Origin of the sequence: Saccharopolyspora shandongensis, assembly GCF_900106995.1 — a bacterium.
Classification (GTDB): Bacteria; Actinomycetota; Actinomycetes; order Mycobacteriales; family Pseudonocardiaceae; genus Saccharopolyspora; species Saccharopolyspora shandongensis.
Genome location: NZ_FNOK01000009.1, coordinates 166958 through 224068, shown reverse-complemented (window position 1 = coordinate 224068; position 57111 = coordinate 166958). Strand labels below are relative to the sequence as shown.

Sequence of the window (57111 nt, the reverse complement as noted above, 5' to 3'; positions counted from 1 at the left end):
TCGAGGGTGGTGATGGCGCTGGAGCTGAAGGCGAACACGGTCGGCGGCTCGTCGAAGAGCGCCTCGATCAGGCCGAGGGTGTCCTCGGCGTAGAGCTTCGGGTGCTGGTCGCCGTGCTCGGTGCCCGGACGCGCCGAGGCCATGCGGCTGGACATGGCGACGACGCGGTAGTGGTCGACCAGGTGCGCGGCGAGCCCGTCGAGGACGCCGGCGTGGCCGGCGCCGCCGGGCAGGAGCAGCAGCGGGGGACCGTCGCCGCGCTCGCGGTAGTCGATGGGAGTGCCGTCGAGGGTGAGCGTTCCGGTGCGGATGAGTTTCTCCTGTTGGGTTTCTAGATCTTCGACCAGTTGGTCAGGGTGTGGTGGAGCGTGTCGACCGCCCGCCGCCATGAGACGTCGAGACTGTGGTCGGCGGTGAAGCCGCCGGTGGCCTCCAGGTCGCTGAAGCCGTGCAAGGTGCTGCGCAGCAACCGGACCGCGTCGGTGGCGTCGGGTTCGGAGAGGTCGTAGCCGCGCAGCAGCGCGTAGCAGACCTCGACGATGCGTGCCACGCCCGCCGATGCGGCGGGCCCCTCGGACGACACCGGGTACCGGGTGGCCGCGTAGCGGCCCGGATGCCCGGTCGCCATGGCCCGGTAGGTGTCGGCGAAGGCGATCAGGGCGTCGTAGCGGGAGCGTCCCGCCACGGCCGCGCCCAGCGCGTCGGCCCATTCGGTGAGCGCGCGCAGCGCCACGCGTTCCTGCAGGTCGGCGAGGCCCCGGATGTGGGTGTAGAGGCTGGCGTCGCGGACGCCGAAGCGCTTCGCGAGCGCCGCCAGCGTCAGGTTCTCGAAGCCGATCTCGTCGGCGAGGTCGGCGGCGGCGGACACCAGGGCATCCGGAGTGATCCTTTCACGCGCCATAAAGTTTCCTAACCTTCCTAGGATTAATCCTAATGTACACAGGAAAGCGGACGATGCGACTTCGCCGGCCGCGGGGGCGGGACGGCGGATCTGCGAGGTGGCGGGGACGGGCGGCCGCGGGCGGAGGAAGAGGTGCGTCCGGGGTGTTGGGGCCGCCGGGTTCGAAGAGGGTGGGGCCCGGTACGACGGACTGGGCAGCCGCTACCCCAAACGCGCATCCAGCTGCCGGGCCGGCCTGATCATCGCCGCCACGACCTGGCCTCGATGATCCACAGGACCGCCTTGCAGCTTGCCGACGCAATCGACCGCCTGGCGATTGGCGGACACGTGGCCGATGTCATAACCGATCACCAGCGTGTTGTGTGTCTCTCGATCGAGTGGGTTCGAATACAACAATTCCAGGTGACCGGCCTGCATGATCCGTCACCGTGAGCGCATGACTCTCATCCGTTAGAGGTCTTGTGCACGGAGGCGCAAATTTTTGGACCCACTTCTGGACCTTGCGGCTCACCTTTCGTAACCTACTCGGGACCTCGTGGCGATCAGTTGCCCAGACCGGGCGGCCCGCGGGGCACCGTTGCACCGGCTTGTCGGGGAGTCGGGCTGTGCCGGGCAGGGGGCAACCGGCCGGTAAGCGGGCGAAGCAGAAGGAGCAGTGCGCGACGTGGAGTCGCACCGACTTAAGCGCTCTTTGCGAGGTGCCCTGGCCGCAACCGCGGTCGCAGCCGTCGTTGGCATGACCTCCGGGCCGGCGCTCGCAGACCCACAACTCCCGAACAACGCGTCGGACGCGGCGAAGCAGGTGCAGGAGCTCCAGCACCAGGCCGAGCAGCTCACCGAAGAAGCGAAGAAGGCCGAAGACGACCACGACGCCAAGAGGGCGGAGCTGGATCGGGCGAACCAGGAGGCCGGTCAGGCCGAGCAGGTCGCCAACCAGGCCCGTGCCGAGGAAGAGCGGTTCCGCGGCCAGGTCGACCAGCTCACCCACGCGTCCTACCAGGGTGCTCGGCTGAACAAGCTGTCGGCGCTGCTGGTGAGCGAGACCCCGGAAGACTTCCTCAACCGCGCGTCCGCACTGGACGCGCTGGCCAAGGACAACAACGACGCGGTCAAGGCGCTGTCCTCGGCCCGGGAGCAGGCGGAGACCGCCGAGCGCGCCGCGCAGGACGCCCGCAACCGCGCTGTGCAGGCCGAGTCCGATGCCGCGCGCATCGCCGGCGAGCTGGACCAGAAGACCAAGGCGATGAACGACCAGATCGCCAAGGCCAGGCAGCGCTACAACCAGCTCAGCAGTGCGGACCGCGACTCGCTGAAGTCCGACGGAGAGACCGGCGTCGGCTCGATCGCCGGTGCCGGTGCGGCGATCCAGGCGGTCAACGCCGCGCTGGGCAAGCAGGGCTCCAGCTACGTGTGGGGTGCCAAGGGGCCGTCGACCTTCGACTGCTCCGGGCTGACCTACTGGGCCTACAAGCAGGCCGGCGTGACCATCGGCGGCTCGACGAAGACCCAGGTCACCGAGGGCCGCAGCGTGTCCGCCGGCGACCTCAAGCCGGGCGACCTGATCTTCTACTACAGCCCGGTCAGCCACGTCTCCATGTACATCGGCAACGGCAAGGCGGTGCACGCCCCGACCGAGGGCGACGTCGTCAAGGTGGCCGACTACAAGAAGATCGGCCCGGTGACGGCGATCCGCCGCGTCGCGGGCTGAGCTGACGTTCCGCATTCGGGGCCGGCGCCACCAGGTGCCGGCCCCGAACGCATGTCGGGGGACCCGGACGGGCCGCCGATGTGATCGGGAATACCATGCGCCCCGTGCATGCACCGGGGGTGATCAGGGCGTGGCTGGCGGTAGTCGCCGCCGGCGCCGTGCTGGCCGGGGTTTCCGCGATCCCGCTGCCGTCGCCGGAACTTCCGCGCACCGCGTCGGTGCGCGCCGGCTTCGCCGTGCCTGCGACGCCGGACGCGGCGGTGCGGGACCTGCTGGAGCGGCGGGCCGCCGCGGTCCGCGCCGGTGACGAGGCGGCGTTCGCGACCACGGTGGACCCCCAGTCGCCGCCGGACTTCCAGCGCCGCCAGCACGAGCTCTTCCGCAACCTCACGACGATCCCGGCGACCGAGTGGACTTACGAACTCGACGGCACGGCCGGTGACCGGCCGCCGGTGCCCGCGGCGGACGAGACCTGGGCCCCGCGGGTGGTGCTGCGCTACGCGCTGACCGATGTGGACGGTTCGCCGACCCGGCGGGCGCTCGGCTACGTGTTCGCCCGGCGCGGCGGTTCCTGGTACCTCGCGGACGATGCCGGCGCCTGGCGGGGCCCGTGGGACTTCGGGCTGTGCCACGTGCGCCGCACCGCAACCGGCATGGTCATCGGCCACGATCCGCAACCGGTGGCGCGGGTCTCCCGGCTGCTGGACGCCGCCGTGGCGGACGTGACGGCGGTCTGGGGGCCGGACTGGCCCCGGCGCGTGGGCGTGCTGGTCCCGGCGTCCCAGGAGGAGCTGCGTTCGCTGGTGGGGCCGGAGTTCGCGGTGGACGGCATCGCGGCCGTCGCGGTGGCCGACCGGGTGGACACCGACGCCCGCCGGGCGGAGGGCCAGCGGGTGGTGCTCAACCCCAAGGCGGCCGACCGGCTCTCCGACCAGGCCCTGCGCGTGGTCCTGCGGCACGAGATCACCCACGTCGCGGCCCGCGTGGACACGGCGGCCGACGCTCCGATGTGGATGCTGGAGGGCTTCGCCGACTACGTCGGCTACCGCAACAGCGGGGTGGCGCCGAAGGACATCGCCCCGGACCTCATCCGGAAGATCCACGAGGCCGGACCGCCGGCGAGGCTGCCCGACGACCGCGAGTTCCACCAGGCCGGGCGCCGCCTGGACCTGGCCTACCAGCAGTCCTGGTCGGTGGTGAGCCACCTCGCCGACCGGCTCGGCGAACGACGCCTGGTGGACCTCTACCGCCGCGTGGCGGCGACCGGCTCACCGGCCGAAGTGGACAGAGCCCTGCGCGAGGCCACGGGCCTCAGCAAGGCCCAGCTGGTGGCCGACTGGCGAGCCGGCCTCCGTCACACCTTCGGTTGATTCTCGGGCGGCTTCGTGCCGCTAGCTGAGGTTGGTCAACGTGTCGTCGGCGATCCGCATCGCGGGATCGGATCGGTTCGACCGCGCCCAGTCGGCCAGTTCGCCGACCATGGCCTCGATCTCCGCCGCCGCGAAGTGCGACGGCTGAACATCCACGACATGGTCAACCGCCGCACCGCCGCCGGCGAGGTGCTGAACGCGGACGAGCGCCTGACGGTGCTGGAGGCGGTTCGCGCCTACACGCACGGATCCGCTTACGCGGCAGGGGAAGAAGCGCTCAAGGGCACGTTGGCGCGCGGGAAGCTCGCCGACTTCGTCGTGCTGTCGGACGACCTCTGGGCGGTCGACCCGGCGAGGCTGAAGGACGTCGCGGTAGGCGCCACCGTCGTCGGCGGCGTTCCGGAGTACGACAGCGGAGCGCTCGCATAGCGCGGAGGGCCGCCGGTTTCGCGCGAAATCGGCGGCCCTCCGCACTGCGACGAGTCGGCTACGAGTAGATCGCCTCGATGGTGGCCGCGTGGTTCTCGGCGACCTTGTTCCGCTTGAGCTTCATGCTCGGCGTCAGCTCGCCGGTGGCCTCGGTGAAGTCCGCCGGCAGGATCCGGAACTGCTTGATCTGCTCCGCCCGGGACACCGCCTTGTTGGCCTCGTCGACGGCCTTCTGCACCTCGGCGCGCAGGTCCGGGTCGTCGACCAGCTCGGTCGCCGGGGTGTTCTCCGGCCGGGAGTTGTTCGCCAGCCAGGACGGCAGGAACTCCGGGTCGAGGGTGATCAGCGCGCCGATGAACGGCTTCTGGTCGCCGACCACCATGCACTGGCTGATCAGCGGGTGCGCCCGCAGCGCGTCCTCCAGCATCGCCGGGGCGACGTTCTTGCCGCCCGCGGTGACGATGATCTCCTTCTTCCGGCCGGTGATCTTCAGGAAGCCCTCGTCGTCCAGCGAACCGAGGTCGCCGGTGTGGAACCAGCCGTCCTCGAGGGACTCCTTGGTGGCGGTCGGGTTGTTCCAGTACTCCTTGAACACCACGTCGCCCTTGATCAGCACCTCGCCGTCCTCGGCGATGCGCACCGACGTGCCCGACACCGGCTTGCCGACGGTGCCGACCTTGAACGCGCTCTCCACGTTCACCGCGGCCGCGGCGGTCGTCTCGGTGAGCCCGTAGCCCTCCAGCACCGGCACGCCGACGCCGCGGAAGAAGTGCGCGAGCCGCTCGCCCAGCGGCGCGCCGCCGGATACCGCCGCGATGCAGCGACCGCCGAGGGCCGCCCGGAGCTTGCCGTACACGAGCTTGTCGAACAGCGCGTGCTTGAGCTTCAGCCCCAGGCCCGGGCCGCCCTCATCCTGGGCGCGGCTGAACGCGACCGCGGTGTCCTCGGCGAGGTCGAAGATCCGGCCCTTGCCGCTGCCGTGCGCCTTCTGCTTGGCGGTGTTGTAGACCTTCTCGAACACCCGCGGCACCGCCAGCACGAACGTCGGCCGGAACGAGCCGAGGTCGGTGACGAGGTCCTTGATGTCGCTGGTGTGGCCGAGGGTGACCCTGCCGTACACGCACATCACGGTGATCGCGCGGGCCAGCACGTGCGCCATCGGCAGGAACATCAGCATCGAGTTGCCGGGCCGGGTCAGCTGCGGGAAGGCCTCGATGTCCGCGCGCACCTCGGCGAGCATGTTGCGGTGCGTGAGCACGCAGCCCTTGGGGCGGCCGGTGGTGCCCGACGTGTAGATCAGCGTCGCGGCGTCCTCGGCGCGCACCGCGCGGCGGCGCAGGTGCACGTCGCGGTCCTCGACCTCCGCGCCGAGCGCGGTCAGCTCGTCGATCGCGCCGGCGGCTCCGCCGCTGGTCGGGCCCTCGATCTGCCAGACGTGGGAGACCTCGGAGAGCCGGTCCACGACCTTGTCCACCTCGGCGCGGTGCGACTCGGTCTCCACGATCACGGCCTTGGCCGCGGAGTCGGTGAGGATCCACTCGACCTGGTCGGCCGCGGAGGTCTCGTAGATCGGCACCGTGACGCAGCCGGCCGTCCAGATCGCGAAGTCCAGCAGGCTCCACTCGTACCGGGTCCGCGACATCAGGCCGACCCGGTCACCGGGCTCCAGGCCCGCGGCGACCAGGCCCTTGGCCACGGTCAGCACCTGCGCGGCGAAGTCGGCGGCGGTGACGTCGACCCAGGTGCCGTCCACCCGGCGCCGGAAGCTCACCGTGCTCCCGAAGCGCTCCGCGTTGGCCCACACCATGTCGGTGAGGTTCTCGTCCTCGGCCACGGTCGTTGTGGCAGGCGCGCTGAACTCTCGCACGTCGAAACCTCCGAAAACACACCAGTCAGTGGGGCACAACCTAACGCCGATAGTTACTGAGCGGTAGTCCCCGTTGTGCGCCGCTCCAGTCAACACAGCGTAGTTGTCCCGATGATCGGCATGGTGCCGCCGGTTGGCGGCTTGCGCCGCTCGAACGGTGCAGGTGGGCTACGAGCGCTCCCAAAGCGGTGCTCGAACGGATTAAGTTCGAGGGGAGGAGTTGTCGGCGGAGGGGAGTTGGACTTGCGCGTCCACGTCGTTTCGGACGTCCACGGCAACGTCGAGGACCTCAAGCGGGCCGGGGACGGCGCCGACGCGCTGGTGGTGCTCGGTGACCTGATCGACTTCGTCGACTACCACGACCACGGCAAGGGCATCCTCGGTCGGGTGTTCGGCCCGGAGAAGGTGGCCCGGTTCGCCGAGCTGCGGCGCAGCCAGCGCGGCCCGGAGTTCGGCGCCTACGTGCGCTCGCTGTGGGCCGGCCTGACCGATCCGGCGGCGGTGGTCGAGGAGGCCGTGCGCGAGCAGTACGCCGAGCTGTTCGCGGCGCTGACCGCGCCCACCTACGCCACCCCGGGCAACGTCGACGCACCGCACCTGTGGCCGGAGTTCGTCCGCGACGGCATCCGGGTGCTCGACGGCGAGAGCGCCGAAATCGGCGGCCTGACCTTCGGTTTCGTCGGCGGCACCGTGCTGCCGGCGGGCGTGACGCTGCGCCGCCACGCCGCCTGGGTGCCGTACCTGCGGCCCGAGGACGAGTACGACGCGGCCGTCGCGGCGCTGCCCGAAGTGGACGTGCTGTGCACCCACCTGCCGCCCGCCGTGGCGGAGCTGACCTACGACGTGGTGGCGCGGCGGCCGGAGACCGGCTCGGCCGCGCTGGTCGAACGGATCGCCGCCGACCGGCCGCGGTGGTCGCTGTTCGGGCACGTGCACCAGCCGCTGGCGCAGCGCATGCGAATCGGGCGCACCGAGTGCGTCAACGTCGGGCATTTCCAGCGCATCGGGCGGCCCTACGTGCTCCGCTGGTGAAGGTGAGGAGAAACCCTGCTCCTCCGCGCCGCTACCGCTGCCCGCACCCGGTAACCTGCGGCGCATGGTCGATCAGTCCACCCAGTCCATCGTGATCGAGGCGCCGGCCGCGCAGATCATGACAGCCATCGCGGATTTCGGCGCCTACCCGGAGTGGGCGGAAGCGGTGAAGGAGACCGAGGTGCTCTCGCGAACCTCGGGTGGTGACGCGGAGCGGGTGCGCTTCGTGCTGGACGCCGGAGTGGTCAAGGACACCTACGTCAACGTCTACGACTGGGCGGGCGACGGCCTGTCGGTGAGCTGGAACCTCGTCGAGGGCCAGGTGCAGAAGGCGCAGCGCGGCAGCTACCGGCTCAGCCCGCTGCCTGACGACCGCACCGAGGTGACCTACAGCCTGGCGGTGGACCTGGCGATCCCGATGATCGGCCTGTTCAAGCGGAAGGCCGAGAAGATGATCATGGATACGGCGCTGAAGGAGCTCAAGCGCCGCGTCGAAGGCGCGAAGTAAGCAAGCATCCGTTGCGAATCCTGCTGTTCACCGGAAAAGGCGGGGTGGGCAAGACCACCCTCGCCGCCGCCACCGCTGCGCGCATCGCCGGCCGCGGGGGCAAGGTGCTCGTCGTCTCCACCGACCCGGCGCACTCGCTGGGCGATGCGCTCGACGTCGAGCTCGGCGCGAAGCCGCGCGAGGTGCGGCTGGACGGCTCGCGCGCGATGCTGCACGCCGCCGAGGTGCAGACCCGCGGCCTGGTCGACGGCGCCTGGCGGGAGCTGCGCGAACACCTGCGGACCATGCTGCAGGGAGCCGGTGTCGACGAGGTCGACGCGGAAGAGCTCACGGTGCTGCCCGGCGTGGAGGACCTGCTCGCGCTCTCCGAGGTGCACCGGCTGGCCGTGAGCGGGCCGTGGGACACCGTGATCGTCGACTGCGGGCCGACCGCCGAAACGCTGCGGCTGCTCGCGCTGCCCGAATCGCTCGCCGGCTACCTGGAGCGGCTGTTCCCGGCGCACCGCCGGGCCGTGCGCGGCTTGCTCGCCGGCATCGCCGGTAGCGAGCAGGTGGAGCGCTGGGACTCCGTCGCCGACGGGCTCGGGCGGCTCGCGGAGCGGCTCGCGGACCTCAAGGACATGCTCGGCGACAACGGGACCAGCGTCCGGCTGGTGCTCACCCCGGAGACGGTGGTGGCCGCCGAAACCCGCCGGACGCTGACCGCCCTGGCGCTCCAGCAGATCCGGGTGGACGGCCTGGTGGCCAACCGAGTGGTGCCGCACCCCGGATCGGCGCGCGGCGCCGCGGCGGGCTGGTTGCGCACCCGCCGCCGCGAGCAGGAGAAGGTGCTCGACACCCTGCGGGCGGCGACGGATCTGCCGCTGCGCGTGGTCGAGCACCGCGCCGCCGAACCGGTCGGCGCGGAGGAGCTGCTGGCGCTCGGCGACGAGCTCTACGCCGAGGCCGATCCGCTGGAGAACCCGTCGAACCAGCCGTCCATGCAGGTCACCGGCGGTGGGCGAACGCTGGACGCGGAGTACTCGCTGCGGATCGCGCTGCCGCTGCACCCGGCGGCGGAGCTGGACCTGGCGCGGGTCGGTGACGAGCTGGCGATCACCGTCGACGGCCGCCGCAGGCTGATCGCCCTGCCTGCGGTGCTCCAGCGGTGCGCCGTGACCTCGGCGGTCGCTGGCGACGACGGGCTGACGGTGCGGTTCCGGCCGGACCCAGAGTTGTGGATGCGGTGAGACCGGTGGACGAGATGCGCGACGAATCCCGGCACGACCAGCTCCTCGACGAGCTTCGGCAACTGCTCGACGTGGTCGCGGGCAAGGCGGAGGACTACCTCGGCAATTGCGACCAGGACGCCGAGCCCGGAAGCGGAACGGCCTGCGGCTGGTGCCCGCTGTGCGCGGCGGTGGCGCGGCTGCGCGGTCACCGCCCGGAGCTCAACGACCAGCTCCTCGGGATCGTCCGGTCGCTGCGGCAGATGCTGGCCGATCCGCGCCCGGCCGAAGAGCCGGAGGAGTCCGAAGAGGACGTTCCGGCACCGTCGAAGGTGCGGCGGATCGCGGTGCGGCGGGTCACCGGCCCGGTGCTGGCGGACGGCGAGGCCGCGTCGAGGTGCTGACCATCGGAGTGGACGTCGGCGGAACCAGCGTGCGGGCCGGCGTGGCGGATCAGCACGGCGAGATCCTGGAAACCCACCGCGTGCCCACGCCGGCCACCGGCCCGGAGCTGAACGCGGCGATCGCGGACACGGTTCGCGCGCTCGCCGACCGGTACCCGGTCGCCGGGGTCGGCCTGGCCGTCGCCGGGTTCGTCAGCGAGGACCGCAGGGTGGTGCGCTTCGCGCCGCACCTGGCCTGGCGGCACGTCGCGGTCGCCGACGAGCTCGCCGAGCGGCTCGGGCTGCCGGTCGTCCTGGAGCACGACGCCAACGCCGCGGCCGTCGCGGAGCAGCGTTTCGGAGCGGCGGTCGGCGCGCGGGTGGCCGCGCTGGTGGCCATCGGCACCGGCATCGGCGGCGCGCTGGTGATCGGCGGCGAGGTGTTCCGCGGGGCCTACGGCGTCGCCCCGGAGCTGGGGCACCTGCGCGTCGTCCCGGACGGCAGGCCGTGCTCCTGCGGCAAACGAGGCTGCTGGGAGCGGTACTGCAGCGGCACCGCACTGGCGGCCACGGCGCTGGAACTCCGCCGGGAGGCGGGGGAGCCGGTGCTGGTCGAGCCGACCGGCGTCGACGTCGCGCACGCGGCGGAAGCGGGCGATCCGGTAGCCCGCCGCGCGGTCGCGGATCTGGCCCGCTGGCTCGGCGAGGGCCTGGCGCTCGTCGCGGACGTCTACGACCCGGAGGTCGTGGTGATCGCGGGCGGGGTCTCCGACTCGGCGCACCTGTTCCTCGACGCGGCCCGGGAGCACTACGCCCAGGCGGTCACGGGAGCCGGTCACCGCCCGCTGGCGCGGATCGCGGTGGCCCACTACGGGGATTCGGCGGCCATGATCGGCTCGGCGGCCCTGGCCCGAGAACACGTCCTCACCAAAGCCCCCCACCTGACCTGACGACGCGATTCCGCGAGACGTCGCCGAACACGCGCCCACAGATCGCGTCGGCCAAGCCCCTGTAAACGGTCCTGCGCCAATCGGCGTGGTCAAATCCTGGTCCGATGTGCCCCCAACAACTACCTATTTAAAGGTGGCGGCAGCGTTGAGGATTCGATTAATCATTCTTCGATTAATCGCGTGCGGATTTTCGAAGTTTTTCTCGTATTATTGTTGAAATGACAGGTGCTGGGCTGGTAAAAATTGGTCACATGTATCGGGACGTCTCGTTTGGCCTCAATGGTCGTTTGGGTTGCTGACTCCGGCGGCGTTTCTCGGTGTAGAGCGTGGCTTCCTGTTCCAGCAGGGAGCCATGCGGGTTAATTGTCTTCGCGGGTTGGAAAGGAACAACGGTTGAGGAGTGTAGATCGTCATCGGCGTGCCGGGCCAGGCGAACAAGGTGGTCACAGGGCATCTCACCCGCCCAGGGGGCGCCGTCGGAGTCGGAGCCCCCTGGTGGGGCCAGGTGCGCGGCTGCGAGTTGGGGCCGACGAGGGGCGCGAGGCCGCGCTCGTCCCTAGGGCGGCTGGGCCGGCATGGCTAGGTTTGATCGGTGACGTCCTTGGCGGGTGGGGCATCACCATGCGAGCGGGCGTGTTGTTGGTGATCTGTTTTCTGGGGTCAGCGCTGGTGATGTCAGCACCGGGGGCCGTTCTCGTCACTTCGTTGATCGGGTTTGTGTGGGGGAGGATCGCATTCCGCCGCCGGTTGCGGTAAGACGTCTTTCGGTCTCGTGTTTGCCCAGCCGTGTCCGCGCCTGGGCAAACACGATCGATGCCGGATTTGCCACTGTGCGGTGGGGCTTGTCCGTGTTCGTCCTTCAACTGGAGCGTGGTGCTCTCGATGGTGTGACCGCGATTGCCGGGAGATTAATCGTGGAACACGATTAATCATGCGTTTGAGGTAAGGGAGATTTATCTGTTGGAGGTACAAGGTGAAGGAACGGTGCCCGATGCGCGTTACGGCTCATTTCTCCGATGAGACCTGGCGAACGTCTAGCAGATGTGGCCCTAACAATGCGAACTGCCTGGCAGTCAACCATGACAAGGGGACTGATCTTGTCGGACTTCGTGACACGAAGCTGTCCGACAGTCCCGTGCTGGTGTTCGTGGCGCGCCAGTGGTGGTCCTTCCTGGCCTCCGCGCGAGCCGGGGTCTATGACAGGTGAGATGCGCGATACCACCCGTTTGGTCTCATGGGTTGCGATTAATCGTTATAGCGTAGCCGTCTATGACTCCAATTGGGTGTGTCATTTCGATGCTGGTATGTCAAGTTCGGTGTTGCTGCACATACAGCTACAATAATCATTCAGAGTTAATCTCGGACCGACTTGGAGACCGGTGTCCGGCACGATGCAGTGTCTCGCGGCGCGAAGTTTTCTCGGCAAGGCGGTGCGCAACGCCCGCATCCGGGTTGCCGTGAGCCAGGACCAGCTCGCCAAGAAGTGTGGCTGGTCGCAGGGAAAGATCCAGAAGATCGAGTCTGCCAGTCAGGCGACCGCTGTGGGGGATGTGGACACGCTCGTCGAGGCGTTGGGCATCGGTGAAGAATTGGCCGAAAAGATGAGGGACTCGGCGCGGAAGTCCCGCGAGCTTCGAAGTGGGCGCCCGTCGCCGCCTCCGTACTTCCACAGGTTCCTCGAATCCGAACCCCATGCCACCGAGGTTCGTGCGTGGCATTGCGAGCGGATCCCAGGCTTGTTGCAAAGCGAACAGTACATGTTGGCACAATTCAGGCATGCGGGTGCCGATGATGTGACCCAGTCCATGCGTCAGCGCCTCGAGCGGCGGAAAACACTGTTGGGATCCCGGCCGCCGTTCTACCGCGTCGTCCTGAGCGAATCGGCCTTCCGGCGCATGCCTGGAGGACGGGCTAGGCGAAATGCTATCCTCGCGGACCAAGCGGAACATCTCATCGAGTTCACATCCCAATGCACGCGTTTGCAGCTGCAGGTCCTGCCCTTTGACGCGGAAACTCCCTACGTACCCGGCGATTTCACTGCGATGAGCTTCGCTGTGGATCCGCTGTCGGCTGATGCGGAGGCGCCGGAGGCAGGTCGGGAATCGTTCGTTTACCTTGAGCACGCGCACCATGGCGACTACCGCAAGAAGAGCCAGGAGCTCAAGGGGTACCACAACACGTGGGATCAGCTCAGTGCGGCTGCATTGTCGCAGCAAGATACGAAGTTGTTCCTGCAGGACCTGGCCGAGGAGTGCCGTAGCCGGCTCCCCCTAACGGCGCTTCCCCAGGAGAGCAAAGATCTGCTTAAATGATCATCATTGCGGCACAGCATGCGGGGAGATGATCAGCGCGATGTCGGAGCGCGACGAGGATATCGACGCACCTCGCGGCATAGATCTCGAGAGTCCAAGCGTGGCGCGTGTCTACGACTACTTCCTCGGAGGCTGTACCAACTGGGCGATCGACCGCGCTTTCGGCGACATGATCCTGCAGGGCTTCCCCGTCCTGCGTGATATCGCCGTCGCGAACCGGCTGTTCATGCATCGTGTGGTCCGCCATCTCGTGCGCCTCGGTGTGCGGCAGATCGTCGATGTTGGTTCTGGTGCGCCGACGATGGGGGCGGCCCACCAGGTGGCCCAAGAGCTGGATTCCGAGGTCAACGTTGTCTACATTGACCGTGATCCGATCGCGGTTGCCCATTCGCGACTACTTCTGGACCAAACGGGCGATCCGCGCAGACATGTGGCGATCGAAGCCGACCTGCGTGAACCGGACAGGCTTTGGCAGAAGATGCTCGCCACCGAACTCGTGGATCCTGATGAGCCGATAGCGTTGCTGCTGATCGCTGTTCTCCATATACAACAATTCGATAAAAATGGTTCGGAAATAGGCCCGGAGGCTGTTGCGCGGTACCGCGAGTTGCTGCCGACTGGCTCGTTCCTCGCGGTGTCGCACATAACTGATGACGGTGTTCCCGAGGAAATCTTCTCCAAGCTCGTAGCTCTCAGGTGTCGTTGCGCCTCCTCCAGCAGTCCCATGATTTGGCGCAGCCGGGATGACATCGGCGCGCTCCTCGGAAATTTCACGCATTTGTCGCCGGGTATGTGCTGGACGCCGCTTTGGTACCCGGAGGCAACTGACTCCTTATCCCAGGATTCTCCGTTTACTAGCCCAAGCGAATCAGCCACTTGGGCAGGAGTGGGCCATAAGCGCTCGGCGTGAACCAGCCTGCGTTCGAGGAGCTAGCGCCGTTGGACGGCGCCCCTCTCCGCAGCAATTGAGGGTGCTGCCGCTCCCTGCGCCCGGTAGGCAAGGCCTTGTACTGCGCCAATCTCTCGACAAGCGAGGGTCAGACCTGGGCGCCGTCGTCGTTGCCGGTGTTCGGCGGCGGGCCCTGGCGCAGCCTCAGCAGGAGCCAGCCGATGCCTGCGCTGATCAGCACCAGGCCCAGCGGCATCGAGAGCGAACTCGACATCCCGGCGAGGCCGGGCACCAGCAGGACCAGCACTCCGACCGCGATCACCGCGATCCCGAGCAGCGTCGTCGGTCGCGGCGTGGGCAGCGGCGGCGGCTCCGGCGGGACGAAGTGCTCTTCCTCCTCCTCGGGCCCCGGCGTCCAGTCCCGCGGCCCCGCGTCGGGCGCGGCCTTCGGCTCGACCTCGGCGACGTCGGCGACCGCGCTCGCGGTGCCCGCGGCGTCGGTGGTCTCCCCGGGGACGTCCTCGGGCCACCGCGCGAACGTCGAGTCCCGCTCCAGATCGGCGACGATCTCGGCGAATGCGGCGTCGATGTCCTCCGGCCCGTCGGGGTTGTCGCGGCGCGTGTTCATACGACTTCCTCGGCCCGTTCGCAGTGGATGCGTTGCAGGAATTCGACGCTGCCGCTGAAGATCGCGGGCGCGTCGTGGTCCAGCGTCGCCACGTGGAAGCTGTCGGCCAGCACGACCTCCGCGAGATCGCTGCTGGCGACCCCGTCCAGCACGAGCGCGGAGTTGACCGGCTCCACGACGTGGTCGACGGCCGACCGGAACAGCAGCAGCGGCTGGCGCACCCGGCCGAGGTCGGCACGCACGACGCCCCAGAACTCCTGCATGCTGGCCATCGCGCGCAGCGGCAACCGCTGGTAGGCGAGCTCGAACCCGCCGGGCTTGGCGATGTCGCCGGGGATCCCGCCGATCGCGGGCCACACCCGGCCCAGCAGCGGTAGCAGCCGGGCACCCATGCGCAGCGTCGTCACCGACGGGTTGACCAGCACGATCCCGGCGATATCGGGATGCCGCTCGGCCAGCCGCAAGGTGAGCGTGCCGCCCATGGACTGGCCGAACACGAACACCGACCGGCAACGCCCGCGCAGTTCGGCGAGTTCGGCCTCGGCCGCGGCGTACCAGTCCCGCCAGCTCGTCCGGTTCAGGTCCGGCCACCGGGTGCCGTGGCCGGGAAGCAGCGGGCAGCGGACCGTGAACCCCTCCGCCGCCAGGTGCTCGCCCCAGGCGCGCATGCTCTGCGGGGTGCTGGTGAACCCGTGGCAGAGCAGCACGCCGATGTCCTCCGATCCGTTGTGCGTGAACGGTTCGGCACCGGGGAGCACGGGCACCGCGGCCTCCCAACAGCATCGGCGAGCCAGTACCGCTTCATCGTCGCATGCGCGGCCGACATGTGGGGCGGATTGGCGGTGCCGTCGTGATCGCTCCGGGTAGGCGGTCGAGATCACCACATCGAGGTCGCATTGTGCCCGATGTCGCGGCTCCGTAGGCTGAGCAGGGAAGTCGGCGGGGCAAGGAGGCGGCAGCGCGGTGTTGTACTGGGTGATGAAGCACTTCCTGCTCGGGCCCTTGATGAAGCTGTTCTGCCGTCCGAAGGTCGAAGGCGTCGAGCACGTGCCGGCTACCGGCGGCGCGATCCTGGTCAGCAACCACCTGGCGGTCGCCGACTCGTTCTTCATGCCGCTGATGATGCCGCGCCGGGTGACGTTCCTGGCCAAGCGCGAGTACTTCACGGGCAAGGGCGTCAAGGGCAAGTTCAAGAAGTACTTCTTCTCGGGTGTCGGGCAGGTGCCGATCGACCGCTCCAGCGGCGCCGCCGCGCAGGCTGCGCTGGACACCGGCGTCCGCCTGCTGCGAGAGGGCAAGCTGCTGGGCGTCTACCCGGAGGGCACCCGGTCGCCGGACGGTCGCCTGTACAAGGGCAAGACCGGTGTCGCGCGGATGGCGCTGGAGTCGAAGGCGCCGGTGATCCCGATCGCGATGTTCGGCACCGACCGGGTCAACCCCATCGGATCGAAGATGTGGTACCCGCACAAGGTCGTGGTGAAGGTCGGGCCGCCGCTGGACTTCTCCCGCTACGAGGGCATGGCGGGCGACCGGTTCGTGGAGCGGTCCATCACCGACGAGATCATGTACGCGCTCATGGAGCTCTCCGGCCAGGAGTACGTGGACGTCTACGCCGCCAAGGTGAAGGACGACCTCGCCGCGCAGGGCAAGCACGTCGCGGGCTGGAAGGCGCAGAAGCCGGCCGAGCGGCTCCCGGAGTCCAAGGCCGGCTGACGGCCCGCACACCCTGCTGGAACAGCGGCCACCTACCCTTGCCCGGTGCGGTACTTCTACGACTGCGAGTTCATCGAGGACGGACAGACCATCGAGCTGGTGTCGATCGGGATGGTCGACGAGTCCGGCCGCGAGTTCTACGCGGTGTCCACCGAGTTCGACGCGTCTCGGGCCGGTGCCTGGGTGCGGCAGCACGTGCTGCCGCAGTTGCCGCCGCCCGCCGATCCGTGCTGGCGCTCCCGCGCCCGGATCCGCGAGGACCTGTATTCCTTCCTGACCGCCCGCAACGGGAACATCGAGCTGTGGGCCTGGTACGCCGCCTACGACCACGTGGCGCTGGCGCAGCTGTGGGGCGCGATGCCGATGCTGCCGTCGCGGATCCCGAAGTTCACCCGCGACCTGCGGCAGCGCTGGGAGGACGTCGGCAAGCCCAAGCTGCCGGCCGCGCCGGACAACGCCCACGACGCCCTGGCCGACGCCAAGCACAACCTCGAGCGCTGGAAGGTGATCGAGGAGGTCCGCCGCAAGCGCGGCTTCGTCTGGTAATCGGCTCCGGACCTCGCACGTTCCCAGCTCCGCGGTCGCGACCGGTAACTTCCCGGGTACTTGCTGCAACGATCCAGTTCGTGCCACGCTGTGGCCAGGGGGAGATGCAGATCACGTCCTTTCTGGGCTGAATTCGAGGAGGCGGCGAAAAGCGATGCCGGCTGGAATGCGTGTCGGAGTGCTCACCGGTGGCGGCGACTGCCCCGGGCTCAACGCGGTGCTCCGCGCGGTGACCCGCAAGGGGATTTCGGTGCACCAGCACGAGATCCTGGGATTCCGCAGCGGATGGCTGGGTCCGGTGGAGGGCCTGACCATGCCGCTGACCCTGGACAAGGTGGAGGACATCCTCAACCGGGGCGGCACCATCCTGGGCTCGTCGCGCACCAACCCGTACAAGGTCGACGACGGGATCGCCCGGCTCAAGGCGACCTTGGAGGAGAACCGGGTGGACGCGCTGATCGCGATCGGCGGCGAGGACACCCTCGGCGTCGCCGAGCAGCTCACCCACGACGGCGTGCCGGTGGTCGGCGTGCCCAAGACGATCGACAACGACCTGGACGCCACCGACTACACGTTCGGCTTCGACACGGCGGTGCACATCGCCACGGAGGCCATCGACCGTTTGCGCACGACGGCGGAGTCGCACCACAGGGCGCTGGTGGTCGAGGTGATGGGTCGGCACGCGGGGTGGATCGCGCTGCACTCCGGGCTGGCGGGCGGCGCGAACGTCATCCTCGTGCCGGAGCAGCCGTTCAGCGTCGAGAAGGTCTGCGCCTGGGTGGAGCAGCGCTTCGAGCGCCAGTACGCGCCGATCATCGTGGTCGCCGAGGGAGCGGTTCCGGAGGGCGGCAAGGAACTGCTGCTGACGGGCGAGAAGGACGCCTTCGGCCACGTCCGGCTGGGCGGCGTCGGCACCTGGCTGGCGGAGGAGATCGCGGCGCGCACGGGCAAGGAGTCGCGCGCGATGGTCCTCGGCCACGTGCAGCGCGGAGGCACGCCGACGGCCTACGACCGGGTGCTGGCGACCCGCTTCGGCCTGCACGCGATCGACGCGATCACGGAAGGCGACTACGGCAAGATGGTGGCGCTGCGCGGCACGGACATCGTCCGGGTGCCCCTGCGCGAAGCAACGGCATCGCTGAAGACGGTGCCCCTGGAGCGCTACGCAGAAGCCGAAGTCCTCTTCGGCTGAGCCGCCCGATAGGCGCCGCCGTCTGACCCGTGAGGTCGGGCGGCGGCGCCTTTCGCACGTTCAAGCCCAGACGAGATGCAGGTTCGATCGCCGCGACAACCGGCTGAGCGCGGCCTCGGCGGACCGGAAGCTGGCCCGAACTTGGCCGGATGCGCTGACGACGTCGGCTCAGTCGTCGAAGGCCATGCCCCAGTACTCGACCTGCGCGTCGTGGCGATCGCCGAACTCCTCGCACAGGGCGAACAACCGCGGAGCGGTTTCCCGCGCCAGGTCCCGAAGTTCGGCCATGAATTCTTCCGGGCTCCCCAACGCCTCTCCGGTTCGGTTGACTGCCGTGATCGAGGAATCAGTCTTGGATTCGGTGGGCTTCATTCCTGACTAGTCTCAACGGGTGAAGTGAGCCCGTCATGTGATCATCTTTCGAGTTCACACGCGTGCGCGATGTCCGGTTCGCTAGAGTTCTTCCCGGTTGGACGATCTGTGCCGGAGGGGGCTCGGGATGGCTGACGCGTACTTATCTGGGGAGCTGGGCTCGGCCGTCGGCTTCGCCGGTGCCGGTGCGGCGCTGGGCGCGATCGCGCAGCAGAACGACCAGCTGTCGCAGCAGGTTTCATCCGGCCAGCTGAAGATGAACCCCGACGCAGCCAACAAAGCGGCCGACGTCTACGAGCGCAAGGCAGAAGAAGTCGACGATCTTGCCCAAGCTGCAGCCAAATTGGGTCGTATTGACGGTTTGGGGGAGTATCGCTCCGCGCAGGAGTTGGCGGCGAAGTTCGGGCAGAAGGCCGTGGGAGAAAACGGTTCGGCTGACTTGCTGGGAAAGCTGCGTGACGAGTTGATCCAGAAGGCGGACCTCTTCCGTCAAGCGGCGAGGGACTACGTTGCTACTGACGAGCAGATCGGTGAGGACTTGCAGAGGGGTAGTCAGGCGTGAGGACGTTGTCTCGAACTGCGGTTGCGACGTGTGTCGGCACAGCAATGCTGGCCATCGCAGCCTGTGGCGGTCCGGCATCGAGTGACGCCCCGCCTCCCAAGGAGGAGCCACAGGGGCTCGCCGCGATCGATCCTTGTGCGCTGCTGACGCCTGAAGAGCTGAAGTCGTTTGGTTTCGAGGAGTCTGGCGAGCCTGACTCGAGTACTTCCTCAGAGCCGGGCTGCCGCTTCAACGGGCGTCCGTTCAGGGCGACTTTCTCCAAGAACCAGGAGAAGACAGTCGAGTCGTACGGCAAGCAGGACAACTGGGCGAAGTTTGACCGCGCAGAGGTCGATGGGCGTCCTGCGGCTAGTGCGATTGACAAGAGTGCGACGCAGGCGCGGATCTGTTCGGCTCTGTTCAACGCTGGTGGTGGTGTGATCATCATCGATGTGAGTGAGTTCCGTGACCAGGGGCTCGATGAGTGTGCCGAGGGTTTGAAGATTGCTGAGGCTATTGCGCCTCGGATGCCGAGATAGCTGGGGGATCGATGGGGTTTTTCGAGTGGGCCGGGGGTGTAGCCAAAGACGTCGGTGGCGCCGTCGTTGACACTGCCTCCACGGTTGGCAACGCCGTCGCCCAGGGCGCTGGCGGGGCCTACGACGCCGGCGCGGACCTGTTCGGCTACAACTCCCGGGCACAAAACGCCCAGGAGGCCGCTGCTGCGGCTTCCGAGCAGCACAACGAGCAGCTCCGCCAACAGCTTGAGGCGCAGAACAGGGCGCTGGCCAGCGGCATGGAGTTCGACCCCGCATCGATCACCCAGCAGGAGAACTGGCAGTCCTACAGCCACCAGGAGCTCTACGACACCAACCAGCGTTCGCTGGACCAGGAAAAGGCCACCAGAGCCGCCCAGCAGTGGCGGGAAATCGCCGCGAAGCTGAAGGACATCGGGCCAGCGCTGCAGCGCGAGGCCGGTGCGGCGATCTCGGGCGGCTGGGAGGGCGAGGCCGCCGATGCGGCCAACGAGTCGGCGGAACCGCTGGTCAACTGGATGTCCAGCAGCTCCGAGGCATTCCACCTGACCGGCAACAAGATCGAGGAAGCCGCCTCGGGTGCCGGTCAGGTCAAGGCGATGGTCCCGGAACCCGAGGGGCACCACTACGGTCGGACCATGCTGGCGAGCATCCCGGCTGGAGTCGCCGGTGGCGGTCTCGACGCGCTGGCGCAGATGAGGGAGCGGCAGCAGGCCGAGCGCGGGGCGCAGGAGACCATGGGGCGGGTGCTCAGTCCCACGTACTCCAATGTGGACACTTCGGTTCCGGCTTACCGGGACCTCAACGACAAGCCCACGCCGCCGCCTCCGCCGCCCCCACCGCCGCCCCCGCCGCCGCCCATCGAGCCGCCGCCCCCGCCGGTTCAGCCGAGGAACCGCAAGGGCAGCGGACAGCCCTCGACGCCTTCAGTCGCCAACGTCGGCGACATCACCGGCGGAAACCCCAACATTCCGGCAAAGACCGGATCGGCGTGGACCCCGGGCGACTCGCCGGCCAGGCTGCCAGGTGATATCCCCGGCTCCGGGCTCCCCGGCCGCGTTGGGCAGGGAGACGCGGGCATCGGCTACCTGCCCGGCCCCGGAGCGGGACGCACTGGCCCCGGTGGCCCCGGGCCCGGAATGGGACGTGGCGGGCCTGGCGGTGGTCCAGGAATGGGCCGCGGCGGTGCCGGTGGTGCTGGCGGCGGTAAGCCCGGCGGGCTCGGTGCAGGTGGCGCCGGTCGGCTAGGCGCCGGTGCTGGTGCGGGCGCGCTCGGAGCAGGTGGTCGTGCCGGAGTTGGCGGGCTCGGCGCTGGCGGCGCAGCCGGTGGCGCGGCCGGTGCCGCGGGCGGTGCGGCCGGACGCGGTGGCACGGGCGCCGGCGGGACGGGCGCGGCAGGTCAGCGCGGCCAAGGCTCCGAGGACCAGGATCACGAGCGTCCCGGGTGGCTCGAAGAGCAGGACGACATCTGGCTCGAAGACATGCCCAAGACCGCGCCACCCGTTTTCGGCGCCTGATCACTCCGCAGTTTCAGTTGAAACTGCGGATCGTCGGCGTGTCGCACCACGACACGCCGACACCTGTGGATAACTTCCGCAATTTCAATGGAAATTGGACCTTCGATTTCCATTGGAATTGCGGCAAGTCGACCCAACCGACAACACCGATCACTCCTTGGGGGAGGACACGTGGCCCTCGTCGGCCGCTGGCAACTGCACCCGCTGCACCTCTACCTCGTCCGCAGCTACCTCGAACTAGACGACCTCACGCTGCCGCTGGAAGGACCGGCCTACGGCCGCACCAAGCAGCAGCTCGGCGAGGTCGCCCAGCGCGAGGCCGGCACCATGGCGGAGCTGGGCATCCTGGTGAACAACGAGGTCGACCCGGGCCTGGCGCAGGCGTTGAAGGTGCTCACCAAGCCGTACCTGTGGGTCGACTCGCTGTGGTTCCCGGACTTCGCCAGCGACGCGGCCTGGCGCACCGTCGCCGCCTTGACCGAAGGCGACCGGGTGGTGCTTGGCGTGCAGGAGCCGGGGGAGACCGACCGGTTCGGTGGCGCGCTCACCGTCGAGGTGCACGAGAAGATGCAGCTCTCCCAAGTGGTTCTGCCGACGCTGCCGCCTGCGCCGCCGGGTAACCGCCCTGCGGTGCGGGTTCCGGCCAGCTCCCTCAAACCGGCCCCGCAGGCCGAGGAGATGCCGGACAGCATGATGCAAGAGGTGACGCAGTCGCGCGGCAGCAGCGGTGACCAGCAGGTGGCCGCGTACCACGAGATCGGGAACGCGGTGCACGTGCGCGGCGGCCAGATCGCGGCGAACCTGCGCGACCCGCACGGCCGCGTGCGGCGGTCGCCGGTGGTGCGCTGGTTCGACAACGCCGAGCCCGACGGCCGCTACCTCGACCACACCGAACGCGGCTCGACCGGCGAGCAGATGTTCCTGCTTACCCCCGCCGACGCGGGTCGGATCCGCAGCGGCATCGACCGGTTGATCGCTGCCGTGCGCTGACTTGTTTCAGCATGTGGACGCATTCGTTCCACCAGTTAGGCTAACTCCTCGCTCGCGCCTGCAGGCGCGATACGAGAACTTCGGAGGGGTGCAGCCGTGTCCACGCAACCGGTCGCCGAGCGCGAGCCCGTGCTCATTCGCTCGGCTCGGGACGTCACCGAACTGGTCAACTCGGGTGCGGCACGGGGCAGCCACGCGAAGATGATCGTGCTGCTGGCCCTCGGCGGGATCTTCCTGGACGCCTACGACCTCACTTCGCTGGCCTACGGCATCACCGACATCAAGCAGCAGTTCGGGCTCTCCCCGGCCGGGGCCGGCGCCGTCACCGCCTCCATCAGCGTCGGCGCGATCTTCGGTGCGTGGCTCGGTGGCCTGCTGGTGGACCGGCTCGGCCGCTACCGCGTGTTCATGGCCGACATGCTGTTCTTCGTGGTCTCCGCGCTCGGCTGCGCGCTCGCGCCGAACATGGAGGTCCTGATCTTCTTCCGGTTCCTGATGGGCTTCGGCGTCGGCATGGACATCCCGGTCGCGATGGCCTTCCTGGCCGAGTTCTCCCGGCTGAAGGGCAAGGGCAGCAAGGGCTCCCGCACCGCGGCGTGGTCGCCCGCCTGGTACGTGGCCACCAGCGGTTGCTACCTGGTGATCATGGCGCTGTACTTCGTGCTGCCCGACGAGCACCACGGCCTGCTGTGGCGGTTCACCGTCGGCTTCGGCGCGGTGCCCGCGCTGGTGATCCTGCTGGTGCGCAACAAGTACATGAACGAGTCGCCGTCCTGGGCGGCAAACCAGGGCGACCTGGAGCGGGCCGCGAAGATCCTGCGCAAGTCCTACGGCGTCAACGCCGTGGTCGCGCCGGACGCGGAGGTGGTGAAGCCCCAGGCCGAGCGCCGCGGGCTGCGGGACTTCGCGCAGCTGTTCCAGCCCCGCTACCGCGCCCGGACGTTCCAGGCGCTGGTCATCGGCCTCGCCCAGACCTTCGGCTACAACGCGGTCGCCTACGGGCTGCCGATCATCATCGCGAGCATCCTCGCCCAGGGCGCGCTGAACACGATCACCGCCTCGCTGGTGCTCAACCTGGTCTTCGCCGTCACCGGTGGCCTGCTCGGCATCCGGCTCGCCAACAGGGCGGGCGCCTGGAAGATGACGTTCATCGGGTTCGCCGTGCAGCTGACGTCGCTGGTGGTGCTGGCGCTGATCGGCAAGCCGTCGGCGACCGCGTACGTGCTGTTCGCGATCTTTGCACTGGGCGCGTTCATGTTCGCGCAGGCCTCCGGGCCGGGCGCGCACTTCATGAGCTTCGCGTCCCTGAGCTACCCGACGACGATGCGCGGCACCGGCATCGGCTTCAACCAGGGCACCCTGCGGGTCGGTTCGACGCTGGCGCTGTTCTTCTTCCCGGTGCTCAGCGCATCGCTGGGCAGCGGCGTGTTCTGGGTGATCGCGCTCGCCCCGCTGATGGGCCTGGTGGCGCTGCTGGCCAAGCGCTGGGAGCCGGTGGGCTACGACGCAGACGCGATCGAGGCCGAGTGGCAGCAGGAGAAGGCCGCCGCCACGAGCTAGCTCGGCGTCTTCCGCACCACGACGCCCAGCGTCCGCCTCGTCGGTTCGGATGATCTTCGGCGGGCGGTCTTCCGTTGACGTGGTGGGGTGTTCCGGAACAAGATCGGCACACCACCGGCCCAGCGGGAAACGGAGCGCTGCAATGTCGCGTCGCGGTCAGATCACCATGTCCGAGGACGAGATCGTCGACTTCATCGCCCGGCGCCGGATCGTCGTGCTGGCGACGGTGAAGGCCGACGGGCGACCGCACCTGGTGCCGATGTGGTTCGTGCACGACGGCCCGGTGATCGAGGTGTGGTCCTACGGCCGGTCGCAGAAGACGCTGAACCTGCGCCGCGATCCGCGCGCCACGCTGCTGCTGGAGACCGGCACGGAGTACGGCGAGCTGCGCGGCGTCTCGCTGGAGTGCGACGTGCAGTTCCTGGACGCGCCGGAGGACGTCGAGCGCATCGGCCTGAGCCTGGCCGAGCGCTACGGCACGGCGGCCCCGGGCGAGCTGGCGGCGAGCGAGGAGGCCCGGGCCGTCCTGCGCGCCAAGGCCGCGAAGCGGGTCGGGCTGCGTTTCACCCCCACCCGGAAGATCACCTGGGACCACCGCAAGCTCGGCGGCGGCTACTGAATCGAAGCCCGCAGGGCTTCCGCGATGTGGGACGGCTCTCCCGGCGTTAAAGGAGTAGCGCGCAGCCCCTATTCTGGGAATGTGAACTGGACCGTCGACGTCCCCGTAGATGACCTGCCCGAGCTGCCGCCGCTGCCGCCGGAGATGCGCGCCCGCCTGGACGACGCGCTGGCCCGCCCTGCCGCGCAGCAGCCGCAGTGGCCGAACCCGGACCAGGCCGGCAGCGTCCGGAAGGTGCTGGAGAGCGTCCCGCCGGTGACCGTGCCCTCCGAGGTGGACGAACTTCGTCGGCACCTCGCGGCGGTCGCCCGCGGCGAAGCGTTTCTGCTGCAGGGCGGCGACTGCGCGGAGACCTTTGCGGACAACACCGAGCCGCACATCCGCGGCAACATCCGCACGCTGCTGCAGATGGCGGTGGTGCTGACCTACGGCGCGAGCATGCCGGTGGTCAAGGTCGGCCGGATCGCCGGGCAGTACGCCAAGCCGCGTTCCAGCAACACCGACGCGCTGGGCCTGCCGTCCTACCGCGGCGACATGATCAACTCGCTGGTCGCCACCGAGGACGCGCGCCGCCACGACCCGTCGCGGCTGATCCGCGCCTACGCCAACGCCAGCGCCGCGATGAACCTGTCCCGCGCGCTGACCAGCGCCGGGATGGCTGCGCTGACCAAGGTGCACGACTGGAACAAGGACTTCGTGCTCAACTCGCCGGCCGGCGAGCGCTACGAGTCCGTCGCCGCCGAGATCGACCGCGGCCTGCGCTTCATGACGGCCTGCGGCGTGGACGACTCCAGCCTGCACTCGGTGGAGTTCTACGCCAGCCACGAGGCGCTGGTGCTGGACTACGAGCGCGCCATGCTCCGGCTGGACACCACCGGCGAACGGCCGCGGCTGTTCGACCTGTCCGGGCACTTCCTGTGGGTGGGGGAGCGGACCCGTCAGCTGGACGGCGCGCACATCGCGTTCGCCGAGCTGATCTCCAACCCGATCGGCCTCAAGATCGGCCCGGGCACCACGCCCGAGCAGGCCGTGGAGTACGTCGAGCGGCTGGACCCGAACAACGAGCCCGGCCGGCTCACCCTGATCAGCCGGATGGGCAACGGCAAGGTGCGCGACGTGCTGCCGCCCATCGTGGAGAAGGTCACCGCCTCCGGGCACCAGGTGATCTGGCAGTGTGACCCCATGCACGGCAACACCCACGAGGCGAGCACCGGCTACAAGACCCGGCACTTCGACCGGATCGTGGACGAGGTGCAGGGCTTCTTCGAGGTGCACCACCGGCTCGGCACCCACCCGGGCGGCATCCACATCGAGCTGACCGGCGAGGACGTCACGGAGTGCGTCGGCGGCGCCCAGGAGATCTCCGACGCGGACCTGGCGGGCCGCTACGAGACGGCCTGCGACCCGCGCCTGAACACCCAGCAGTCGCTGGAGCTGGCGTTCCTGGTCGCGGAGATGCTGCGCGGCTGAACCAGCGGGAAGCAGTCGGGAGGGCCCGGAACCCGAGCGGTTCCGGGCCCTCCTGCGATTACTGGGCGAGTGCGATGTCGAGGGCGTGCGCGACGTGCAGGCGGGTGGAGTCGAACAGCGGCAGCGGGCTGTCGCCCGGGCCGAGCAGCAGCGTGATCTCGGTGCAGCCGAGGATCACGGCCTCGGCACCGCGCTCCGCCAAGCCCCGCACGATCCGCACGTACTGCTCGCGGGAGCCGTCCTCGACCCGGTTGCGGGTCAGCTCCCGGTAGATCACGTCGTGCACCAGGGTGCGGTCGGGTTCCTCCGGGACGATCACGTCGATGCCGTGCCGGTCGCGCATCCGCGCCCGGTAGAAGTCGAGTTCCATCGTGTAGCGGGTGCCCAGCAGGCCGACCCGGGTGAGGCCGGCGGCCGCGATCCGCGCGCCGGTGGCGTCGACGATGTGCACGAACGGCACGTCGATCGCCGCCTCGATCTCCTCGGCGACCTGGTGCATCGTGTTGGTGCAGAGCAGGACCAGGTCTGCTCCGGCGCGGCGCACCTGGCGCGCGGCGTCGGCCAGGTGCCGGCCTGCCGCTGCCCAGTCACCGGCCTCCTGCATGGCCACGATCGCGGCGAAATCTACGCTGTACAGCACGCTCGGCACGGTGTTGTAGCCACCGAGTCGAGCACGGCTCTCCTCGTTCAGCAGCCGGTAGTACTCGGCGGAGGATTCCCAGCTCATCCCGCCGAGCATCCCGATCGTGCGCATGCGTCCTCCTCGTCGAACGGCGTCGTGCCCGACAGCCTCGCCTGCGGCGGCCGGGGCCGGTGAACCGGGTCTTGCTCGTCGTGGCCCGACGAGCGACGAGGACGAACGGTCAGGGCCGTGATTCGTGCGCTTCGCGCGGCAGGTGGGCGGTCGTGACCGTGCGCGAGAACTTGCCGAAGGTGCTGCTCAGGCCCAGCGGGTCGAATCGGACCAGGGACAGCGCGCCGAGCACTGCAGCGCCGATGCCGACCGCGACGAACGGCCAGTTGTACATCGCCTGCTCGCCGTCGGGGTAGTAGGCCAGCACCAGCGCGATCGAGGCGCCGACCACGTACGACAGCGCGCGCGGCGTCCAGGCGAAGGCCGCACCCAGCGCCAAGCCCCAGGTCGTGTACCACGGCAGCAGGACCGGCGACAGGAACGCGCCGAAGCACAGGACGATCGCCGCGCGGCGCACTGCCTCGGGCCCGCCTTCCCGCGCCTGCCACCAGTTCCAGGCCAGGATCGCGACCAGCAGCACCGAGCCGAGCGTGCGCGTGGTGCCCACGAACGGCCAGATGTTGGTCTCGCCGAACAGTTGCACCAGGCTGTGCAATGCCTGTCCGACAGCGGTCGGGGCGGAGAGGTAGTTGACGATCATGCCGGGCGCGGACAGCGCGGAAAGCCACCCGAACCCGACCTTGGCGAGTGCCGTGCAGGCCCCGAAGACCACCACGAACACGCCAACCGCGGGGAACACGGCGCGGGCGAACCGCCGCCACAGCGGCCCGTCCAGGCGGGACGCCCAGATCCACACCAGGAACGGCAGCGCGAGCCCGGCGGTCGCCTTGATCGCCATCGCCGCCGACACCAGCGCGATCCCGGTGACGTTCTTGCCTTCGAGCATCAGCAGCGTGCCGACCGCCAGCAGCCCGATCATGAGCATGTCGTTGTGCGGGCCGCCGACGAGGTGCACCACCGTCATCGGGCTGGCCGCGACCAGCCAGAGCGCGACCGGCAGTCGGCCGCCGAGGCGCCGGACCAGGCCGGGGAGGGCGCAGATCAGCAGCACCAGGCCGCCCAGCAGCACCAGTCGCATCACGATGACGCTGGCGATGACGTCGTGGCCGGCCAGCAGGATCACGCCCTTGGCCACGCCCATGAACAGCGGGCCGTACGGTGCGGGCGTGGTCTGCCAGGTGGGGTGCACGTTCTCCGGGATCGGCCCGGTCAGCGCGGACGGGCCGACGCCGTAGGGGTCGAGGCCGTTGAGCGCGAGCAGGCCCTGGCCCAGGTAGCTGTAGACGTCGCGGGTGAACAGCGGCGGCGCGATGACCATCGGGCCGAGCCAGGCGGCGGTCGCCCACAGCACGCCGCGCGAGGTCACCAGATTCGCGATCACCCCGCGGCCGAGCCGGACCCACGCCCACACCAGCAGCGCGAAGCCGACGTAGACGACCGTGACCGCGACGTCGCGCCCGTGCCCGTAGCGCAGCGCCGAAAGCGGCCCGGAGCCGAGGACGGGATCGTGGACGAGCGTGCCGCCGGCGCCGAAGGAGCTGACCAGTAGCAGGACGGACCCGATCGCACCCAGTGCGATGGTGCGCAGGGGCAGCGGGCGCCGAGGCCGGCGTCCGCCGAGACTGGGCTGGCCGGCTGTGGTGTTGGCGGTCCGTTCGGACCAGTCGGGAGCCGACTCGATCGAAACACTCGGGGGCATTGTGCTTCCAATAGTTCCACAACCGACCGCTCGAGCCGCTGTGACCAGGCGAGATCCGTCGTGTCGTGGGTGACGCTCCCGCTTTTCGGTGATCGCCGGACGCCAAGTACGCGCTGGTAGACACCGGCGGCGGGCAAACGTTACACCGCCTAGAAGAGATCAGGATCACATTGCGGATCGCGCGGTTCTGCCGGGTCGTGGGCGCGCGCCCACGACCCGGTGGCTCAGAACGCGGTCGCGTGGATCGTCGACCCGGGCTCGACCTTGCTGCCGGCCAGCGGCAGCTGGCCCAGGATCACCATGCCGTCGCGCTCGAAGAACGCCTGCACGTCCAGCTGCAGGCCCAGCGCGGCGACCTGCTGCTTCGCCTCGTCCACCCGAACGCCGTTGAGGCTGGGCACCTCCACCGCGTTCGACAGCACCACGCCGATCCGCGGCTTGCCGACCAGCCGGATCTCGCTGCCGATGGCCGGGTCGGTGCTGATGACGTGGTCGCCGGCGACGTCGGAGTCGAACTGACGGCCTGCCTCGTAGGGGTCGAACCCGGCGTTGCTCAGCGTGGTGAACGCGTCGGCCTTGCTCATCCCGCGCACATCGGGCACCGGCACCGGCGGTGGGCCCTTGCTGACGATCAGGGTGACCTCGGCGCTGATGTTCAGCGGCGTACCGGGGCCGGGGTTCACGCTGATGACCCGGCCTTCGGGCACCGTGGTGTGGTACTGGTCGGCGGACTCGTCGTGCTTGGGCTGCAGCTTGACGTTGCGGACCGCGCTCTCCGCCTCGGCGAGCGTGGTGCCCTCGGCGATCTCCGGAACCTTGGGCTTGCCCAGCGAGACCACGAGGTCCACGGTGCTGCCGCTGCTCGCCTTGCCGCCCTCGCGCGGGTTGGAGCTGATCACCACGCCTTCCGCGACGGCGTTGTCGTAGGTCTTGGTGACGTTGCCGGTCAGCCCGGCGCCTTCCAGCGCCTGCTGCGCGACGGCCTCCTGTTCGCCGACGAGGCGCGGCACCTGGACCGAACTGCCGAGGCCCAGCCAGAACGCGGCGCCGCCGACCAGCGCGGCCAGCGCCAGGACCACGACGGTCCACACCAGCACCGTGCGCCTGCCGCGACTCCGGTCCCGCTGCGGGCCCGTGGGCGGGGCGGCGACGGCGGAGAACTCCTGGGTGTGGTCGCCGGTGGCGGGCCGGGCCATCGCGCGCGTGCGCTGCGGCCCGACGGGGCGCGTCTCGCGAACGGCCGGGATCTGCTCCGTCGGCGGGTCCCCGGCCGCGAGCGCCATCTGCGTGGTGCGCTCCTCGGACGCCGGGACCGGCACGGCGACCGGGGCGATGCCGAGGTCGGTGCGGACCTGCTGCAGCTCCGCGAGGAACACCTCGGCGCTCTCCGGGCGCTGCGCGGGGTCGCGGCGCGTCGCGCGGAACACGAGGTCGTCGATGGCCTGCGGGATCTCCGGCACCAGCTCGCTCGGCGGCGGGACGTCGTCGTTGACGTGCCGGTACGCCACCGACAGCGCGGTGTCGCCCACGTAGGGCGGGCGGCCGGTCAGCATTTCGAAGAGCACGATCCCGGCGGCGTACAAGTCGGAGCGCGCGTCGGCGGCGCCGGTGGTCACCTGCTCCGGCGACAGGTACGCGACGGTGCCCAGGATGATGCTGCCGCTGGTCGTACCGGCTTCCGCCGCGGCCCTGACCAGCCCGAAGTCGGCGACCATGACCGAGCCGTCCCGGCCGATCAGCACGTTCTCCGGCTTGACGTCGCGGTGCACCATGCCCGCCTGGTGCGCGGCGCCCAGCGCCGAGAGCACCGGCGCCATGACACTCAGCGCCATCGCCAGCGGCAGGCGGCCGCCGCGGTCCATGATCAGGTCCCGCAGCGTGCAGCCCTCGACGAGCTGCATCACCAGGAACACGTGATCGCCGTCGGGGCGGTGGTCCACGCCCTGGTCGTAGACGGCGACGACGTCGGGGTGGTGCAGCCGGGCCGCGGCGCGCGCCTCGCGCTCGAAGCGGTCGACGAACGACCGGTCGCCGGAGTACTGCGCGTCCATCACCTTGATCGCCACCGGCCGGTCCAGCCGGGTGTCCAGGCCGCGGTAGACCGTGGACATGCCACCGCGAGCGATCAGCGAATCGACCCGGTAGCGGCGTTCGAGCATGGCTCCGACGAGGCTCGGGCCACCACCGGAACGTGTCTCAGGAGTCATCTTCCGCCCACCACCAGGTACCTTTCCGACCCCGATTGTGGCAGGCCGCGCGCGCGGCACCGGGGATGCCTCCGCGGTCGGGCTCGGGATCGATCACGATCATGATGGTATCCGGGGGCGAGCCGTGCAGTGTGCGGCATCGAGGTCGGTCATGTGGCAAGGTATGCAGCGTGAGTGCGATCCCTGCTGCCCCGGATGTGCTCGCTCCCGATGTGGAGGTCGTCCCGCTGCCCGACGTCGCCGAGCGACTCGGTCAGCCAGTGACCCGGGTGCACCAACTGATCCGTGATGGACATCTGCTCGCCTTGCGCAGGAACGGAGTGCTGGGCGTGCCCAGCGCGTTCCTCGTCGACACCGAAGTGGTGAAGGGCCTGGCGGGCACGACCACCCTGCTCCGGGATGCCGGCTACCAGGAGGACGAGATCCTCCGGTGGCTGTTCACCCCGGACGACTCGTTGCCCGGCACGCCGATCGACGCGCTGCGCGGCGACCGCGGTCGAGAGGTGAAGCGGAGGGCCCAGGCGATGGGCTTCTGAGGTCGTCGTCCGGTCCGGGCCGCGCGGGCCCGGAGCGGACGATCGACGCTGATCAGCCGGTGATGCGTCGCGCGGCGAGCTTGCCGGACAGCAAGACCGGCGGAACGCCCACGCCGGGCGTCGTGCCCGAGCCGGCGAGCACCGCGTTGGCCAGGCCGCGCACCAGGTTGCGTGGCCGGAACGGTCCTGTCTGCGCGAACGTGTGCGCGGCCGAGAACGGCGTTCCGGCGGCGTGGCCCTGCGCCGCCCAGTCCGCCGGGGTGATCAGCTGCTGCTCCTCGATCGCCGCGCCGAAGCCGGTGAACCCGCGCCGCTCCAGCTCGCCCAGCAGCTCGTCGCGGTAGGCGGGGCCGATCCGCTCCCAGTCGATCGGCCCGGTGCGCAGGTTCGGGCAGGGCGCGAGCACGTAGTGCAGCTCGCGGCCGTCGGGCGCCAGCGACGGATCGGTCGCGGTCGGCCTGGTGATCAGCAGCGACGGATCGGTCATCAGCCTGCCGTCGCGGATGATCTCGGTGAACGTGCCGTGCCAGGCCGCGCCGAAGGAGATCGTGTGGTGGGCGTCGGACCAGCCGCGGGTGGTCCCGGCGTGCAGCACCACCGCCGACGGAGACCAGCGCAACCGCCGCCGCTGGCGGTGGCCGAGGAGCCCGTGCACGACCGGCAGGTCGGGCGTGAGCACGAACGCGTCGGCCTCGATGCGGGTGCCGTCGGATGTGCGGACCGCGGTGATCCGGTCGCCGCGCCGCTCCAGCTCCGCCACCTCGGCGTTGTAGTGGAACGTGACGCCCGCGCCCGCTGCTGCGTCGGCAAGAGCGGTCGGGACGGCGTGCATGCCGCCGCGCGGGAACCACACGCCGTTGACGGTGTCCATGTACGAGATGACGGCGTACAGGGCTAGCGCTCGGCGCGGGTCCAGGCCCGCGTAGAGAGCCTGGAAGGAGAACACCCGGCGCAGCCGCTCGTCGGCCAGGAACCGGCCGATCGCCGGGCCGAGCCGGCCGAAGCCGCCGAGCGCTGCGAGGCGCGCCAGCTCGGGCGAGAGCAGGTCCAGCGGGGAGTCGAAGTTCGCGTCGATGAAGCGGTGCATCTCCGCCCGGTAGACCTCGGTCAGCCAGCGCCGCAGCCGCCGGTACCCGGCCGCCTCCGCGGGCCCGGCGAACCGCCGCACCTCCTCTTCCATCGCGGCGGCGTCGGTGTGCACGTCGAGCGCCGAGCCGTCCGCGAACTGCGCCCGGTAGGCCGGGTGCAGCGGGATCAGGTCGAGGCGGTCGGCCACCGATTCGCCGACCGCGTGCAGCGCCTCGTCGACGAGCTCGGGCATGGTCAGCACGGTCGGGCCGGTGTCGATCCGGTACCCGGCGACCTCGTGCAACCCGGCCCGCCCGCCCGGCAGGCCCGCCCGTTCGACGACCGTCACCCGCCGCCCCGCGCCCGCGAGGTGCAGGGCCGCGGTCAGCCCGGCCAGGCCCGCACCGACGACCACGACGTGATCGGTGCGGCCGGTGACGGTGCGCATCAGTGGCTGCGGTCGGTGACGGCGATCGCGAGCTCCGCCAGCCGCGACGTGGCCGGTTCGGCCAGTCCCGCGGCGTGCAGCGCGAGCATCGCCGAGCCGGTCAGCTCGGTGATCCGCTTCTCGACGGCCGCGACCGCGCCGAGCCTCGTCAGCACCTGCCGGGCCTGCCCGACGCGGTCCGCGTCGAGTTCGGGATCGCCGAGCACGTCGCGCAGCAGGTCCAGCGCGGGCTGGTCGGCCTGCTCGCGGGCCGCCGCCACGGCCTCGGCGATCAGCACCGTCCGCTTGCCTTCGCGCAGGTCGTCCCCGGCGGGCTTGCCGGTCACCCCGGGGTCGCCGAAGACGCCGAGCAGGTCGTCGCGGAGCTGGAAGGCGACGCCGATGTCGGAGCCGAACCGGCGCAGTGCCTCCAGCGCGTCCGGGCCGGCCCCGGCGGCCTCCGCGCCAAGCTCCAGCGGCCGCTGGACGGTGTAGGACGCGGCCTTGAGCTGGCAGATCCGCAGCGCGGCCTGCGGCGTCTCGTCGCCGCGGAACTGGCCGAGCACGTCGAGGTACTGACCGGCGAGCACCTCGGTGCGCATCGCGCGCCACGGGCGCAGCGCCCGGGCCAGCGCCGCCGGCGGGATACCGGCGCTGTGCAGCAGGTCGTCGGCCCAGGACAGCGCCAGGTCGCCGAGCAGCACCGCGGCGGCGCGCCCGAACTGGATGCCGGTGCCGGCGAACCCGGACTCGCGGTGGATCTGCTCGAACTTGCGGTGCACGGTCGGATTGCCGCGGCGGGTGTCCGATTCGTCGATCAGGTCGTCGTGCACCAGCGCGCAGGCCTGCAGCAGCTCCAATGCGCTCGCGGCCCGCAGCATCGCCTGCGCCGCGGGCCCCTCGGCGGGCCCGCCGGCCGCGCGCCAGCCCCACCAGGCGAAGGTGGGGCGGATCCGCTTCCCACCGCCGAGGACGAACCGCGCCAGCTCGGCCACCGCGGCCGCGAACGCCGGATCGAGGTCGGCTGCCTCGGCGCTGCGGGTCTGCAGGTAGTCGGTCAGCGTCCGCTGGACCTGACCGGGGAGGTCGGTTTCCACGACGACGATGTCCTTGCCGGTTGCTTGCACGACGGTCGAATTCGATGGGGGCACACCTCCATCCTCCGCGACGCCATCGGGTGAACGCCGCCGGGGCCGCTCCCAGCCGCTGGGACGATGCCGGAGGAGCCCGGGAACCGTCCTTATCCTGTTCGGCATGACGGCGGTGGTGGATCGGTTGCGGACCGAGAAGACGACTTTCTCGGTGGAGTTCTTCCCGCCGCGCGGCGACGACGAGGAGCGCGTCCTCTGGCGGGCCATCCGCGAGCTGGAGCCGCTGGACCCCGCCTTCGTCTCGGTGACCTACGGCGCGGGCGGCTCCAACCGGGACCGCACCATCCGGACCACCGGCCGCATCGCTCAGGAGACCACCCTGACGCCGATGGCGCACCTCACCGCGGTGGACCACTCCGTCGCCGAACTGCGCAACGTCATCGGCTGGTACGCCGCGTCCGGGGTGCAGAACGTGCTGGCCGTGCGCGGTGATCCGCCGGGGGACCCGAACGGCGAATGGCGCAGGCACCCCGACGGCCTGACCTACGCGGAGGAACTCGTCCGGCTGGTGCGGGAGCTCGGCGAGTTCTGCGTCGGAGTCGCGGCCTTCCCGCACGGCCACCCGCGCTCCTCGGACCTGGAAACCGACGCCGACCACCTGGTGCGCAAGATCCGTGCGGGCGCGGGATTCGCCATCGCCCAGCTGTTCCTGGAGCCGGAGTACTTCCTGCGGCTGCGCGACCGGATGGCCGCCCGCGGCTGCGACGTGCCGCTGCTGCCGGGCGTCATGCCGATCACCACGCCGCGGGTGCTGGGCAAGTTCGGCGAGCTGGCCGGGGTGCCGGTGCCCGCCGAGGTGTCGGAGCAGCTGCTGCCGCTGGCGGAGGATCCGGCGGGGTTCCGCGCCGCTGGCGTGGATCTGGTGACGCGGCTGTGCGAGCGGCTGATCGCCGAGGGCGTCCCGGCGCTGCACTTCTACACCCTCAACCGTTCGAAGGCGACGCGCCAGGTGGTCGCGAACCTCGGTCTGGGAGCCGGCTAGCGACTGATTCCAGGCTTGTTTTGCGTGGCGGTGCGGGTGGCGGAACCTCAGACGCCGTCTGGATGGACTGTGGGATCCCCGACTTACGTATGTCCAATACGCGGCGTCGAGGCTGTCCTCGCCAGACGACGTCTGAGAACCCGCGGCGGTGCGAGTTGCGTGGGTGGGCTAAGCGGCTTCGCCGCTTCAAAGACGAAGAACAACCAACAACCCTTTTAGGCGTTCTGGTCGGCCCGGCTGCGCACGTGGGTGCGCAGCGCGAGCCCCGCCACGACGGCCGCGGCGCAGAACGTGAGCGCGCCGACCAGCAGCGCCCAGCCGATCCAGTCCATGCCGGTGGAGTTGGAGAACTGGTAGGTGGCCGACATCTCGCTGACCGCGCCGGGTTGCAGCGACCAGGCGACCGTGCCGGCGCTCTCCTGACCGTTGGTGTTGGTGATCTCGCCGGGCGCGCTGATCTTCAGGTCGACGCCGGAGTCGGTGTCGGCCAGCGGCGTCAGGTCCGCCGAGCCTTTGAAGATCACCAGCGAGCCGGACCGGGACAGGTGCAGCTGGTAGCGGGCATCGGGGCTCATCGCCTCGGCGAGCTGCTCGACCTCCGGGAAGGTCAGGTCGTGGAACGACAGGTGCGAGCCGTCGCGGCCGCTGTCGCGGTACGGCGTGATCTGCACCCGGTCGGCGAGGTTCTCGGGCGGCTGCAGGCGGAGCGGGGGCTGCCCGTCGGCGACCTGGGTGGTGAGCACGACCTCGCCGGAGACCTGGTCCTCGCCGGAGATGTTCAGCGAGGCGTTGGCGTGCAGGCACCCGCTGAGCAGCGCGCCGAGCGCGGTGATCAGGACCAGCAGGAGCGCGGTGCGGCCGCGCGGGGTCTTGTCCTCCACCTGGGCGATCTTCCCATCCGGAGAGCCTTTTCGCTGCCCGCTAACGCCCACTTCGTCGAGGCGCGTGACCGTCGTCGTCGCGCGATAGCGGGTTGTTGCCTTCGAAGGCTTGCGCCGCCGCGGGTTCTCCGGTCGTCTTCTCGCGAGGCTGCCTCGACGTGGTGAATCGGTCATTCATGCAGTCGGGGCGGCTACTCCCGCCGGGCCGCTACCCGCTCCGTTATTCGAAAGGAGTTCTCCAGCGGATTCGATAGCGTGGCGGGCATGGGAGTTGACCACAGCGGTGTGCACGAAATCAGCGACCAGTTCGTATCCGAGCTGGTCGCGCTCGATCCGGTCGCCGGAACCTACCTGGGCGTGCCCGGCCGGGAAGAGGAGCTGACCGACTATTCGCCGGACGGGCACCGGGCCCGCGCGGAGCTCGCCCGCCGCAGCCTCGCGGCGGTGCAGGCGGCCGATCCCGCCGACGATTCCGAGCGGGTCGCGCAGGCGGTGTTCGCCGAGCGCGTCGGCCTGGACCTGGAGCTGCACGAGGTCGGCGCGGACATGTCTTCGCTGAACGTGATCGCCAGCCCGGTGCAGGACCTCCGGCAGGTCTTCGACCTGATGCCGACCGACACCCCGGAGCAGTGGCGGACCATCGCCCGCCGCCTGTCGGTGATGCCCGAAGCGGTGCTGGGCCTGCGCGCCGGCCTGCTGGCGGCGGCCGCGGACGGCAACGTGTCGGCGGCCCGGCAGGTCCGCAAGGTCGCGGAGCAGTGCGACACCTGGTCCGGGCGCGGTGGGCAGTCGTCGTTCTTCGCGGCGATGGTCGGGCGCGCCGAGGGCGTGGACGAGTCGCTGCGCCGCGACCTGGGCACCGCGGCCGAATCGGCCGCCGAGGCGTACGCCGGGCTCGCCGACTTCCTCCGCGGCGAGCTGCTGCCGAAGGCCCCGGAGAAGGACGCCGTGGGCGAGCAGCGGTACCGGTTGTGGTCGCGCTACTTCACCGGAGCCCGCCTCGACCTGCGGGAAGCGTACGAGTGGGGCTGGCAGGAGTTCTCCGGCATCGAGGCGGAGATGAAGCAGATCGCGAACCGGATCAAGCCGGGGGCGACGCTGGCCGAGGCCGCGGCCGTGCTCGACGCCGACCCGCGCAACCAGGTGCACGGGCAGGACCGGTTCGAGGAGTGGATGCAGCAGCTGTCCGACCAGGCGCTGCAGGACCTGCGCGGCAAGCACTTCGAGATCCCGGACCCGCTGATGCGGCTGGAGTGCCGGATCGCCCCGCCGGGCGGCGGCGTCGGCGCCTACTACACCAGCCCGACCGACGACTTCTCGCGGCCCGGCCGGATGTGGTGGTCGGTGCCCGCCGACCGGCAGGACTTCCCGACCTGGCGCGAAGTTTCCACCGTGTACCACGAGGGCGTGCCCGGGCACCACCTGCAGATCGCGACCGCGGTGCACGAGGCGCAGCGGCTCAACAAGTTCCAGCGGCTGGCCTGCTTCGTCTCCGGGCACGGCGAGGGCTGGGCGCTGTACGCCGAGCGCCTGATGCGCGAGCTCGGCTACCTCGAGGACGACGGCGACCTGCTCGGCATGCTCAACGACCAGCTCTTCCGCGCGGCGCGTGTGGTGGTCGACATCGGCATGCACTTGGAGCTGGAGATCCCGGCGGGTACCGGCTTCCACGAGGGCGAGCGCTGGACGCCGGAGCTGGGCCTGGAGTTCATGCTGAGCCGGACCATCACCGACCCGGCGCAGGTCCGCGACGAGATCGACCGCTACCTGGGCTGGCCGGGCCAGGCGCCGTCGTACAAGCTCGGCGAGCGGCTGTGGCGGGCGGCCCGCGACGAGGCCAAGCAGCGCCACGGCGCGGCCTTCGACGTGAAGGAGTTCCACACGCAGGCCCTGAAGATGGGCGGCATGGGGCTCGACACCCTCCGCGAGCAGCTGGCCCTGCTGTAAGCCCCGGCCCGGGCTGTGGGTCTTCCAGGGCGCCAGGGACCCACGGCCCGGGATCGGAAATCGAATCCCGGTCCGACGTCAGCCGATCAAACGGCTTCCAGGGGGAGCGGGCGCCCCAGGACCGCGAAGGGGCGCGGGTCGCCCGTGAAGCGGTAGTTGCGCAGGACGTCCGCGAAGCCCACCCTGCGGTACAGCTTCCAGGCGCGGGTCGGGCCTTCCGGCGTGGAGAGCAGGACCTTGCCGCCCTGCGCGCCGGAGAGCAGGCGGCGCAGGATCTCCTCGCCGAGGCCGCCGCCCTGGCTTCCCGGGTGCACGTGCAGCTCGGTGAGCTCGAAGTAGTCGTCCAGCCAGCTGTCTGCGTCGCCGCCGCTGCTCAGCAGCCCGCGGCGGACCTGCTCGTGCCACCACTGCCCCGGGGCGCCCAGGTAGCCGTAGCCGATGCCGATGAGCTCGTCGCGGTCGCTGAACGCGCCGATGCAGCGCCAGCCCGCGCGCAGCATGTGCGCCGACCACATCGGGGCGCGCTGCTGTGCGGTCGCGGGCGGGTAGTTCATCGCGGTCACGTAGATCTGCAGGGCCTCGGGGAGCCGGGCCCGGAGCTGCTCCGTGGTCAGCTCGGTGATCCGGTAACAACGGGGTGATGGCGCGGCGGTCACGGGGCGAACATTAGCCCCTCCGCGGCGTGCGGTCCTTTCCGCGGCCGATCCTGCCGCCGCGAGCTCTCGGCCGGGTGGCTGATTCGGCCACTCGGGTGATCATCTTGGCTGGTCATGACTCGAACAGGTGAGCTGGGGCTCATTGCTTGAGTCCGTCGGTGGTGCGCGCTAATCTAAAGATGTTCGAACGGAAGTTCGATGGACATACGTTCGAACATCGAGTCCGGCGGTGGGGTGGGGGAAGCACCCCGCCGCCGGACCTGCCGGCTCCCCACGGCAGGCGTGGACGGCTTCGTCGTGCAGAGGAGATACGCCGATGTCTTTTTCCACTGACTTCTCGATTCCGGCTCCGCGGCACTCCGTGGAGAACCACGAACCGACGCCCGAGGCGGACACGCCGGCCGGTTCCCTGACGCTGCTGCTCGACGCCCGAAGCCGCCTGCACGAGGCGGAAGAGGCGGACCGGCCGAGCGAGCGGTACGTGGCCGCGCACGTGGCGGCGTTACGCGCCGCGACGGCGGTGGTGGTGGCGCGTTCCTGGCGGAGCGAGAACAGCCGCCCGGCCAGCGTCTGGACGATGCTGACCGCCGCCGCCCCCGAATTCCGGGAGTGGGCGGCCTTCTTCGCGGCGCGCTCGGACCGGCGGGCCGTGGCGGAGGCGGGGGTGCCGACCATCACCTGGCTGGATGCCGACGGGCTGTTGGCGCGCAGCCGCGAATTCCTCGACATCGTGGGCCGGAGCCTGCTGGGGGTGGCTCGATGAACGGAACCGAAGTGGGGCTCGACTACGGGCGGATGCTCGACCTGCTCGGCATCGAGGCGCAGCTGCTCACCGCGGCGACCCACGACGCGCACGCCGACGCGCCGGCGTTGGGCGCGTCCGGGCGGACCTTGGGGCAGACGATCCGGCACCTGGGCGATCTGTGCGAGGACACGCTGTCCTGGCTGGGCGCGACGGCGGCCGAGCAGCGCTGGGACCTGCCGGATCAGCCCTCGCTGCGCGAGGTGACCAGCAGATTCGCCGTTCGCCTGGCCGACCTGCTCGCCGAGTTCGGCGCCCGCCCGCCGCACGACCGGTGTCCGACGTGGTGGCCCGAGCAGCACACCGTGCGGTTCTGGCTGCGGCGAATGCTGCACGCCACGACGGTGCACCGGGTGGACGTGCAGGTTGCGGCGGGAGTGCTGCCGACGCCGATCGAGCCGGAGGTGGCCACCGACGGCGTCGACGAGGTGCTGCGCCTCTGGTTCGGCTACCGGCTGCACGCGCTCGGCATCACCGCGACGCGGCCCTGTTCGGTCGGGGTGTACGTGGCCGACCAGAACTGGCTGGTCACCGCGGATCAGAACGGCACCGCGGTGGTGAGTTCCGCGGACGTGGCGACCACGACGCCCGACGCGGTCGTCGGCGGCGATGCGCCCGCCGTCTACCTGTGGATGTGGGGCCGGCTGCCCGATCGAGCGGTGGAGACCAGCGGCGATCTCGATGCGATCGCGCAGCTCTGGAGCCTGCTGCAACTGGCCACCCGCTGAGCCTGGCCCTGCGTGGCGGCGCGGATCTCGCCGCGGCACGGGACGGCTCAATCCGTTTGCGTCGCGGAGGTGGCAGGGTCAGCGTGTGCGGGTGCTGATTCGACGTGAGATCCCTGCCGACGTCGCCGCCATCCACGCGGTGCATTCCGCCGCCTTCGCGAAGACCGCCCAGCCTGGCCAGCTCCGGTCGAGCCGGGCCTCGTCGATGCGCTGCGGGCCTGCGACGCGTGGTTATGCCCGCTCCGGCGTTGACGAACCGAGTCAGGCGCGCAGCCGCAAACCCTTCGGCGTGGCGCGGAATCCAGCTTCGGTGAGCACGTCGGCCAGGCGGGAGCCCCAAGCGCCTTCGCCGTCGGCGCGCTGCACCGCGAGCTGTTCCAACCAGCCGTCCCGGACAACGCGGGCCAACCCTGCTGCGGCGCTGCGCAACGCCGATTCGTCGTCGGTGAAGGACAACAACGACTTTCCGCCGCGCTCGACGTAGAACACCGCTTCGCCGGACACGAGCACCACGAGCGCTCCGGCCTTGCGCCCGGGCCGATGCCGCGTTTCGCCCATCACCGCAGGCCATTCCAGCGCGCCCCCGTAGGGCTGCGCCGGATCGGCGGCAGCAAGCACCACCGCCTCGCCGTCGCCGTCCTCGCGGGACAGCGCGCGCAGGCGATCGATCGCGCCGGGCACCGCGAACTGCGCGGCCCCGAGCCCTTCGACGACGTATCCGCGCCGGCAACGCCCGGATTCCTCCATCGCCCGAAGCACCTTGTACACGGCAGAAAATCCGCCCGTGACGCGCTCGATGTCCAGCGCTCCGCGCGTCAGCACCCCGTGTCGTTCCAAGAACGCCTCGGCCCGCGCATGCGCCCGCCGCGTCGGTTCACTGGACGGCTGCGGCGCCAGCGACCAACGCCCCGACACCGTTGGCGGCCCGCTGCGGCTGGGCATCGAAGGCCGGCCGGCGCGCAATCTCGCGTAGCGGCCACGAGGCGCGCTGCGGCGAGGTTTGTGCGCTGCGCCGCGTCCGGACACCAACGCCCGCAACGGTGCCAAGGTGTCGTTCGTGACCGCACCGGCCCAGACCAGGTCCCACAACGCCGCAGTGACCGCATCGTCGGCGGGCGCGGTCTCGCCCTGCCCCAGCAGCAGTGCCGCCGACCGATCCGCCAGCTGGCGGAAGAACAGCGCGCCACCGTCCAATGCGGACACAACAGCGCGGTGCAACGGGGAATCGGCGGTGGTTTCCTCGGGCAGGTCGGGCAGCAGCAGGTCGGCGACGTCGGTGGGCGCCAGCGCGATCCAGCCGTCGCCGCCGGCCAGCGAGCCCGAGCCGACCCAGCTGACCTCGCCCGTCGCGGTCAGCTCGTCGAGCAGCGCGGGGGAGTAGCCGGGCAGCCGGGCGGGCAGGATCAGCGACTCCAGGCCGCTCGCCGGAACCGGCGCGCCCGCGAGCTGCTCGACCACGGCGTACACGTCGTCGACCGTCGGCGCGCCGCGCAGCCGCGCCCCGACGCCGTGCCACGCGGGCAGGAAACGGCCCAGCGCGGCCGGTTCCACCGGCTCGACCTCGGCGCGCAGCCGGGCCAACGACGCACGTCGAAGCCGCCGCAGCACATCGGCGTCGCAGTACTCCAGCACGCCGCCGCCACCGGCCTCCAACGGCCGCAGCTCGCCGCGGACCAGCCGCCCGGTGCCGGTCAGCCGGTCCAGCACGCCGTGCACCACGGCCACGCCCAACCCGAATCGCTGCGCCACGGCGTCGGCGGTGAACGGCCCGCGGCAGCGCGCGTAGCGGATCAGCAGGTCGCCCAGCGGGTCGGCGACCGGTTCGGTGAACGCCTCCGGCACGCCGACCGGCAGCGCGACGCCCAGCGCATCGCGGACCTTGCCCGCGTCCTCGATCGCGATCCAGCGCTCGTCGCCCGCGATGCGCACCCGCAGCACCCGGCGCTGCTCCGCAAGGTCCGCCAGCCACTCCGGCCGCACGCCCCGCGCCTCGGCTTCGGTCGTGGACAGATCGCCCAGGAACCGCAACAGGTCTACGGCGGCTTCGGCGTCGCGGGCGTGCCGATCCAGGGCGAGTCGTTGCAGTTGCTGCTCGATCTCGTCGAGCGCCTCGGGATCGAGCAGCTCCCGCATCGCCTCCGAGCCGAGCAGCTCCGCCAGCAGCGTCGAATCCAGGCTCAACGCCGCCGATCGGCGTTCCGCCAGCGGCGCATCGGTCTCGTACAGGAACATGCCGATGTAGCCGAACAGCAGGCTGCGCGCGAACGGCGACGGCGTCGGCGTCTCGACCTCGACGACCCGCACCTTGCGCGCCGCGACCTGCGACATCAGCTCGGTCAGCCCGGGCAGGTCGTAGACGTCCTGGAGGCATTCCCGCATCGCTTCGAGCACGATCGGGAACTGCTCGTACTGCGCAGCCACCGTCAGCAGCTGCGCGGCCCGCTGCCGCTGCTGCCACAACGGCGTGCGGCGACGCGGATCCCGGCGCGGCAACAGCAGCGCCCGCGCCGCGCACTCCCGGAACCGGGCCGCGAACAGCGCCGAGCCGCCGACTTCGTCGGTCACCACCTGCTGCACTTCCTCCGGCGGCAGCAGGACGTCTTCGGCGGTCGGCAGCACCTCCGCACCGGATTCGTCCAGCGCGTCGGCCAGCCGCAGCACGATCCCATCGTCGGAGGAGGCCACCTGCGGCTCGATCCCGCGCCGCTCGCGGATCCGGGCGCCGATGGCCAGCGCCCACGGGCCGTTGACCTTGGCGCCGAACGGCGAGTGCACCACCATCCGCCAGTCGCCGAGCTCGTCGCGGAACCGCTCCACCACGATCGTGCGGTCGTCCGGGACGTGCCGGGTCGCCTGGCGCTGTTCGTCCAAATAGGACAGGAGGTTGTCGCTGGCCCACTCGTCCAGCCCAGCGGCCGCGACGCGGGACCGCGCCGCCGGTGTGTCCGCGCTGGTCAACTCCCGGACGAACGCGCCCAGCGCGCGCCCGAGCTCCAGCGGCCGGCCCGGCGAATCGCCCTTCCAGAACGGCATCCGGCCCGGCTCGCCCGGCGCGGGCACCACCACGACCCGGTCGTGGGTAATGTCCTCCACCCGCCACGCCGAGGTGCCCAGCAGGAAGGTGTCGCCCACCCGCGACTCGTAGACCATCTCCTCGTCGAGCTCGCCGACCCGCACCCCGCCCTTGCCCGCCTCGTCGGCGGGCGTGGTCACCACGAACAGGCCCCGGTCCGGGATCGTGCCGCCGGAGGTCACCGCGAGCCGCTGCGCGCCCGGCCGCGCGCGCAGCTCGTCGTTCACCCGGTCCCAGACGATGCGAGCCCGCAGCTCGCCGAACTCCTCGCTGGGATAGCGGCCCGCCAGCATGTCCAGCACCGCGTGCAGCGCAGAGTCCGGCAGTCCCGCGTAGGGCGCGGCGCGCCGCAGCAGCGCCGCCAGCCGCGGCACCTGCCAGGTGTCCATCGCGACCATCGCCACGACGTGCTGGGCCAGCACGTCGAGCGGGTTGCGCGGGAAGTACAGCGACTCGATCAGCCCGTCCGCCATCCGCTCGGACACCACGGCGCAGCCGACGAGATCGCCCCGGAACTTCGGGAACACCACGCCCCGCGACACCGCGCCGACCTGGTGCCCGCCGCGCCCGATGCGCTGCAGCCCGGATGCCACGCTCGGCGGCGTCTCCACCTGGATCACCAGGTCCACCGCGCCCATGTCGATGCCCAGCTCCAGCGACGAGGTGGCCACCACGCAGGCCAGCCGCCCGGACTTCAGCTCCTCCTCGACCACCGCCCGCTGTTCCTTTGACATCGAGCCGTGGTGCGCCTTCGCGACGATCGGTGGGGCGCCGCCGCCGATCCCGGAACCGCCCACCGCCTCGGCGGGGAACCGCTCCAGGGGCACCGGCTCCTCGGCCGCGAGCTCGTTGATCCCGGCGGTGAGCCGCTCCGCCAGCCGCCGGGAGTTGGTGAACACGATGGTCGAGCGGTGCGCGCGGATCAGCTCCAGGATCCGCTCCTGCACCGACGGCCAGATCGACGTGCGCTGCTCCGCGCCCGCCGCCGGGCCCTCAACCTCGCCGGTCGGCGCGCCCAGCTCGGCCATGTCCGGCACCGGAACCTCGACCCGGACCTCGACCTCCTTGGCGTTCGCCGGCTGGATGGTGCGCACCGGCCGGCCGCCGGCCAGGAAGGTCCGCACCTCTTCCACCGGGCGGACCGTCGCGGACAGCCCGATGCGCTGCGCCGGCTTCGGCAGCAGCTCGTCCAGCCGTTCCAGCGAAAGCGCCAGGTGCGCCCCGCGCTTGGTGGCGGCCACCGCGTGCACCTCGTCGACGATCACCGTTTCGACGCCGCGCAGCGACTCCCGGGCCGCCGAGGTCAGCAGCAGGAACAGCGACTCGGGCGTGGTGACCAGCACGTCGGGAGGGGTGCGGGCGAACGAACGGCGCTCGTCGGCCGGGGTGTCCCCGGTGCGGATGCCGACGCGGATGTCCGGCGGGGCGCTGCCGAGGCGCTGCGCGGCCTGCCGGATCCCGGCCAGCGGCGCGCGCAGGTTCCGCTCCACGTCGACGACCAGCGCCTTCATCGGCGACACGTAGAGCACCCGGCAGCGCTGTTTCGCGTCGGCGGGCGTGCCCTCCGCGGCAAGCTTGTCCAGCGCGGAGAGGAACGCCGCGAGCGTCTTGCCGGAGCCGGTCGGCGCGACGACCAGCGCGTGCTCGCCCCCGGCGATCGCCTCCCACGCCCCGCGCTGCGCCTCGGTGGGCGCGGCGAAGGCCCCGCGGAACCAGTCGCGGGTCGCCGCGGAGAAGCCGTCCAGCACATCGCTCACCACTACATGCTGGACCAACGCCCCGACACCGACACCCGCGACCGGCAGCGGCCGACCGTCCACAAGGGCCTGCCGGGATGTGATTCGGCACGAATGCGGGGGATCATCGCTTCCCGCCGCCGCTGACGTGGCAGCATTCGAGCCCGGAAGCTTCAGCGTGGGAGGGGGACGGGTGCGCGTCCTGTCAGTGGATCTCGGCACCTCGAACACCGTCGCGGTCCTGTCGGCGCACGGCAGGCCGCCGCGGGTGGTCGAGGTCGACGGCTCGGCGACCATGCCATCCGCGGTGTTCGCCACCGAGGACGGCGGGATCATCGTCGGCCGCGACGCCGAACGCCGCGCCCGGCTCGACCCGTCCCGGTTCGAGCCGAACCCGAAGCGCCGAGTCGACGAGAGCACCCTGCTGCTCGGCGACAACGTCATCACCGTCACCGACGCGCTGGCCGCGGTGCTGCACCGGGTCGCCGAGGAGACCACCCGGCAGCTCGGCGGCGCCCAGCCCGACGAGGTCCGGCTGACCCACCCCGCGCAGTGGGGCACGGTCCGCCGCAACGTGCTGCTGTCCGCCGCCCGGTTGGCCGGTTTCACCTGCAACCTGGTGCTGATCCCGGAACCGGTGGCCGCGGCCGCGCACTTCGCGTCCTTCCCGGACCGCACCCTCGGCGCCGGCCAGGCGCTCGCCGTCTACGACCTGGGCGCGGGCACCTTCGACTGCGCGATCGTCGGCGCCACTCAGAACGGGTTCGCGGTGCTGGCCGAGGACGGCCTGGCCGACCTCGGCGGATTGGACGTCGACCAGGCACTCTTGGAGCACGTCGGGCGGCAGGTCTCCAACAAGGACCCGCAGCGCTGGCAGCGGCTGCTGCGCCCGGAGAGCACCGGCGACCGGCGGGCCCAGCGCGCCCTGCGCGAAGACGTCCGCGCCGCGAAGGAAGCGCTCTCCCGGCACCCGCAGACCGAGGTGCCGATGCCGGAGCCCTTCGAGGACGTGCTGGTCACCCGCGCGGAGCTGGAAGCCCTGGTGCGGCCGAGCATGCTGCGCAGCGTCGAGCTGCTGGCCGCGGTGCTGCGCTCCAACGGGATGAACCCGGAGCGCCTCGCCGGCGTGTACCTGGTGGGCGGCTCCAGCCGGTTGCCGCTGGTCGCCAGCCTGATCGGTGAACAGCTGCGGATCGTGCCGACGACGCTCGACCAGCCGGAGACCGCCGTCGCGCTCGGGGCGCACCACGTGTCCCGCGACGGTGCCGCGATGTGGACCCAGGACATCCGGTCCAGCCTGCAGTCGGGCCCGGTCGCCATCCCGCAGACCGGCCAGCCGCAGGCGCCGTACCGGGAGCCCGACACGGTCCGCACGTTCCCCGTCCCGCCGCCTCAGCAGCAGCCCCACCCCCAGCCATCCGCGGACGTGTCCCGGCGCAACCGCAACATGCTGATCGGCCTCGGCGCGGTCGCGACCGTCGCGGTGATCGTGGCGATCGTGTTCCGCGCGACCAGCGGCTCCGGCGCGCCCAGCGCGGCGGATTGCTTCCAGCCCGGCACCGTTAATGCCGAGGGCTTCACCGCCTGCATGGGGAACCTCGCCGGCACCGTCCCGGAACAGGCCAACTGCGCGCCGGGCTGGCAGCGGATCATGCCCGGCCTGCGGGAGCTCGACGGCACCGTGGTGTCCTGCTCGATCGGCAACCCCAACGAGGGCACCCAGATCGTCTACACCCAGCTGGACACGATGGAGGCCGCGCAGCGGCGCGCCGACCTGCTGCTGGAGTTCAACGGCGTGACCAGCGACCAGGTCGAGGCGGAGTGGAGCGGCAACGGCCTGACCGGCACCTACCGCGCGGTCACCAGCGACACCTTCGGCACCCTGGTGTTCACGGTCGACGACCGCCCGCTGGTCGGCATGGTGCTCAAGCCCAACGGAGACAAGCAGCTCGACCCGAACAAGTTGGCCGACGAGTTCGAGAAGTCGGTCCAGCCGGGCAAGGCCTGATTCAGCGCCGGTTGCGGTGCTCCCACAGGAAGCGCACCGCGAGCACGACGACCGCCAGCAGCCCGGCGCCGATCACCACCTGGCCCAGCGGCGTCGACAAGCCGGTCGGATCGGCCTGCAGCAAGAGCAGCACGCCACCAGGGTACGGGCGCCGCGTAGGCTGGCGGGCGATGCGCCACACTGCTTTCCGCCAACGCATGGCCGACGAATTCGGCCGGGTCCGCGCCGAGATGCTGGCCCAGGACCACGTGTTCTCGATTCTCGGCGGGCGCACCGTCGACCAGGCGCTCGAGGCCGGGCTGTCGACCAAGGAGGTCTGGCAGGCGGTCTGCGAGGCATTCGAGGTGCCCGCCGAACGGCGCTAGAGAGCGTTTCGAACTTGGTTTGCGTAGCGGTGCGGGTGGCGGCCCCCCTGCGGGAATTACCGTTGCCCCCTCGCTGTGGGATCCCCGACATCATGAATGACCAATTCACCACGTCGGGGCTGTCCTCGCTGGGAGAACTCCAGAGGAGTGGGCACCGTGAACCCGCGGCGGTGCGAGTCGAGTCCCACACCGCAAGCGGCTACCGCCGCTTATAAACCACGACCTAGGACTCCGCTTCCTCCTTGCGCTCCGCGGTGCGGGGCTCCGCGGGCCGGCGTTCCGGGACCTCGAAGTCGGCCCACAGGTTCTGCGCGCTGATCTGCTGCTCGGGGCTGCGCCCGGCTTCCAGGTAGTGCTGGTAGGCGCGGCGCCGCTCCTCCTGCATGTGCCGCCACGTCTCGGCCTGCACCAACCGGTTCTGCTCCGGCGTGGGGTTGCCGTCGGCGACGGCCTTCTCGGCCTTGCAGAGCGGTTCGATCTCGGCGATCCGCCGCTCGTCGGCGAGCCGCTGCTCGGGGACCTCCTCGGCGGGCGGTTCGTGGTGCCGGTAGCGGACGTAGGGGTTGTCCTGCGGCAGTCCGCCGCTGACCCGGCCGTAGAACCCGAGGAACATCAGCAGCATGCCCGCGATCAGGCTGAACACCACGTTCTGCAGCTTGAAGGCGAACAGGTTCCAGGGCGTGTTCAGCAGCCCCAGGTTGATCAGCCCGGAGAGGAAGAACAGCACCCCGATCGCTGCGGTGGTGGTGGAGGCGACCGGGCCGCCCCAGGCGGCGGCGCCGACCAGGATCGCGCCGACCACCACCGAGACCACGGCCAGCAGGCCGTTGCTGGACAGGCCGATGATGTCGATGCCGCTGGTGGTGAACAACGGCACCTCGTTGGCCAGCCCGAGCACGCCGAAGGCCAGCAGGAACGCGCCGAAGATGGCCGCCCCGACCCGGTAGAACCGGCTCAGCGGGTGGTCTGGTGGCAGGTAGCGGTCCATTCGCATGGTCGGCACCTCCTCGGGCCCGGGCGACCGGTTCGCCAGTCGGTCTTCCGAGTGTCCGCCCCGAACACGGTGATCGCACCGTCACACGGTCGGGTGATGTCGCCGGCGTGTCGGCAAGTTGATCGAACATCCGTTCGGCTAAGATGGAGCGCGTGGGATCGGGCCGCCGGCGAACCCCGCGGCGGAATTGTCGGTCCCTGCCCGTAGCGTCTGATCTGACACACGACGACGAAGTTCGACTCGACCGAGGTGGACCCCCGATGGCAGCGACACCGGACAAGGGCAAGGCGCTGGAGCTCGCGCTCGCCCAGATCGACAAGCAGTACGGCAAGGGGTCGGTCATGCGGCTCGGCGACGAGTCGCGCGCACCGATCGAGGTCATCCCGACCGGTTCCATCTCGTTGGACGTCGCGCTGGGGATCGGCGGCCTGCCGCGAGGCCGCATCGTGGAGATCTACGGCCCGGAGAGCAGCGGTAAGACCTCCGTCGCGCTGCACGCCGTGGCCAACGCGCAGAAGCTGGGCGGCACCGCGGCGTTCATCGACGCCGAGCACGCGTTGGACCCGGAGTACGCCAAGGCGATCGGGGTGGACACCGACGCGCTGCTGGTGTCCCAGCCGGACACCGGTGAGCAGGCGCTGGAGATCGCGGACATGCTGATCCGCTCCGGCGCGCTGGACATCATCGTCATCGACTCGGTGGCCGCGCTGGTGCCGCGCGCCGAGATCGAGGGCGAGATGGGCGACAGCCACGTGGGTCTGCAGGCTCGGCTGATGAGCCAGGCGCTGCGCAAGCTGACCTCCGCGCTCTACAACGCCAAGACCACCGCGATCTTCATCAACCAGCTCCGCGAGAAGGTCGGCGTGATGTTCGGCTCGCCGGAGACCACCACCGGTGGTAAGGCGCTGAAGTTCTACTCGTCGGTGCGCCTGGACGTGCGGCGGATCGAGACGCTGAAGGACGGCTCGGACGCGGTCGGCAACCGGACCCGGGTCAAGGTCGTGAAGAACAAGGTCGCCCCGCCGTTCAAGCAGGCCGAGTTCGACATCATCTACGGCATCGGCATCAGCCGCGAGGGCTCGCTGATCGACATGGGCGTCGAGCAGAGCATCATCCGCAAGTCCGGTGCCTGGTACACCTACGAGGGCGACCAGCTGGGCCAGGGCAAGGAGAACGCCCGCAAGTTCATGCGGGAGAACCCGGACATCGCCAACGAGATCGAGAAGCGGATCAAGGAGAAGCTCGGCATCGGCGCGACGCTGGACGCCGAGAACGCCGAGCCGGCGCCGGTGGACTTCTGATCCCGCCGACCACCTGTTGATCGTCTCTTGGACATTGGGTGCAGATGAACGGTGACGGTACGCGTCGAGGGAGCGGTGCACGGCGCCGCTCTTCCGGCGACGCCCTGCCGGGAGCCGCGGCCGACGAGGAGTCGCGGCGCAAGCCGGACGATCCGGAGCAGCTGGCCCGGGACATGGTGTACCGGCTGCTTGCGGCCCGCGCGCGCAGTCGCTCGGAGCTGCGACAGGCCTTGCTGCGCAAGGAGATCGACGAAGAAGTCGCCGACGCCGTGTTGCAGAAGTTCGTCGACGCGGGCCTGGTCGACGACGCCTCGTTCGCCGAGGAGTGGGTGCATTCGCGACAGCGGCACCAGGGCCTGGGGCGCAAGGCGCTGGGCTTCGAGCTGCGCCGCAAGGGCGTCGACGAGCACCTGGTCGAAGCGGCGTTGTCCACTGTGGATGGCGACGCGGAGGTCGAGCGGGCGCGGGAGCTGGTGCAGCGCAAGCTCCGGACGATGGCGAACCTGGACCACGCGGCGAAGTTGCGCCGCCTGGTCGGGATGCTGGCCCGCAAGGGCTACTCCGAGGGCCTCGCCTTCCGCGTGGTGCGGGAGGAGATCGAGCGCTCCGGCGACGACGCTCCGGACTCGGACCTCGAATCCACGTGACCGACAGCGTCGCGGCTTCGCCCGCCCGCTGAGCGAGCAGACCTGCCGAGCGGCCGGTGCGCGATGGCGCGCCGCCCGCTCGGCTTTGCTTTTGCCGGCATGGCCGTGGAGCCGGAACGCGGCGGCGCCGGGTTCGTCCGATGGGGGGATCGCAGATCCACCGGACCCGCATCGGCCGGCGCCCCGTCGCCGCAGGAGGATTCGAATGCCCTTCTCGCTCGTGCACCACGGCCTCCGGCTCACCCTGCGGGAGAGCGAACCTGAATCCCGGCTCGATTCCTTCACGGCGGAGTTCGGCTGGGAGAAAGCGGTGTACCCGGAGCGGGACGGAATGCTCCGCGAGGTGGTGTGGAGCGGCTACGACGTCGAGCTCCGCTTCGTCGTCGACGACGTCACCGGCTGCCCGTACTTCTTCATCACCACGGGAATGTGGAACTCCTGCCTCTCGTTGACCAAACTCGCCGAGGGCAGGCTCGACGTCTACTCGTGCCAGGAGCTCTTCGACGCGCTGGAGTCCGCGCGAAGCGTCGCCGATCGTCGGCACGCGCTTCTGATGGTGGCGCTCGGCGGCTCGCACGGATTCGACGAGGACGTCTTCGAGGCGATCCGGGAAGCGCTTGGTGCGCCGGAAGCCGATATCAGGAAGGCGGCGGTCTACGCGATGGGCTACACGCCGTCCGTCCGGTACAAGCCGCTGCTGGGCTCGCTGCGCGAGCGGGACCCCGAAGGTCGGCACGGGCGGCGTGTGATCCCGGGCCGGTCGCGTGTGGGCCGCCTCTCAGAATGGGACGGTGGTACCGGTGTGTCGCGGTCGGCTCGTAGAGTCGCCAGCCATGACGACCTTCGCCGACGTGCGGCACATCGTGTGGGACTGGAACGGCACACTCCTCGCGGACAACGACGCAGTGGTGGCGGCGGTGAACGCGGTCTGCACGGCTTACGACCGCGAGCACATCGACATCGATGAGTGGCGGTCGGTGTTCAGCCGCCCGCTGCTGCAGTGCTACGAGCGGCTGCTGCGGCGATCGCTCGACGAACAGGACTGGGCGCGCATCGACGTGCTCTACCACGAGGCCTACCGGGAACTGCTGCACACCTGCGAACTCGCGGCGGGCGTGCCGCACGCGCTGAAGGACTGGGCGACCGCCGGCCGCACCCAGTCGCTGCTCTCGATGTGGTTCCACGACGAACTGGTCCCGCTGGTGACCGACATGGGCCTGCACTCGCTCTTCGCGCGCGTCGACGGGCTCCGCAACGACATCGGCGGCGGGTCCAAGGCCGAGCACCTGCGCCGCCACCTCGCGGCGCAGGAGATCGACGCGCGCGACGTGGTGCTCATCGGCGACGTGCTGGACGACGCGCATGCGGCGGAGCAGGCCGGCACCAAGTGCGTCCTGGTGACCACCGGTGTGATGAGCCGGGCGGCGCTGGAGACGTCCGGATTCCCCGTGGTGGACTCGATTCCCGAGGCGCTGACCACCATCGCCGCCTGATCCTCACCAGGCCGACGGCGGGCTCGTGGTGACGATCCGGGTCCACGGCCCCGGCGGCACGTCGACGTCGTCGACGAATCGCCAGTCGACGACATCGTGCTTGCCGTCGAGCTCGCGCAGGCCGAGGCAACCGTTCAGCGCGGGCGAGACGTCCATGCCCGCGCCGTTGAACCGGGTGTTGGCGGGGCGGCGGTCGTCGGCGCCGAACACGTATGCCGCGTCGTGGTACTCGCCCGGCCCGGCGTCCTCGATCTGCCCGTAGCAGACCGCGGTGCCGTGCTGGATCCGAACCCAGCGGTTCTTCATGAAGCTGGTGGCGCGGCCCGCGTAGCCCGGATCACCGGCCCACGGCACCACCCGGCCGCGCTGCTCGAACGCGGCCGGATCGTTGCGGTCGTCGAAGGGCAGGTCCAGGTAGAACGGGTTCTGCCGCGGCGTCATCCGGGTGGGGAAGAAGTCGTTGGCGGCCGTGCGGCGTTCGGTGTCGCACCGGCCGTCCTGCTCCACTCCGTCGCAACCGCCGTAACTCGCCAGCCAGTCGGCGTCGTAGGCCGACAACCGCTGGCTGCCGTCCGGCGAGTCCGGGTCGAGCACCTCGCCGACCCAGAACGTGGTGGCCACGGTGCCGGTGTGCGGCGGGTACGCCCGGCCGTCCGGTTCCGTCGCGTCGCCGCTGCAGGCCGCCGCGATCAGGACGACGACCGCGACCGCGCTCGCCGTCAGCAGAGCCATCTCAGCAGGTAGGTCCACGGCAGGCGGGCGCAGACGGCCTCGGCCTTCGGCCTGACGTGCTCCTGCAGCCGGTAGTCGTCCGTGGTCAGCGAACCGGCGCGGGTCAGGGTGAGCCCGAAGCTCAGGCCGGTCGTGCCGTCCGGGGCCGCCGGTGTCGTCCACGCCGCGGATGCCCAGTTCGCCGAGGCGGCGAACCACGGGCTGGTCGTCCAGTAGCGCCAGGCGCCGGCCTGGTCGCGGCGGTAGACGGCGAGCTGGGTGGGCGCGGTCGACTTGTACCAGGCGCTCAGCTCGTAGGTGTTGTTCGGGTGCGCGGCCGGTGCGGCCTCGCCCATGTCCAGCTGCTGCAGGAGTTTCGCCTCGCCGCCGGCGTATTCGGTGATGTCCAGCCGCTGCGCCCAATGCCCGTCGTGCGCGTCGGAGACGCGAGTCCATTGTGGATTGTTCTGGCCCCAGCTGCTCTGCACCCAGCCGCGCGGGCCCGGCTCTTCCAGCGACGCGTTGACCAGTCCGTCGCGCGGCGCGGACGCCGGCGGGCGGACCAGCGGGCGGAACCCGCCGCCGATCACCTGGTCCACCGTGCGCACCACCGTGCCGTTCGCCTGCCGCTGCGCCAGCCAGGACGCGAACTGGTCCAGCACGGCCGGGCTGATCGACAGCGACCCGCAGAAGTCGCAGGTCTGGTGCAGCACCAGCGGAACCCAGCCGCCGCCGGAGGCTTCGGCCCGCAGCACCACCTGCTGCAGGTCCGCCAGCGTCCAGTCGGGGGTGACCGTGTCGGTGCCGCGCACCACCAGCGGGTTCACCGGCGGTATCGACTCGGCCGGGGCGCAGTCCGAGCAGCTGTTCTTGGTCCGGAGGCTGCCGGTGACCCGCGCGCTGTTGTAACCGCAGTCCGCGGCCGCCCGCTCGGCCTCGCGGCTGAAGCTGCCGAACGGGTAGGCGAACGAGGTCGGCCGGAAGCCCCAGGCGACGAGGTTGGCCCGGTCCTGGCAGATCTCCCGGCGGGCTTCGTCCGGTGCGCCCTCGGCGAGGTCGGGGTGGTTGACGGTGTGCCCGCCGATCTCGTGCCCGGCCGCGGCGAGCGAGCGCAGGTCGTCGAGGCTCAGGTAGCCGCGCGTGCCGATCGATCCGGACACGACGTAGAAGGTGCCGCGCATCCCGTGCTTGCTGAGGATTCGGGCGCCGGAGGTCTGCGAGACGCTCCCGTCGTCCACGGTGAAGGTGACCACGGTGCGCGGCGTCTGCGCGTTGGCTTCGCCCGGCATGCCGAGGAAAACGGCCAGCAGGGCTGCGCTGACACAGGCGAGGATTCTGCTCGAGCGCTTGCGAGCCGGGCGTGCTCCGTCCATCGCACCTGACCGCCAACCCGATCGACGGATACTGACCGGCATCACGCTACTGACGGCACGGGCGGAGGCGGAACCAGTCGCTGGGGGGCGTTGGTTACCGCGTTTGACGGAGGCTGCGAGACTTTCGGGCTGCTGCAGCGGCTTCACGACTCGCCTCGCACCTGCGGAGGCCTGCACCTCACCGCCCGGATTGAAGTCAACGGCCCGTTCACCGCGATAGACGAGGTGAACGGGCCGTTCGCGCACTCCGCTCGATGCGGGCCGGGCCGCTAGGGGCGCAGCGCGGCCGCGTCGCGGGCGAGCTGCTCGATCTGCGCCCAGTCGCCGGCGGCCAGCACGTCCTTCGGCGCCAGCCACGAGCCGCCGACGCAGCCCACGTTGGGCAGCGCGAGGTAGTTCGGCGCGGTCTGCGGGCTGATCCCGCCGGTCGGGCAGAACCGCAGGCCCGGCAGCGGCCCGGCGATCGCCTTGAGGAACGGCACGCCGCCGCTGGGCTCGGCGGGGAAGAACTTCATCGCCGTCGCCCCGCGCTCGGCCAGCCGCATCGCCTCCGACACGGTGCTCGCGCCGGCCAGGAACGGCACCCCGGACGCCTCGACGTCGTCGAGCAGCCGGTCCGTGGTGCCCGGCGTGACGAGGTAGCGGGCCCCGGCGTCGGCGGCCCGCTTGGCCTGCCCGGGTTCGGTGATCGTGCCGGCCCCGGCGACCATCTCGGGCACCTCGGCGGCGATGCGCTCGATCGCGGGCAGCCCGGCCGGGGTGCGCAAGGTGACCTCGATGGTGCGGATTCCGCCGCGCAGCAGCGCTTCGGCCAGCGGCACCGCGTGCGCGACGTCGTCCAACGCCACGACCGGGACCACGGGGGCGAGTTCCAGCACGTCAGCTGCAGTCTTCATGGGGGTTCATCCGTTTCTAGTTCGTGCGTTCCGCCGAGCACCCGTGAGCGCGTAGGACCGTCGTGGCAGCCCGACGCGCTCACGAGTTCTGAGCAGCGTTGTCATGCTGTCACGTCGGCGGGCTGCGCCGTCGGCGGCGCGAACACGCTGGCACCGCGATCGGCCCGTCCCACGGCCTGCCGGAACGCCGCGAAAAGCTCCCGGCCGGTGCCGTACTGCGCTCCGGGCGCGGCCGGTGCGTTGTCGCGCGCGGCGAGTTCGTCGTCGGGCACCAGCACCTCCAGGGTGCCGCGGTCGGCGTCGAGCCGGACCACGTCGCCGTCGCGGACGCGGGCCAGCGGCCCACCCGCGCTGGCCTCCGGGGTCAGCTGGATCGCCGCCGGGATCTTGCCGGAGGCACCGGACATCCGGCCGTCGGTGACCAGCGCGACCTGGTGCCCGCGGTCCATCAGCACGCCCAGCGCGGGCGTCAGCCCGTGCAGCTCCGGCATCCCGTTGGCCTGCGGGCCTTGGTTGCGGATCACGATCACGACGTCGTGGTCCAGCTCGCCGGACTGGAACGCGGCCGTGAAGCCGTGCTGGTCGTCGAAGACCCGGGCCGGGGCGGTGACGGCGCGGTGTTCCGCGCTGACCGCGGAAACCTTGATCACCGACCGCCCGAGGTTGCCGTCGAGCACCCGCAGCCCGCCGTCGGGGGCGAACGGCTCGTCGACGCCGCGCAGCACGTCCGGGTCCAGGCTCTTCGCCGGCGCGTCCCGCCAGACGAGCTCGCCGTCCTCCAGGAACGGCTGCTGCCGGTAGCGGTCCAGCCCGGGCCCGGCGACCGTCTTGACGTCGGGGTGCAGCAGGCCCGCGTCGAGCAGCTCGCCGACGAGCGTCTGCACGCCCCCGGCGGCGGCGAAGTGGTTGATGTCGGCCGAACCGTTGGGGTAGACCTTCGCCAGCGACGGCACGACGGCGGACAGGTCGGAGAAGTCGTCCCAGGTCAGCTCGATGCCGGCCGCGGCGGCGATGGCCACCAGGTGCAGCGTGTGGTTGGTCGAACCGCCAGTGGCCAGCAGCGCGACGACGCCGTTGACGATGGCCCGCTCGTCGATGATCTCGCCGATCGGCATCCGGTCGGCGCCGCGGCCGAGCTCCACGATGCGGCGCGCGGCCTCCTCGGTGAGGGCCTTGCGCAGCGGGGTGCCCGGCGGCACGAAGCTCGATCCCGGCAGGTGCAGGCCCATGACCTCGACGACGAGCTGGTTCGAGTTGGCGGTGCCGTAGAACGTGCAGGTGCCGGGCGAGTGGTACGACGCCGACTCCGCTTCCAGCAGGTCCTCGCGGCTGGCCTTGCCCTCGGCGAACAGCTGCCGGATGCGGCTCTTCTCCCGGTTGGGCAGCCCGGAGGGCATCGGCCCGGCGGGCACCAGCACGGTCGGCAGGTGGCCGAACGACAGCGCGCCGATGAGCAGGCCCGGCACGATCTTGTCGCACACCCCGAGCAGCAGGGCGCCGTCGAACATCTCGTGGGAGAGCGCGACGCCGGTGGCCATCGCGATGACGTCGCGGGAGAACAGCGACAGCTCCATGCCGGTGCGGCCCTGGGTGATGCCGTCGCACATGGCGGGCACGCCGCCCGCGAACTGCGCGACGCCGCCGGCCTCGCGGACCGCGTCCTTCAGCCACGCCGGGTATTCGGCGTACGGCTGGTGCGCGGAGAGCATGTCGTTGTAGGCGGAAACGATCGCGATGCCGGGCTTGACGGCTCCGCGCACCGCGAGCCGGTCCGGGCCGCTGCACGCGGCGAAGCCGTGCGCGAGGTTGCTGCAGGGCAGCTCGGTGCGGGCCGGACCGACCGCCCCGGCCGCGCGGATGCGCTCCAGGTACGCGGCGCGGGACGCGGAGCTTCGGTCCGCGATCCGCTGGGTGACCTGTTCGACGACGTGCTGCATTGGCGGCGCCATTGATCGCCTCCGGAAGAATTGCGAAATGCGGGGCGACGACGATGGCGCCTCATGACGGCCATCACACTAACGGGTGTGGCCTGGATTTCACAATCGATACAGCTTGCTCACCTGCAGTGACCGCGCCGGCCCGAGCCGTTCGGCGCCGTTGGACGCTCCACGCACCGACCGCGGCCACGGCGAGGATCGCGGTGCTGACGTGCAACGCATCGGCCCACGCCTGGCGGGCTTGGGCCAGCAGATCGGCGCCCTGCTCCCCCGGGCGGCCGGCTCGACCGCGGCCCCGATGCCACCGCGGGCTGGCGGCTTCCGGCGCGAGCGAGCCGCAGGGTTCGCGTCGGCACGCCCAGCGAAAGCCGCGGCGCGTCGGCCGATCCCGCGGCCCGCCTCACCCCGCAGGAACGCCAGGTCGCTCGCCTGGCCGCGACGGGCCTGACCACGCGAACGGTCGGCTACCACCTGTCCAACGCCTACCCGAAGCTGGGCGTCGCCTCCCGCCTCGAACTCGCTCGCCTCCCAGGCCTTCCCGAATGACTGCGGCGCCCGTGACGACGATCACGCCGCGGGTGTGGTGTGCATTTCACGATCTCCCGAGATCCGGCCCCGAGCACCCCGCCGCGTGCGGGATCATGGGTCGGGGAGTCGAGGAGTGAGGAGCGGGCCCATGCGGATTCGGGTGCTCGCCGCGGTGGTCGCCGCGGCCGCGCTGCTGTCGGGCTGCGGGCAGGACGCGCCGGTCGAGCCGAACGCGCTGGCCGGGCCGAAGCCGCCCGCCCCGACCACGGCGCCGACGAGCCCGGCCCCGTCGGCCGGCAATTCGGTCGAACTCGACACCTCTCCGACCATCGCGCGGATCAAGCAGCGGCGCTTGCTCCTGGTCGGCGTGCGGGAGGACGCGCCCCAGTTCGCCACCCGGGACGGGGCGGGCGAATACCGGGGATTCGACGTCGAAATGGCCCGTGACCTGGCGAAACGCATCGGACTCGACTCGACGCAGGTGCAGTTCCGGCGGCTGCCGTCGACCCTGCTGCTCGACGGCGTGGCCGCAGGCAATGTCGACGTCCTGTTCGGCGGGACCGCCGACAACCCGCAGCTGGCCCAGGTCGGGCCGTACGTGATCACCGGCAGCGAACGCTACCTCGTGGTCAAGTCCGACGACCGTAAGCTGGCCGAGGAGCTGCAGCGGATGCTCGACGAGGCGGTCGCGGACGGCAGTTGGCAGCGCGCCTACGACGCGACCCTCGGCGCGGCCGGGATTCAGGCCCGGCCGGGCTCGTGACGGGCATTCCCGAAGTGCGCTGACCACCACGACGCGACCGGTTTCGGGGACGAGGCCCCGGAGCCGCCTGCTCTTCGGGAAAAGCACGTGCCGATTCGTCGGCGGTTGAGCAGACTCGTATCCATACCTCGCGCTCGATGCCGGGCAGGGCCAATGGCGGCCGTGCCCGCGGTCGAGCGCGACCCGACTCCAGTGAGGTGCCCCCAA

General features: G+C 70.6%; 54 protein-coding genes and 1 pseudogene (1 of these 55 running past the window's edge). 34 read left to right on the top strand and 21 right to left on the bottom strand.

Features of this window, described 5'->3' with window-relative positions:
* The 3 genes from BLW84_RS12815 to BLW84_RS12805 form a co-directional block, all read right to left on the bottom strand.
* Positions 1-389, bottom strand: partial view of an alpha/beta fold hydrolase gene (locus BLW84_RS12815; RefSeq protein ID WP_245761106.1) — the 5' end (the start) only. It extends 559 nt beyond the left edge of the window; only the first 389 of its 948 coding nucleotides appear in the window; the start codon lies at positions 387-389; the stop codon falls past the left edge of the window.
* The gene (locus BLW84_RS12810) at positions 332-901 is read right to left on the bottom strand and encodes a TetR/AcrR family transcriptional regulator (protein WP_093265182.1); all 570 of its coding nucleotides are present in this window, start codon (positions 899-901) and stop codon (positions 332-334) included. The genes BLW84_RS12815 and BLW84_RS12810 overlap by 58 nt, the downstream gene beginning before the upstream one ends.
* A gap of 201 nt (positions 902-1102) precedes the next feature.
* A complete protein-coding gene (locus BLW84_RS12805; protein ID WP_093265180.1) occupies positions 1103-1318 on the bottom strand; it encodes a hypothetical protein in 216 nt (71 codons plus the stop codon).
* Between the two features lie 319 nt (positions 1319-1637).
* Here BLW84_RS12805 and BLW84_RS12800 point away from each other — a divergent pair, with 319 nt between their 5' ends.
* Positions 1638-2609, top strand: a complete 972-nt coding sequence (locus tag BLW84_RS12800) for a C40 family peptidase (protein WP_093265179.1) — start codon at positions 1638-1640, stop codon at positions 2607-2609.
* A gap of 104 nt (positions 2610-2713) precedes the next feature.
* Positions 2714-3979, top strand: a complete 1266-nt coding sequence (locus BLW84_RS12795) for a basic secretory protein-like protein (protein ID WP_177226423.1) — start codon at positions 2714-2716, stop codon at positions 3977-3979.
* A gap of 21 nt (positions 3980-4000) precedes the next feature.
* Here BLW84_RS12795 and BLW84_RS49870 read toward each other — a convergent pair whose 3' ends face one another.
* Complete coding sequence (locus BLW84_RS49870; protein ID WP_281247392.1) at positions 4001-4135, bottom strand: hypothetical protein; 135 nt, start codon at positions 4133-4135, stop codon at positions 4001-4003.
* 3 nt (positions 4136-4138) lie between these two features.
* Here BLW84_RS49870 and BLW84_RS12790 point away from each other — a divergent pair, with 3 nt between their 5' ends.
* Positions 4139-4408, top strand: a complete 270-nt coding sequence (locus BLW84_RS12790) for an amidohydrolase family protein (protein ID WP_093265177.1) — start codon at positions 4139-4141, stop codon at positions 4406-4408.
* A 58-nt stretch (positions 4409-4466) separates the two neighbouring features.
* On the opposite strand, the gene BLW84_RS12785 is transcribed toward BLW84_RS12790, so the two are convergent.
* Positions 4467-6275, bottom strand: a complete 1809-nt coding sequence (locus BLW84_RS12785; protein WP_093265176.1) for an AMP-dependent synthetase/ligase — start codon at positions 6273-6275, stop codon at positions 4467-4469.
* Positions 6276-6518: 243 nt separating this feature from the next.
* Here BLW84_RS12785 and BLW84_RS12780 point away from each other — a divergent pair, with 243 nt between their 5' ends.
* The 8 genes from BLW84_RS12780 (at position 6519) to BLW84_RS12740 (ending at position 13578) form a co-directional block, all read left to right on the top strand.
* Entirely contained in the window at positions 6519-7307 is a 789-nt protein-coding gene (locus tag BLW84_RS12780; RefSeq protein WP_093265251.1) for a metallophosphoesterase family protein, read from the top strand.
* A gap of 64 nt (positions 7308-7371) precedes the next feature.
* Positions 7372-7815 carry an SRPBCC family protein gene (locus BLW84_RS12775; RefSeq protein WP_093265174.1) on the top strand — a complete coding sequence of 148 codons (444 nt, stop codon included), beginning with the start codon at positions 7372-7374 and terminating at the stop codon, positions 7813-7815.
* A gap of 11 nt (positions 7816-7826) precedes the next feature.
* Entirely contained in the window at positions 7827-9044 is a 1218-nt protein-coding gene (locus BLW84_RS12770) for an ArsA family ATPase (RefSeq protein ID WP_093265173.1), read from the top strand.
* Positions 9045-9058: 14 nt separating this feature from the next.
* A complete protein-coding gene (locus BLW84_RS12765; protein ID WP_245761114.1) occupies positions 9059-9427 on the top strand; it encodes a hypothetical protein in 369 nt (122 codons plus the stop codon).
* Positions 9421-10356: an ROK family protein gene (locus tag BLW84_RS12760; protein WP_093265170.1), complete on the top strand. Its 936-nt coding sequence runs from the start codon at positions 9421-9423 to the stop codon at positions 10354-10356. Before BLW84_RS12765 ends, BLW84_RS12760 begins: the two co-directional genes overlap by 7 nt.
* A 991-nt stretch (positions 10357-11347) precedes the next feature.
* Positions 11348-11563 (top strand): DUF397 domain-containing protein, encoded by a 216-nt coding sequence (locus BLW84_RS12750; RefSeq protein WP_093265166.1) that lies wholly within the window; start codon positions 11348-11350, stop codon positions 11561-11563.
* Positions 11564-11735: 172 nt separating this feature from the next.
* Positions 11736-12668, top strand: coding sequence for a helix-turn-helix domain-containing protein (locus BLW84_RS12745; RefSeq protein ID WP_093265165.1), 933 nt, complete (start codon positions 11736-11738; stop codon positions 12666-12668).
* Positions 12669-12696: 28 nt separating this feature from the next.
* Positions 12697-13578 (top strand): SAM-dependent methyltransferase, encoded by an 882-nt coding sequence (locus BLW84_RS12740; RefSeq protein WP_245761105.1) that lies wholly within the window; start codon positions 12697-12699, stop codon positions 13576-13578.
* 127 nt (positions 13579-13705) lie between these two features.
* On the opposite strand, the gene BLW84_RS12735 is transcribed toward BLW84_RS12740, so the two are convergent.
* The gene (locus tag BLW84_RS12735; RefSeq protein ID WP_093265163.1) at positions 13706-14185 is read right to left on the bottom strand and encodes a hypothetical protein; all 480 of its coding nucleotides are present in this window, start codon (positions 14183-14185) and stop codon (positions 13706-13708) included.
* Entirely contained in the window at positions 14182-14949 is a 768-nt protein-coding gene (locus tag BLW84_RS12730) for an alpha/beta hydrolase (RefSeq protein ID WP_093265161.1), read from the bottom strand. Before BLW84_RS12730 ends, BLW84_RS12735 begins: the two co-directional genes overlap by 4 nt.
* A gap of 199 nt (positions 14950-15148) precedes the next feature.
* On the opposite strand from BLW84_RS12730, the gene BLW84_RS12725 reads away from it, so the two are divergent.
* From BLW84_RS12725 to BLW84_RS12675, 10 genes are all read left to right on the top strand, one after another.
* Entirely contained in the window at positions 15149-15898 is a 750-nt protein-coding gene (locus BLW84_RS12725; RefSeq protein ID WP_093265160.1) for a lysophospholipid acyltransferase family protein, read from the top strand.
* A 45-nt stretch (positions 15899-15943) separates the two neighbouring features.
* Positions 15944-16444 (top strand): polyadenylate-specific 3'-exoribonuclease AS, encoded by a 501-nt coding sequence (locus BLW84_RS12720; protein WP_093265158.1) that lies wholly within the window; start codon positions 15944-15946, stop codon positions 16442-16444.
* A 166-nt stretch (positions 16445-16610) separates the two neighbouring features.
* Positions 16611-17636: a 6-phosphofructokinase gene (locus BLW84_RS12715; protein ID WP_093265157.1), complete on the top strand. Its 1026-nt coding sequence runs from the start codon at positions 16611-16613 to the stop codon at positions 17634-17636.
* A gap of 499 nt (positions 17637-18135) precedes the next feature.
* Positions 18136-18570 (top strand): hypothetical protein, encoded by a 435-nt coding sequence (locus BLW84_RS12705; RefSeq protein ID WP_093265155.1) that lies wholly within the window; start codon positions 18136-18138, stop codon positions 18568-18570.
* A gap of 44 nt (positions 18571-18614) precedes the next feature.
* Positions 18615-19088 (top strand): DUF3558 domain-containing protein, encoded by a 474-nt coding sequence (locus BLW84_RS12700; RefSeq protein ID WP_093265153.1) that lies wholly within the window; start codon positions 18615-18617, stop codon positions 19086-19088.
* An 11-nt stretch (positions 19089-19099) separates the two neighbouring features.
* The gene (locus BLW84_RS12695) at positions 19100-20602 is read left to right on the top strand and encodes a PPE domain-containing protein (protein ID WP_093265152.1); all 1503 of its coding nucleotides are present in this window, start codon (positions 19100-19102) and stop codon (positions 20600-20602) included.
* A gap of 171 nt (positions 20603-20773) precedes the next feature.
* A complete protein-coding gene (locus BLW84_RS12690; RefSeq protein ID WP_093265150.1) occupies positions 20774-21592 on the top strand; it encodes an ESX secretion-associated protein EspG in 819 nt (272 codons plus the stop codon).
* Between the two features lie 96 nt (positions 21593-21688).
* The gene (locus BLW84_RS12685) at positions 21689-23152 is read left to right on the top strand and encodes an MFS transporter (RefSeq protein WP_093265149.1); all 1464 of its coding nucleotides are present in this window, start codon (positions 21689-21691) and stop codon (positions 23150-23152) included.
* 142 nt (positions 23153-23294) lie between these two features.
* Complete coding sequence (locus BLW84_RS12680; protein ID WP_093265147.1) at positions 23295-23771, top strand: PPOX class F420-dependent oxidoreductase; 477 nt, start codon at positions 23295-23297, stop codon at positions 23769-23771.
* Between the two features lie 81 nt (positions 23772-23852).
* Positions 23853-25241: a class II 3-deoxy-7-phosphoheptulonate synthase gene (locus tag BLW84_RS12675; protein ID WP_093265145.1), complete on the top strand. Its 1389-nt coding sequence runs from the start codon at positions 23853-23855 to the stop codon at positions 25239-25241.
* A 58-nt stretch (positions 25242-25299) separates the two neighbouring features.
* On the opposite strand, the gene BLW84_RS12670 is transcribed toward BLW84_RS12675, so the two are convergent.
* The 3 genes from BLW84_RS12670 to pknB form a co-directional block, all read right to left on the bottom strand.
* Positions 25300-25995, bottom strand: coding sequence for an aspartate/glutamate racemase family protein (locus tag BLW84_RS12670; protein WP_093265144.1), 696 nt, complete (start codon positions 25993-25995; stop codon positions 25300-25302).
* A gap of 109 nt (positions 25996-26104) precedes the next feature.
* Entirely contained in the window at positions 26105-27694 is a 1590-nt protein-coding gene (mptB, locus tag BLW84_RS12665; protein ID WP_245761104.1) for a polyprenol phosphomannose-dependent alpha 1,6 mannosyltransferase MptB, read from the bottom strand.
* Between the two features lie 224 nt (positions 27695-27918).
* The gene (gene pknB, locus BLW84_RS12660; RefSeq protein ID WP_245761103.1) at positions 27919-29901 is read right to left on the bottom strand and encodes a Stk1 family PASTA domain-containing Ser/Thr kinase; all 1983 of its coding nucleotides are present in this window, start codon (positions 29899-29901) and stop codon (positions 27919-27921) included.
* Positions 29902-30071: 170 nt separating this feature from the next.
* Here pknB and BLW84_RS12655 point away from each other — a divergent pair, with 170 nt between their 5' ends.
* Positions 30072-30437 carry an Rv2175c family DNA-binding protein gene (locus BLW84_RS12655; RefSeq protein ID WP_218157295.1) on the top strand — a complete coding sequence of 122 codons (366 nt, stop codon included), beginning with the start codon at positions 30072-30074 and terminating at the stop codon, positions 30435-30437.
* A gap of 52 nt (positions 30438-30489) precedes the next feature.
* Here BLW84_RS12655 and crtI read toward each other — a convergent pair whose 3' ends face one another.
* A complete protein-coding gene (gene crtI / locus BLW84_RS12650) occupies positions 30490-31953 on the bottom strand; it encodes a phytoene desaturase family protein (RefSeq protein ID WP_093265139.1) in 1464 nt (487 codons plus the stop codon).
* Positions 31953-33083: a polyprenyl synthetase family protein gene (locus tag BLW84_RS12645; RefSeq protein ID WP_425441709.1), complete on the bottom strand. Its 1131-nt coding sequence runs from the start codon at positions 33081-33083 to the stop codon at positions 31953-31955. The genes crtI and BLW84_RS12645 overlap by 1 nt, the downstream gene beginning before the upstream one ends.
* A gap of 103 nt (positions 33084-33186) precedes the next feature.
* Here BLW84_RS12645 and BLW84_RS12640 point away from each other — a divergent pair, with 103 nt between their 5' ends.
* Positions 33187-34065: a methylenetetrahydrofolate reductase gene (locus BLW84_RS12640; protein WP_093265136.1), complete on the top strand. Its 879-nt coding sequence runs from the start codon at positions 33187-33189 to the stop codon at positions 34063-34065.
* A 215-nt stretch (positions 34066-34280) separates the two neighbouring features.
* Here BLW84_RS12640 and BLW84_RS12635 read toward each other — a convergent pair whose 3' ends face one another.
* Entirely contained in the window at positions 34281-34946 is a 666-nt protein-coding gene (locus BLW84_RS12635; RefSeq protein WP_093265134.1) for a DUF3153 domain-containing protein, read from the bottom strand.
* A gap of 264 nt (positions 34947-35210) precedes the next feature.
* Here BLW84_RS12635 and BLW84_RS12630 point away from each other — a divergent pair, with 264 nt between their 5' ends.
* Positions 35211-36893 carry a DUF885 domain-containing protein gene (locus BLW84_RS12630; protein WP_093265132.1) on the top strand — a complete coding sequence of 561 codons (1683 nt, stop codon included), beginning with the start codon at positions 35211-35213 and terminating at the stop codon, positions 36891-36893.
* A gap of 86 nt (positions 36894-36979) precedes the next feature.
* Here BLW84_RS12630 and BLW84_RS12625 read toward each other — a convergent pair whose 3' ends face one another.
* The gene (locus tag BLW84_RS12625; protein ID WP_093265131.1) at positions 36980-37549 is read right to left on the bottom strand and encodes a GNAT family N-acetyltransferase; all 570 of its coding nucleotides are present in this window, start codon (positions 37547-37549) and stop codon (positions 36980-36982) included.
* Positions 37550-37865: 316 nt separating this feature from the next.
* On the opposite strand from BLW84_RS12625, the gene BLW84_RS12620 reads away from it, so the two are divergent.
* Both BLW84_RS12620 and BLW84_RS12615 read left to right on the top strand, forming a co-directional pair.
* Positions 37866-38312 (top strand): SAV_6107 family HEPN domain-containing protein, encoded by a 447-nt coding sequence (locus BLW84_RS12620; protein WP_093265129.1) that lies wholly within the window; start codon positions 37866-37868, stop codon positions 38310-38312.
* Positions 38309-39079 (top strand): maleylpyruvate isomerase N-terminal domain-containing protein, encoded by a 771-nt coding sequence (locus tag BLW84_RS12615; protein WP_245761102.1) that lies wholly within the window; start codon positions 38309-38311, stop codon positions 39077-39079. The genes BLW84_RS12620 and BLW84_RS12615 overlap by 4 nt, the downstream gene beginning before the upstream one ends.
* Positions 39080-39340: 261 nt before the next feature.
* On the opposite strand, the gene BLW84_RS12610 is transcribed toward BLW84_RS12615, so the two are convergent.
* Entirely contained in the window at positions 39341-43909 is a 4569-nt protein-coding gene (locus tag BLW84_RS12610; protein ID WP_093265245.1) for an ATP-dependent helicase, read from the bottom strand.
* 172 nt (positions 43910-44081) lie between these two features.
* Here BLW84_RS12610 and BLW84_RS12605 point away from each other — a divergent pair, with 172 nt between their 5' ends.
* Positions 44082-45896, top strand: a complete 1815-nt coding sequence (locus BLW84_RS12605; protein ID WP_093265128.1) for an Hsp70 family protein — start codon at positions 44082-44084, stop codon at positions 45894-45896.
* A gap of 1 nt (position 45897) precedes the next feature.
* Here the strand turns inward: BLW84_RS12605 and BLW84_RS49865 are convergent, their stop codons facing one another.
* Positions 45898-46029, bottom strand: coding sequence for a hypothetical protein (locus tag BLW84_RS49865; RefSeq protein ID WP_281247390.1), 132 nt, complete (start codon positions 46027-46029; stop codon positions 45898-45900).
* 37 nt (positions 46030-46066) lie between these two features.
* Here BLW84_RS49865 and BLW84_RS12595 point away from each other — a divergent pair, with 37 nt between their 5' ends.
* Positions 46067-46261: a DUF3046 domain-containing protein gene (locus BLW84_RS12595; protein ID WP_093265242.1), complete on the top strand. Its 195-nt coding sequence runs from the start codon at positions 46067-46069 to the stop codon at positions 46259-46261.
* Positions 46262-46484: 223 nt separating this feature from the next.
* Here BLW84_RS12595 and BLW84_RS12590 read toward each other — a convergent pair whose 3' ends face one another.
* Entirely contained in the window at positions 46485-47255 is a 771-nt protein-coding gene (locus BLW84_RS12590) for a DUF4383 domain-containing protein (protein WP_093265126.1), read from the bottom strand.
* A 260-nt stretch (positions 47256-47515) separates the two neighbouring features.
* On the opposite strand from BLW84_RS12590, the gene recA reads away from it, so the two are divergent.
* From recA to BLW84_RS12575, 4 genes are all read left to right on the top strand, one after another.
* A complete protein-coding gene (recA, locus tag BLW84_RS12585; RefSeq protein WP_093265124.1) occupies positions 47516-48556 on the top strand; it encodes a recombinase RecA in 1041 nt (346 codons plus the stop codon).
* A 38-nt stretch (positions 48557-48594) separates the two neighbouring features.
* The gene (locus tag BLW84_RS12580) at positions 48595-49203 is read left to right on the top strand and encodes a regulatory protein RecX (protein ID WP_245761101.1); all 609 of its coding nucleotides are present in this window, start codon (positions 48595-48597) and stop codon (positions 49201-49203) included.
* Between the two features lie 205 nt (positions 49204-49408).
* Positions 49409-50170 carry a HEAT repeat domain-containing protein gene (locus BLW84_RS49015; protein WP_245761100.1) on the top strand — a complete coding sequence of 254 codons (762 nt, stop codon included), beginning with the start codon at positions 49409-49411 and terminating at the stop codon, positions 50168-50170.
* Complete coding sequence (locus BLW84_RS12575; protein WP_342743141.1) at positions 50055-50696, top strand: HAD family hydrolase; 642 nt, start codon at positions 50055-50057, stop codon at positions 50694-50696. The genes BLW84_RS49015 and BLW84_RS12575 overlap by 116 nt, the downstream gene beginning before the upstream one ends.
* 3 nt (positions 50697-50699) lie before the next feature.
* On the opposite strand, the gene BLW84_RS12570 is transcribed toward BLW84_RS12575, so the two are convergent.
* From BLW84_RS12570 to edd, 4 genes are all read right to left on the bottom strand, one after another.
* Positions 50700-51428 (bottom strand): hypothetical protein, encoded by a 729-nt coding sequence (locus tag BLW84_RS12570; RefSeq protein WP_093265121.1) that lies wholly within the window; start codon positions 51426-51428, stop codon positions 50700-50702.
* Positions 51416-52780 carry a polysaccharide deacetylase family protein gene (locus tag BLW84_RS12565; RefSeq protein WP_177226421.1) on the bottom strand — a complete coding sequence of 455 codons (1365 nt, stop codon included), beginning with the start codon at positions 52778-52780 and terminating at the stop codon, positions 51416-51418. The genes BLW84_RS12570 and BLW84_RS12565 overlap by 13 nt, the downstream gene beginning before the upstream one ends.
* A 269-nt stretch (positions 52781-53049) precedes the next feature.
* The gene (eda, locus tag BLW84_RS12560; protein WP_093265118.1) at positions 53050-53676 is read right to left on the bottom strand and encodes a bifunctional 4-hydroxy-2-oxoglutarate aldolase/2-dehydro-3-deoxy-phosphogluconate aldolase; all 627 of its coding nucleotides are present in this window, start codon (positions 53674-53676) and stop codon (positions 53050-53052) included.
* A gap of 101 nt (positions 53677-53777) precedes the next feature.
* Complete coding sequence (gene edd / locus BLW84_RS12555) at positions 53778-55625, bottom strand: phosphogluconate dehydratase (protein ID WP_093265117.1); 1848 nt, start codon at positions 55623-55625, stop codon at positions 53778-53780.
* 399 nt (positions 55626-56024) lie between these two features.
* On the opposite strand from edd, the pseudogene BLW84_RS12550 reads away from it, so the two are divergent.
* Together BLW84_RS12550 and BLW84_RS12545 are read left to right on the top strand one after the other, a co-directional pair.
* Positions 56025-56159, top strand: a pseudogene (locus BLW84_RS12550) (LuxR C-terminal-related transcriptional regulator); the annotation flags it as partial.
* 130 nt (positions 56160-56289) lie between these two features.
* On the top strand, positions 56290-56904 hold the full coding sequence (locus BLW84_RS12545) for a substrate-binding periplasmic protein (RefSeq protein ID WP_093265115.1): 615 nt from the start codon (positions 56290-56292) through the stop codon (positions 56902-56904).
* The last annotated feature ends 207 nt before the right edge of the window (positions 56905-57111 follow it).

Coding starts and splice junctions, on each gene's coding strand:
- BLW84_RS12565 (WP_177226421.1), bottom strand. CDS start 52,780: ATGGACGGAGCACGCCCGGCTCGCAAGCGCTCGAGCAGAATCCTCGCC.
- BLW84_RS12800 (WP_093265179.1), top strand. CDS start 1,638: ATGACCTCCGGGCCGGCGCTCGCAGACCCACAACTCCCGAACAACGCG.
- recA (WP_093265124.1), top strand. CDS start 47,516: ATGGCAGCGACACCGGACAAGGGCAAGGCGCTGGAGCTCGCGCTCGCC.
- BLW84_RS12620 (WP_093265129.1), top strand. CDS start 37,866: ATGTCTTTTTCCACTGACTTCTCGATTCCGGCTCCGCGGCACTCCGTG.
- BLW84_RS12590 (WP_093265126.1), bottom strand. CDS start 47,255: ATGCGAATGGACCGCTACCTGCCACCAGACCACCCGCTGAGCCGGTTC.
- BLW84_RS12595 (WP_093265242.1), top strand. CDS start 46,067: ATGCGCCACACTGCTTTCCGCCAACGCATGGCCGACGAATTCGGCCGG.
- BLW84_RS12705 (WP_093265155.1), top strand. CDS start 18,136: ATGGCTGACGCGTACTTATCTGGGGAGCTGGGCTCGGCCGTCGGCTTC.
- BLW84_RS12735 (WP_093265163.1), bottom strand. CDS start 14,185: ATGAACACGCGCCGCGACAACCCCGACGGGCCGGAGGACATCGACGCC.
- BLW84_RS12810 (WP_093265182.1), bottom strand. CDS start 901: ATGGCGCGTGAAAGGATCACTCCGGATGCCCTGGTGTCCGCCGCCGCC.
- BLW84_RS12680 (WP_093265147.1), top strand. CDS start 23,295: ATGTCGCGTCGCGGTCAGATCACCATGTCCGAGGACGAGATCGTCGAC.
- BLW84_RS12805 (WP_093265180.1), bottom strand. CDS start 1,318: ATGCAGGCCGGTCACCTGGAATTGTTGTATTCGAACCCACTCGATCGA.
- BLW84_RS12630 (WP_093265132.1), top strand. CDS start 35,211: ATGGGAGTTGACCACAGCGGTGTGCACGAAATCAGCGACCAGTTCGTA.
- crtI (WP_093265139.1), bottom strand. CDS start 31,953: ATGCGCACCGTCACCGGCCGCACCGATCACGTCGTGGTCGTCGGTGCG.
- BLW84_RS12545 (WP_093265115.1), top strand. CDS start 56,290: ATGCGGATTCGGGTGCTCGCCGCGGTGGTCGCCGCGGCCGCGCTGCTG.
- BLW84_RS12700 (WP_093265153.1), top strand. CDS start 18,615: ATGCTGGCCATCGCAGCCTGTGGCGGTCCGGCATCGAGTGACGCCCCG.
- BLW84_RS12615 (WP_245761102.1), top strand. CDS start 38,309: ATGAACGGAACCGAAGTGGGGCTCGACTACGGGCGGATGCTCGACCTG.
- BLW84_RS12670 (WP_093265144.1), bottom strand. CDS start 25,995: ATGCGCACGATCGGGATGCTCGGCGGGATGAGCTGGGAATCCTCCGCC.
- BLW84_RS12715 (WP_093265157.1), top strand. CDS start 16,611: ATGCGTGTCGGAGTGCTCACCGGTGGCGGCGACTGCCCCGGGCTCAAC.
- BLW84_RS12640 (WP_093265136.1), top strand. CDS start 33,187: ATGACGGCGGTGGTGGATCGGTTGCGGACCGAGAAGACGACTTTCTCG.
- BLW84_RS12695 (WP_093265152.1), top strand. CDS start 19,100: ATGGGGTTTTTCGAGTGGGCCGGGGGTGTAGCCAAAGACGTCGGTGGC.
- BLW84_RS12750 (WP_093265166.1), top strand. CDS start 11,348: ATGCGCGTTACGGCTCATTTCTCCGATGAGACCTGGCGAACGTCTAGC.
- BLW84_RS12740 (WP_245761105.1), top strand. CDS start 12,697: ATGATCAGCGCGATGTCGGAGCGCGACGAGGATATCGACGCACCTCGC.
- BLW84_RS12765 (WP_245761114.1), top strand. CDS start 9,059: ATGCGCGACGAATCCCGGCACGACCAGCTCCTCGACGAGCTTCGGCAA.
- mptB (WP_245761104.1), bottom strand. CDS start 27,694: ATGCCCCCGAGTGTTTCGATCGAGTCGGCTCCCGACTGGTCCGAACGG.
- eda (WP_093265118.1), bottom strand. CDS start 53,676: ATGAAGACTGCAGCTGACGTGCTGGAACTCGCCCCCGTGGTCCCGGTC.
- BLW84_RS12775 (WP_093265174.1), top strand. CDS start 7,372: ATGGTCGATCAGTCCACCCAGTCCATCGTGATCGAGGCGCCGGCCGCG.
- BLW84_RS12570 (WP_093265121.1), bottom strand. CDS start 51,428: ATGGCTCTGCTGACGGCGAGCGCGGTCGCGGTCGTCGTCCTGATCGCG.
- BLW84_RS49015 (WP_245761100.1), top strand. CDS start 49,409: ATGCCCTTCTCGCTCGTGCACCACGGCCTCCGGCTCACCCTGCGGGAG.
- edd (WP_093265117.1), bottom strand. CDS start 55,625: ATGGCGCCGCCAATGCAGCACGTCGTCGAACAGGTCACCCAGCGGATC.
- pknB (WP_245761103.1), bottom strand. CDS start 29,901: ATGACTCCTGAGACACGTTCCGGTGGTGGCCCGAGCCTCGTCGGAGCC.
- BLW84_RS12790 (WP_093265177.1), top strand. CDS start 4,139: ATGGTCAACCGCCGCACCGCCGCCGGCGAGGTGCTGAACGCGGACGAG.